The following is a 45,382-nucleotide window of genomic DNA, read 5'->3' on the forward strand; positions in this document are numbered from 1 at the left end:
CGCGTTGCTGAACGCCGGGAGCCTCCGGCGGGAGTATTTCAAAAAGAGCAACGGCTTTCGATGTGCTCTTTTTGAAATACTCCCGCGCGGAGCGCCTCGACTTTACAACGCGCGCCGTCGTTTTGGCTTCGGCTTCCCGCACTTCGCAACCTTCCGTGGCAACGCCGTCGCGTGGCCCCTCGATGGGGCCCAAGACGGCACCCCGCTTTGGTTTCATACCGCGCGATCTGGACTTCCCCGCCCTGCCCCGTTAGCGGTAGCGGGACGTGTTCGGAAAGCCTGCCTTGTCCGCCCTTGCCCTGATCTTTCGCCAACCCGCATTGCGCCTGATCTTTCTGGCGCTGTTGTTGTTGGGGGCGCATAACGCCTCGGTTTACCCCTACCAATCGCTGATCGCGATCGAGCGGATAGGTCTGAGCGAGCCGGCTTTCGCGCTGGTTCTGGTGCTGGCCTCGATCACCGCTGTCAGCGCTTCGGTGCTGCTGGGCATCTTGGGCGATCAGCGCGGGCATCGCCGCCGGATTGCGTTGCTTGCCACTTTGTCGAGCCTGATCGGTTTGCTGTTGATGCTGATGTTTCCCGGCAAACTCAGCCTGATCCTGTGTCACGGCATTCTGCTGCCCATCGCCTCTAGCCTCTATGGCCAGTTGTTTGCGCTGGCGCGGCTGGTGACGCCGGACAGCCTGACCCGCGATCCGGTGCAGGCGGGGTTACGCTCGGCAATGTCGCTGAGTTTTCTTGCGATGCTGGTGTTCTGGACCTTTGGTTTTTCCGCCCAGATCGACGTGATGGCGATCTATGTGAGCGCGGGAATGGCCAGCTTTGGGCTGGTGGTGTTGATCTATTTCAGTTGGCCACGCGATGGGGCGACCGAATGGGCCGATCAGCGCTCGGGTCTGAATTTTCGCCAAGCGTTCAAAGAGATAGCCCATCCGAGTATTTTACTGCGACTGCTGCTGCTGGGGGCGATCAGTGCCAGCGGTATTCTTTATATGGTGCTGGTGTCGCTGGTGTTTGATGCCTCAGCGGTGCGGGATGCGTCGGATGTGGCGCTGTATGTCGGGCTGGTTGCGGGCTGGGAAGTGCCCTGCCTGTTGCTGCTGCCGCGACTGGTCAGCCGGGTGCGGCGCGCGACCCTGCTGGCGGTGGGATCAGCGGTTTACACGCTGCATCTGTTAGCGATGCCGATTTTGGCGGATACGCCGTGGATCTGGGCGATGACGCTGGTGGCGGGGATTGGTGGCACCGCGCTGATCAGTCTGCCGATCAGCTATTATCAGGATCTGATGCACAACCGGCCTGGCACGGCGGGGGCGATGCTGGCCTTGCAAAAGCTGGTGTCGGATGTGCTGGGGGCTGCGGCTTTTGCCATTGGTATGACGATGGGCGGTTATGAGACGGTGGCGATCCTTGGCAGCGTGCTGGCGGTGCTGGGTGGTGCGGGGCTGCTTTGGGTGGATCGCCGCCACACTTAACCGTCGTAGCGCGTTGCCCCCCTGCGGTGCGCGTCAATCGGCTGGGTCAGGATCGCGGCATGATGCGCGCGCTGGTCGCAATGCGCGCGCGGGCAAATCCGGCAGTTGATGCCGATCTGGGTGATCGTGGCATGTGCCATGTTGAAGGTTTCGGCATAGGCGATTTCGGGCGCGTGTTGCACGGCGCAACCCATCGCGACGGCGAGGCGGTTGTCCTGGCTGTGACGCTCCCATGTCGGGCGATCTACCGTGCGCGAGAACACGAAGAACTGGCTGCGGTCCGGCATTTCGACAAACTGCGGCATGATCCGCCCCGGGGTGCGGAAGCTGGTATGCACATCCAGACGCGGGCAAGCGCCGCCATACTCGGCGAGATGAAAGTCAGTGGCGTTGAAACGTTTGGAGACATTGCCGCCCTTGTCGATGCGCAAAAAGAAGAATGGCACCCCCATCGCCCCTTCGCGCTGCATCGTGGTGGCGCGGTGGCAGGCTTGCTCAAAACTGACGCCAAAGCGGGTGGCGAGATGGTCGAAGTCGTATTTCGCGGCGCGGGCTTCGTGCAGGAAGCTGGCATAGGGCATGAGGACGGCGGCGGCGAAGTAGTTTGCCAATTCCACCCGCAACCGGGCGGTGCCGCGCGGGTCGGTGATATTGGATTTCTGCACCAAAGTGTCGATCAGTGGACGCTGTTCCAGCAGGGCGAGCATATGCACCAGTTGGAAGATGCGGTTGGGGTGATCGAGGGCTTCTGACAGCAGGATTTCGCGTCGCGCCTCGTCATATTGCCGCAAGGCACCGGGCAGGTCTTCCACGCGGGCCAGCCGCACCGTCACCCGCAGCTTTTGGGCAAGGCGCTGTTTCAGGGCGGTATAGACATCATCGCGCGGCACGGCGGCGCTGCCCCAGAACGCCTCGGCCGCCGTTTCAAGCGCTGCAAAATGGTTGCGGTTGCGGCGAAACACGTCATGCACCGCCGCTTCGGGCGAGGCTGTGGTCTGCGCCGTGTCATTTTGTGACAGCGTCATCAACTGATCACCGACAGTCTGATAGGCGCGATACAGTGTCAGAAAGGCTTGCACCACCGCTGGGGCGTGGACAATCGCCGCGCGGATTTGAGCGATTTCTGGTCGGATTTCTGTAAACAACGGGTCGCCCGTCACCGCGCGCAGGTCGGCCAGCTGGCTGGTGCTGTCTTCTTCCGCGATATCACGCCAATCGACACCATAGACATCAAACAGCCGCAGCATGATCGCGACGGACACTGATCTTTCGTTATTTTCCAGCAAGTTGACATAGGACGCCGATATGCCCAGCGCCCGTGCCATCGCGGCTTGGGTTTCCGAGCGCTCCAGCCGCAAACGCCGCAAATGCGGGCCGATGAAGGTTTTCTGCATACAGTCGCACACAATCCAGAATCTGTCAGCTTTACAATATTACAGAAATGTAAATTTGTAAATTCTCGCATTCACAGCACAACCAATTTTCATTTTGCACAATTTTGCAGCGGTGCAATCACGTTTGTAACAACGGCGGAGGACACATGCGCACTGGTATCAATCATCTCTTCATTCCCGGCCCGACCAACGTGCCGGAGGTCGTGCGGCAAGCCATGAACGTGGCGATGCAGGATCAGCGCGCCCATGATTTTGGCGCGGGCAATCTGGGCCTGTTCAGCGATCTGAAAAAGATTTTCCGCACCACGAGCGGCGAGGTGATGCTGTTCTCGGGCTCCGGCACCGGGGCTTGGGAGGCGGCGATCACCAACACTTTGTCCCCCGGCGATCGGGTGCTGATGGCGCGGCATGGCCAGTTTTCGACCCTGTGGGTGGATATGGCGCAACGGCTGGGGCTGGATGTCGAGGTGATTGATTTGCCTTGGGGTGCCGGGGCGCCGGTCAGCGAATTTGCCCGTCGTTTGGGGGCGGATAAGCGCGGCGAGATCAAGGCGGTGTTTCTGACCCATAACGAGACCGCGACGGGGGTGACGTCTTCGGTGGCGGCGCTACGGCGGGCATTGGATGAGGCGATGCATGATGCGCTGCTCTTCGTTGATGGCGTGTCGTCGATTGGCTGTCTGGAGTTTCGGATGGACGATTGGGGCGTCGATCTGGCCGTTACCGGCAGCCAGAAGGGCTTTATGATGCCCGCTGGTTTGGGGATTTTGGGGGTCAGCCAGAAGGCTTTGGCTGCCAGCAAGACCGCGACCGGACGGCGCTGCTATTTCGATTTCGCCGATCAGCTGAAGCATAATGCCGGGGGCTATTTTCCCTACACCCCGCCGACGCAACTGCTGCATGGTTTGCGCAAAGCGCTGGACCGTATGATGGAGGAAGGCCTTGAGAACATCACCGCGCGCCATCACCGACTTGCCGCAGGCGTGCGCGCCGCTGTCGCCGCCTGGGGCTTGCAAACCTGCGCCGAGCATCCCTCGCTGGCCTCTGATACCGTCACCGCGATCCGCACCCCAGACGGTGTTGATGCGCGTGAGGTGATCCGCATTGGCTATGATCGCTACAACGCCTCGTTCGGATCGGGCCTTGGGCCGCTGGCGGGCAAAGTGTTTCGCATCGGCCATATCGGCGATCTGAATGAGGGCACCTGCCTGACCGCGATTGCCTTGGCCGAACTTGCACTGGTCGAGGCGGGCGTCAGTCTGACCTACGGCTCGGGCGTTGCCGCCGCGCAAACGGTGTTCGCGGCAGCCGCACAATCCCTTCATCTTGCAGCAGAATAACCCGGAGAAAACCCATGAGTCACACGCTTCACCCGCTTCGCAAACAACGGCTGCAACGCTCGGAACTGGCGGTTCCGGCCTCGAACCCCACCATGATCGACAAGGCCGCCGAGGGGCCCGCGGATTATGTGTTCCTAGATCTGGAGGATGCGATTGCCCCTTCGGAAAAGGATCAGGCGCGCAAGAACGCGATTCAGGCGCTGAATGACATCGACTGGGCCGCGCGCGGCAAGACGGTTTCGGTGCGGATCAACGGGCTGGATACGCATTACATGTACCGCGACGTGGTGGATGTGATGGAACAGGCGGGTGCCCATGTGCACACCCTGCTGGTGCCGAAGGTTGGGGTGACCGGCGATCTGTATATGGTCGAGGCGATGGTCAACCAGATCGAGCAGGCCAAAGGGCTGACCAATCGGGTGGGCCTTGAGGCGCTGATTGAAACTGCGCTTGGCATGGCGAATGTCGAAGCCATCGCGCAGTTTGGCGGGCGGTTGGAGGCGTTGCACTTTGGCGTGGCGGATTTCGCGGCCTCGATGCGGGCGCGCACCACCAATATCGGCGGGTTGAACCCGCATTATCCGGGCGATCAGTGGCACGCCTCGATCAGCCGGATGGTGGTGGCTTGCCGGGCTTACGGCTTGCGCGCGATTGACGGGCCGTTTGGCGATTTCAGCGATCCTGAAGGCTATAAGGACGGCGCGCGCCGGGCAGCGGCTTTGGGGTGCGAGGGCAAATGGGCGATCCATCCGACACAGGTGGCTTTGGCGAATGAGGTGTTCTCGCCCCCGGATACCGAAGTCACCCGCGCGCGGCGGATCATTGAGGAGCTGAAAAAGGCCGCCTCAATGGGCAAGGGGGCGGCGCAACTGGATGGCCGGATGATCGACGCGGCATCCGAGAAAATGGCGATGAACGTGCTGGTGCTTGCCGACGCTATCGCTGCACGCTGAAAGGGGGAAAAGATGGATATTCACGAATATCAGGCCAAGGAAATCCTTGCGGGCTTCGGCGTGCCGGTGCCGCGCGGCGGCTTGGCTTATAGCCCGGAACAGGCGGGCTATCGGGCGCGGGAACTGGGCGGCTCGGCCTGGGTGGTCAAGGCGCAGATCCATTCCGGCGGGCGGGGGGCTGCGGGGGGCGTCAAGCTGTGCCGTTCGGCGGATGAGGTGCAGGCGTTTGCCGGGACGTTGTTTGGCAAGCAGTTGGTGACCAAACAGACCGATGCCAAGGGCAAGGGGGTTTACCGGGTCTGGGTGGAGGCTGCGTCAGAGATTGCGCAGGAACTTTACCTCGGCTTCGTGCTGGATCGGCAATCCGAGCGCATCATGATCGTGGCCTCGGCGCATGGCGGGATTGAGATTGAGGATCTGGCGGAAAGCGATCCGAACAGCTTGCGGCGGATGACGATTGATCCTGCGGTGGGGCTTTCGGAATTCCAAGCGCGGGAATTGGCGTTTCAGCTTGGCCTGAAGGGCGGGCAGATTGCTCAGATGGTGTCCACCCTGCGCGCCTGCTACCGGGCTTACCGCGATCTGGATGCGGTGATGGTCGAGATCAACCCGCTGGTGATTACGGGGACAGGCGATCTGGTGGCGCTGGATGCGAAAATGTCGTTTGACACCAATGCGTTGTTTCGCAGGCCCGAGATTGCAGAATTGCGGGACAGATCGCAAGAAGACCCGCGCGAAAGCACGGCGGGGGATCATGGGCTGTCGTATGTGGGCCTGGACGGTGACATTGGATGCATCATCAACGGTGCCGGATTGGCGATGGCGACGATGGATATGATCAAGCTGGCGGGGGGCGAGCCTGCGAATTTCCTCGACATCGGTGGTGGGGCCAGCCCGGAGCGTGTGGTGCGGGCGTTTCGCACCGTGCTGGCAGATGGCAATGTTTCGGTGATTTTGGTCAACATTTTCGCGGGGATAAACCGCTGTGATTGGGTGGCCGAAGGCGTGGTGCAGGCTTACCGCGAGGTTGGGCTGACCATCCCGGTCGTGGTGCGTCTGGCGGGCACCAATGTGGATGAGGGGCGCGCGATCATTGCAGCCTCGGGCCTGCCGCTGATCTCTGCCGACACACTGGCCGAGGCTGCGGCGGCGGCCGTTGCCGCCTCGACTGCCACCCCCCGCCCCCGCAAAGCTGCATAGGAGGAACTCATGGCTATCCTTATCACTGAGAAAACCCGCGTTATCGTGCAAGGCATGTCGGGCCGCATCGGCAGCTTTCATGCCGCCGACATGATCAAATACGGCACCAATGTTGTCGGCGGGGTCACTCCCGGCAGGGGTGGCGAAACCCATCTGGGCCTGCCGTTGTTCAACACCGTGCGTGAGGCGGTGGAGGCGACCGGGGCTGAGGCATCACTGGTGTTCGTGCCGCCGCCCTTCGCGGCTGATGCGATCATGGAGGCCGCCGATGCGGGGATTAAGACGGCGGTTTGTGTGACCGACGGCATCCCCAGTCAAGACATGATGAAGCTGAAGCGGTTTTTGCGGCGTTATCCGGCGGAGCGAAAATTGCGGCTGATCGGGCCGAATTGTGCGGGCGTGATCTCGCCGGGCAAGGGATTTATGGGCATCATGCCGCCGCATATCTATTTGGCCGGACGTATTGGCATCATTGGGCGGTCTGGCACCTTGGGCTATGAGGCGGCAAGCCAGTTGAAAGAGCTGGGGCTTGGGGTGTCTACCAGCGTGGGCATTGGCGGCGATCCGATCAATGGATCGAGCTTCCGCGATATTCTGGGGCTGTTTGAGGCAGACCCTGAGACCGATGCAGTGATGATGATCGGTGAGATCGGCGGGCCGCAGGAAGCGGAAGCGGCGATTTATGCGCGCGATCACATGAAAAAACCCGTGGTCGCCTATATCGCCGGGTTGTCAGCACCCAAGGGCCGCAAGATGGGCCATGCCGGGGCGATTGTCAGCGCCTTTGGCGAAAGCGCGCAGGAAAAGGTGGTCTTGCTGGAGGCCGCAGGCATTACCGTGGCACCGAACCCATCGAGCATGGGCGAGACGATGGCGCGGTTGTTGGCTTCGCGCGCGATGGGGGCTGTGGCCTAGGCCACTCGGTTAAATCCGCGCCGCCCACAGCCGATAGCGGCCCTGTCCGGTGACTTCGCGGATCAGGTTGCGCTGGGTGAGACTTTGCAAGTTGCGCTGCACGGCGGCGCGACTTGCCCCGGTTTCCGCCTCGGCCATTGGCGCGGACATCATCGGCCAACGCGCCAGCAGCGCCACCAGCAAGGCGGGGGTGCGGCCCGACAAATCGGCCACCGCCTGCGTTGCATGGCCCTGCCACGCCTGCACCCGGTCCAAATGCAACAGCGCCGCCAACACCGCCTGATGTGCGCCGCCGATCCAGCCGCTTAGCCGCCGCTCGGCCGAGCCTATCACCGTCAGCGCGCCAAACCCCACCTGCGCCAGCGGCAAGAACCCCGCCTGCGCAGCAATGCGCGCACCCAGCACCGCCGCTTCGATATCACGCGTCACGCCGTCCGAGGCCGCGCGCCACAGGTGAAACAGCAGCGCCCCCTGCGTGACGCGGTGCAGCGTCTCTGCGCCATCAAGCGACGCTGCGACCTCGAAGATCCGGTCTGGCGGCAGATCGACGAGCCCCAACTGCCCGCTGATCCGCGTGACCCAATCGCTGCCCGAGGTGCTGCGCGCCTGGAGCCGCCGCACCGCCCAAGCGGCGCGGGCCAGCGCCTGCGACTCGTCCCCGGTGGCGCCTTGCCGCAAGCTGAGCCACAGAGCCAGCCGATCCGCTGTGATCCGTTCGCCAGTCCACCAGCCAAGCCCCACCACCTCTTGCAGCGCCAACCGATGCAAAGCCCCTGCGCCCAGATTTGACAGACGTTCCTGCAAGCGTCCGAAATCAAAGCATAAAGCCGCAAGATCCCCTGCCAGATTGGCCTCGGCCATCCGCCAATCCTGCACGTTGAACAAAGGTGCGCGATCCGCGCGCGGGCCGGGTTGCGCGGCGTCATCCGCAGCATCTTCGGGCAGAAACCACAGATCATTCTCGGCTTGTGGATCGCCATCGTAAAGCCCCGGCTGATCCGGCAGCGCTATTGGGTCCGCAGGGCGTGCGGGTGTCATGGTGAAGATTTGGCCAGAGGGATCATGGAGCGTAATCCTGCCCGGAGCGTGCTGCAAAGGCCATCCCGAAATACGCCCCCCTTGCGATCTGACCGGGCTGCAAGATTTCAGCCGAAGAAGCCTTCGCCCGCCTGCGCCAGCAGGTCAGCCGCCAAACCTGTGCCCAAAGCCGCCGCATCGGTCTGTGCGCCCCGGACTTCGCCCTTGATCACCCGGCTGCCATCCGGGCGTAGAATCTCGCCGCGCAGCCAAAGCTGATCGCCTTCCAAGACAGCAAGCCCGGCAATCGGGGTTTCACACGAACCATCCAGTCGCGCCAGAAACGCTCGCTCGGCGGCCAGTTGCACCCCGGTTGGCTGGTGATGGATCGCGGCCAGCATCGCCTTTGCGCGTGGGTCATCGACCCGACGCTCCACCCCAATCGCGCCTTGCGCCACGGCGGGCAGCATATCGGCCACTTCAATCGGGCGGGCGACATGCGCCATCTCCAATCGCGTCAACCCGGCCATTGCAAGGAAGGTCGCTTGCGCGACGCCGTCTTCCAGCTTGCGCATCCGGGTTTGCACATTGCCGCGAAACTCGACCAGGTGCAGATCGGGGCGGCGATGCGCCAGTTGCGCCCGACGGCGCAAGGATGACGAGCCGACCACCGCGCCTTGGGGCAAATCTGCAATGCCCTGCGCCACATGCGACACAAAGCCATCCCGCACGTCGGCGCGCGGCAGATAGCAGTCCAACAGCAAGCCCGAAGGCTGCAACACCGGCATGTCCTTCATCGAATGCACGGCGATATCAATGCTGCCCGCGACCAAGGCCTCTTCAATCTCGCGGGTGAACAGGCCCTTGCCGCCGATCTCTTTCAGCGCGCGGTCTTGCACCAGATCGCCAGTGACCTTGATCACCACGATTTCAAACGCCTCAAGCGGCAGCGAAAACGCCGCCATTAGCGAACGCCGCACCTCATGCGCTTGCCACAAGGCGAGTGGTGAGCCTCGGGTGCCGATCTTGAAGGGCTGCGCGGGGGTGGGCATTGCATATGTCATGACCCAGACTTACCCGCGACACTTCCGCCTTTCAACCGATTGCCGCGTGGGCGCGCTTGACACGCCGTCGCAGGTAAGGGACGCAAGGGCGCAACCGGAGGCCCCGATGACCAACCCAACGTCCAAACTGATCCTGCGCGCCCTTGCGGGCGAAACGCTGCCCACCCCGCCGATCTGGATGATGCGGCAAGCGGGCCGCTATCTGCCGGAATACCGCGCGACGCGGGCGCAGGCGGGGGATTTCCTGTCGCTGTGCTACAACCCGGAACTGGCCGCCGAGGTGACGCTGCAACCGATCCGCCGCTATGGCTTTGATGCCGCGATCCTGTTCGCGGACATTCTACTGCTGCCGCAGGCGTTGGGCGCGGATCTGTGGTTTGAAACCGGCGAGGGCCCGCGGCTTTCGACGATCACCAGCATGGCCGGAGTGCAGGCGCTGAAGCCGCGCGATGCCATCCATGAGACACTTGCGCCGATCTATGAAACCGTCCGCATTCTGGCGCGCGAACTGCCGAAGGAAACCACTTTGATCGGCTTTGCGGGCGCACCTTGGACGGTTGCCACCTATATGATTGCCGGACGTGGCACCAAGGATCAAGGCCCGGCCCATGCCCTGAAAGCCGCCGACCGCGCCGCTTTCAGCGCTTTGATTGATGTGATCACCGAGGCCACCATCGACTATCTCTCGATGCAGGTTCAGGCCGGGGCCGAAGTGGTCAAGCTGTTCGACAGCTGGGCCGGATCGTTGAAGGGTCAGGATTTCACCGATTTCGCGGTGAAACCCACCGCTCGTATTATCGCAGCCCTCAAAGCCAAACACCCCGGCCTGCCGATCATCGCCTTTCCGCGTGAGGCAGGTGCGGGCTATATCGGGTTTGCCAAAGCCACCGGGGCGGATTGCGTCGCCATCGACAATTCGGTCAGCCCGGAATGGGCGGCGGAGAACGTGCAACCGGGCGGCTGCGTGCAGGGCAACCTTTCACCCACCCATATGGTGACCGGCGGGCAAGAGTTGATCGACGCCACCCGGCGCGTCAAAGCCGCGTTCCAAGGCGGGCCGCATATCTTCAACCTCGGCCACGGCATCACGCCGGATGCCAACCCGGACAACGTGGCGCTGATGGTGGAAACCGTGCGGCAGCGGTAGAAATCCGCTGGGTTTGGGTCAGTTCGGTTTTTCAACATGCGCTTGTCGGCAAATTTGGCTAAGCAGCACGCGTTGAACCTCGGAGTCCACAGATGCCCCTGCAACCTGCCCTGCGCCTCGCCGCGCTTTGCGCCTTCTTGCCCGCCGTGGCCTACAGTGCCGATCTGATCAGCTTCTGGGACAGCCCGCAGAAAGGCGCGAATGGCTTCAACGCCAAACCGCAGGATGAAGCCTATTTCAAGGCCTTAGCCGACACGGGGGCAACATGGGTGCGGTTGACCTTCAGTAAATGGCACGGCAAAGGCCGCGATTTTCTGATCGGTGATGCCGACCATTACGCGGGCCTTGTACCGGAAGACCTCGCCACGTTGCGCGCCAGTCTGGATGCCGCCCATGCTGCGGGGCTGAAAGTGGTGATCGTGCCGCTCAGCCTGCCCGGCGCACGCTGGACGCAGCAGAACAACGGCAAATTTGATGATCGGCTGTGGTCCGACCCGGCTTACGCCGATCAGGCGGTACAGTTCTGGGGCGATCTGGCAGCCGCGCTGAAAGATCATCCGGCGGTCGCGGGTTATAATCTGCTGAACGAACCTGCGCCCGAGAAAACCACGGGGCTTGCTGAAAACGGTGCGATGCCGGATTTGCAGGCGTGGCAAGTGGCGCAAACTGGCAGGCCACGCGATCTGCCCGCACTTTACACCCGGATGATCGCCGCGATCCGCGCGGTAGATCCGGTCACGCCGATAATGGTCGATGGCGGCTATTACGCCAATCCGCGGGCGCTGGCGGCATGGCCGGAAAAACTCGCCGATGACCGCGTGCTTTATGCGTTTCACATGTATGAACCCTATGCCGCGACCAGCGCGCCGAATATGAAACGTGACGTGCCCTTGCGCTATCCCGGCGTGACCACCGATTATGCGAGGGCCACGCAAGTGTGGGACAAAGCCGCCGTCGCTGCCCATATCAACCACGCCTTTGATTGGGCAGCGGCACAAGGCTTACCGCCTACCCGCGTGGTCGCTGCTGAGTTCGGCTGCATGCGGCTCTGGCCCGATTGCGCGACTTACCTCGCCGACGTGATGGATGCGGTTGAGGCCCGCGGCGGCCATTGGGCGTTCTATTCCTTCCGCGAGGATGAATGGGACGGCATGGATTACGAATTGCCGAAATCCGTAACCCCCGGTCAATTCTATTACCTGTCCGAAGAGGGCAAGGCCGACAAATTGCCAAGGGACGGCGCGCTGATGGGGATATTGCGGGGGCGGATGGGTGGATGAGGGTGCGACCCAGCTGGCAGGATTCCATTTGCCGCTGAAATACACCTGTGCTTATCTGGCGGCCCTTTAACCACTGAGAATACAATGCGGAAAATATTGAACATTATCGCTCTGCTGATTGTCGCCGGTGTTGCTGGGATCTACTTCACCCTGGGCCCCAGCTTTCTGATCGGCGGCCCCAAGACCAGCGACATCGTTGATGTGTCGCGGGCGGTTTTGATAGCCACGGCCGCAGATCCGAGCCAAGCCAATCTGGCAAAGGCCGCAAAAATCAGCCCAAAGGGCCTGTGCAGTCATAATCAGGACGGCAGCTATGCCTGCCTTATCGATATCGAGATCGAAGGCACAGCCCCGAAAAGCCTTGTGGCTGTGTTGAAGAAAGGCGCAGGCGGTGCATGGATCGCGACGGAATAGCCGCATCCTTTGCGGGTTGGGGATCGTCGCAGCACTGGGCTGCGGCTATCTCTATGGCTCGGTGTATCCCTTTCACGCCAACCAAGACTGCCACCTGCTTGGCGGCTATCTTGAGGCAATCGCCGGGCCGGGCAAGCCAACCAACTGCGTCATCCCATGGGACGCACATTGACCAAAGCGCGGCATTCCGATCACGTTTTAGGTCATAGATATTGACTTACCCCGGCCCCAGCGCAAAAGTCCCTCCGAACCGTTTGGGAGGACTGTCGTGGAGTGGAATAGTGTTCTGGCAACGCGCAATGCGCGGATGAAAGCCTCGGAAATTCGTGAGCTTTTGAAGCTGCTGGATCAGCCCGACATCATCTCTTTTGCGGGCGGCATTCCTGACCCGGCGCTGTTCCCGACAGAAGCCTTTCGCGATGCGTTCTCAGCGGCTTTGACGGGGCCGAAGGCGGGCGCTGCGCTGCAATACTCGGTGTCGGAAGGCTACAAACCGCTGCGCGACTGGATTGTGACCGAGATGGGCAAGATCGGTGTTCCCTGCACGGCGGATAACATCCTGATCACCTCGGGTTCTCAGCAAGCGCTTGATTATCTGGCAAAACTGATGATCTCGCCGAATGATACCGTGCTGGTTGGCTGGCCGACCTACCTCGGCGCGTTGGGCGCGTTCAACGCCTATGAGCCCGTCTATGATCGGCTTGACCCCAACACCAACCGCCCCGCTGCGGATTTCACCGCCAAGGCCGAAGCCGCTGGCGGTCGGGTGAAGTTCGCCTATCTATCGGTCGATTTCGCCAACCCGACCGGGGAGACCATCGCCCGTTCTGCTCGTGAAGCGGTGATTGATCTGGCGGATGAGATGGGTATCGCCGTGGTTGAAGATGCCGCCTACCAAACCCTGCGCTATGATGGTGAGGCGATCCCGCCGATTCTGGCGCTGGAAATTGCCCGCAAGGGCAGCATTGAAGACTGCCGCACATTGTATTGTGGCAGCTTCTCGAAATCCCTCGCCCCCGGCCTGCGCGTGGGCTGGGTTTGCGGCGCATCGGAAGTGATCAGCCGCCTTGTGTTGATGAAACAAGCGGCTGATCTGCATTCGGCGACGACCAATCAGATTGTAACGCACCATGTCGCCAGCACGCAATTTGACAGCCACGTTGCCAAACTGCGCACCACCTACCAAGCCCGCCGTGATCATCTGTTGAAGGCGCTGAGCCGTGAGATGCCCGAGGGGGTCAGTTGGACCAAACCCGAAGGCGGCATGTTCATCTGGCTGACCCTGCCCGAAGCGATGGACGGCGCGGATCTTTTGGCGCAATCGCTGCAATCCGAGCGGGTGGCCTTCGTCCCCGGTCGCGCTTTCTTCGCCGATGGCAGCAATGGCAACACCATCCGGCTGTCGTTTTCCTGCGCCGATGAAGCCGCGATTGACGAGGGCATGAAACGGCTGGGCCGCCTGATCCGCGCGCAGGCATGATCGGGTTCGGGGCGTGAGTTCGCTCTGGGTGCTTGCGGCGCTGCTTGGCTCGCTCGGTCAAGTGGCGCGCAACGCCATGCAATCCAGCCTGACCCGGCAGATCGGCACCGTGGGGGCGACGCAGGTGCGGTTTCTGTTCGGTCTGCCGTTTGCGGCGCTGTTTTTGGTGCTGGTCACGCTTGTGACAGGCGAAGCCATCCCGGTTCCCAACCTGCCCAGCCTTGGGTTTACCCTCGCCGGAGCCTTGGCGCAGATCGCCGCCACTGGTCTGATGCTTGTGGTGATGAAGTCGCAAAGTTTCGCGGTGACAACGGCTTGGTTGAAAACCGAGCCCGTTATCGTCGCGCTTGCCGCCGCCGTGATCCTGCGCGATCCGATCAGCCTGCCGGTGCTGGCCGCCATCGTCATCGCCAGCGCAGGCGTCATGCTGATGTCTGTCAAACCCGGCACGCCTGTCTGGCAGTTGGGGCGCCCTGCCCTGATCGGCCTGCTGGCGGGCGCGTTGTTCGGGGCCTCGGCCATCGGATTTCGCGGTGGCATCACCCATCTGGACGATGGCGGCTTTCTGATCCGCGCCACCTCGACCCTCGTGCTGACCCTGTTGATCCAGACCGCCATCCTGCTGATCTGGATGGCGCTGTTCAACCGCACCGCTTTGCAGGACTCGTTCGCGGTGTGGCGATCGTCGCTGTTCGCGGGCTTCCTTGGTGCGTTTGCGTCGCAGTTCTGGTTTCTGGGCTTTGCGCTAACCTCTGCCGCCAATGTCCGCACACTGGCGCTGGTTGAGGTGATCTTCGCCACCGCCGTGTCGCGCTATGTGTTCAAGCAACCCGTCAGTGCGCGGCAGATCATCGGCATGGCGGTGATCGTGCTGGGTGTCGGACTGCTGCTACGGCTGACGGCTTAAGTCCATTTGGCAATCGGCGGCAGGCTCATCAGCACCGCATTGGCATCGTGGCCGGACTCAAGACCGAACTTGGTGCCCCGATCATAGACGAGATTGTATTCGGCATAGAGCCCGCGATGGATCAGTTGCGCCTCGCGGTCCGCGTCTGACCATTCAGTCTTCAGACGGCGTTCGGTCAGCGGCACGAAGGCGGGCAGGAAGGCACGGCCCACATCCTGCGTCAGGGCAAAATCCTCGGCCCAATCGCCGGTGTTCAGATCATCATAGAAAATCCCACCGACACCCCGCGCGCGGCCCCGGTGTGGGATGTAGAAATACTCATCGGCCCAAGCTTTGAATTTTGCATAGTAATCCGGGTGATGCACGTCGCAGGCCGCCTGCATCGCGGCGTGGAAATGCGCGGTATCCTCGGGGTATTCCAGACAGGGGTTCAAATCCGCGCCGCCGCCAAACCACCAGGCGTGCGGCGTCCAGAACATCCGCGTGTTCATGTGCACCGCCGGACAATGCGGGTTGACCATATGCGCCACCAGAGAAATCCCGCTGGCCCAAAACCGGGGATCTTTATCCATCCCCGGAACGCCACGCGCCGCCATCGCCTTCTGCGCGCGTTCGCCCAAAGCGCCATGCACTTCCGAGACATTGACGCCCACCTTCTCAAACACCGCGCGGCCGCGCAGCACAGACATCAGGCCACCACCGCCATCCGAGCGGGTGGTCGGTGTCACCTCAAAGCGTGCGCTTTGGCCGTGATTTTCCTCAAGCTCTTCAAAAGCCAGCACAATCTGATTGCGCAAGGTGCGGAACCAAGCCGAAGCCTGCGCTTTTTCGATGCTGAAATCCTCGACCATGCCCCGCCCTTTTCGCTTATTATCCATCGGGCTGCGCCCGTGTTATGGCATATCAAGCGCGCAGCCCTATAGTAAAGCCAGCATCCCATTTTGTGAGTCGCCCATGAAACGCATAGTCCTGCCCGCCCTGTTGATCCTTGCCGCCTGCGGCACCCCGCAACAGAATTGCATCAGCGGCGCGACCCGAGACATGCGCGTGGTGGATCGCCTGATCGCCGAGACGGAACGCAATCTTGAGCGCGGCTATGCCTATGAAACCGTTACCCGTTCGCGCACGGTTTGGCGGCAATGCGGCTATCGCGGCAAACCCGGCACACCTGGTGCGAGTCCACGGATGTGCTTTGACGATGTGGATTACACCGAGCAACGTCCCAAAGCCATCGACCTGAACGCCGAATCCGCCAAACTCGCCAGCCTGAAAGCCAAACGCGCGGCACAAGCCAAGGCTGCAGACCCGTCTATCAGGGCCTGCCGGGCGCAGTATCCCGAATAATCTGGAACGGCTAGCGCGCGCGGATCGGATAGGATGCGCGCGTCACCCGAAAGGCTTTGTCGCCGCCAACTTCCTCGACCTGTTTGAACAGCGTCACCAGCAATTTGTCGTAGGGCAGATGGCGATTGGCGACCATCCACAGGCTGCCCGAGGGGCTTAGACCGCGTTGCGCGGCTTTAATGAACGCCAGCCCGAGGCCGGTGTCTGCCTCGCGCACGGTATGGAACGGCGGGTTCATCACCACAGAATCCCAAAACCGCGCAGGTTTGAAGCTGGTCGCATCGACCCAGTGAAACTTTGCCCGAGGGTCGGGGATGTTGACCTTTGCGCAGGCCAAAGCCTCGGCTTCAGCCTCGACCAGATCGAGTTCTTTGACACCCTCGCGCGTAAGGATCGCCCGCGACAGATACCCCCAGCCCGCCCCCAAATCGGCGACCCGCGCGCCCAGCTTGGCAGGCAAGGCGTCGGCTAGCAGCACCGAGCCGCGATCTGGGCCATCAGCAGAAAACACCGCAGGCAGGGTCTGAAATCCCCCCTCGACAATCACGGGCCGCGCCGCCCATTCCGCCAGCGCTGGCCCCGGCTTTACCACCGCCAGTTTGCCGTGGGCCTTTGACAAAGCCTCGCCCACTGACAGCCCCAAGGCCTTGCAATCCTTCAGCAGGGTTTCGACACCGTCGGTCTTTTGGCCATCGACCACGATCAGATCAGCGCCTATAGCCTCAGCCATCAGCGCCCGCGCTTCCGATTTCGCGCGCGGCACACAGACGATAGCGACAACCGCCACGCCCTCGGTCCGGTAGCCCTGTGCTGTGAAATAATCGTGGTCCGGTTTGAATCCGGTTTTCACCACCACGCGGTCTTTCGGCAAAGCGGACAGATCGTCCCCCGCCCGCGGCCGCAAAACCACAATATCGCCCGCAGCGGGCAACACCAAAGCGCCGCTTTGCAGCGCCAATTCCAACCGGGCCGAGCGCATGAAAGCCGCCTATTCTTTTTCCATAGTGCATTGCAGCGGGTGCTGGTGCCGGCGCGCGAAATCCATCACCTGCGCCACTTTGGTCTCTGCGATCTCGTAAGAGAACACGCCGACCACCGCCAGACCCTTCTTGTGAACCGCCAGCATGATCTCAAAGCTCTGCGCGTGGTTCAGGCCGAAAAACCGTTCCAGAATATGCACGACAAATTCCATCGGCGTGTAATCATCGTTCAAAAGCATGACCTTATACAGCGGGGGTCGCTGTGTTTTGGTCTTGGTCTTCGTCAAAATAGAGGTGTCATTGCCCGGGCCACGCGGCGCATCAGACATCATCGTATGAGGTAGGCCAGCAATAGGGGTCACGCGGACAGGCTCCGTTCGCAAGATTCGCAATTTGGGTTGCACTGTCTCAATATAGCGCATTTCTGCCTTGCGCAAAGGCCCTCGGCTTGGATCATATGCGGACAGGAGGATGTCATGCTGACAACGATAGGTTTTGATGCCGATGATACGCTTTGGCAGAACGAAAGTTTCTTCCGGCTGACGCAGGATCGGTTCACCGAACTGCTGGCGGATTACGCCGAAGCCGAGCATCTGCATACGCAGCTTTTGGCGGCCGAGCGGCGCAATCTGGGTCATTATGGCTTTGGCGTCAAAGGCTTCACCCTTTCGATGATCGAAACCGCGATTGAAGTGACCGAGGGGCGGGTGCCGTCCTTGGTGGTTGCCGAGATCATGGCTGCCGGGCGTGAGATGTTGGCGCATCCGATCGAACTGCTGCCGCATGCCCGTGCGGCGGTGAAAACCCTTGCCGCCAGTCACCGAGTCGTTTTGATCACCAAGGGCGATCTGCTGGATCAAGAGCGCAAACTGGCGCAATCGGGCTTAGGCGAGCTGTTTCACGGGGTTGAGATCGTCTCGGACAAGACCGCCAGATCCTACTCGGCGATTTTCGCCCGTCACGGCACCGGCGCGGATCAGGCAATGATGATCGGCAACTCGTTGAAATCAGACGTGCTTCCGGCCTTGGCTGCAGGAGCTTACGGCGTGCATATCCCGCATGGCTTGACCTGGGCGCTGGAACACGCCGATGCGCCGCAGGGGGTGGACAGATTCTTCAGCCTACCCTCTCTGGCCGAACTGCCTGATCTTGTGGCCAACCTGCCAAATCACCACCATCCCTAGCGCGCAAGCGCCAATTTCGGCAGATAAATCACAGTATGTAAAGCCCAGAACCCCTTTCAGAATAAGGGGTTTTCCTGAATCACCTGCTGTGCTAGCTTTTCAGGCAGCAGAACAAAGCTCCCGATCAATGAGGGGCAAACGAGGCAGACCAAATGGGCAATTCGGCAGTATGCCAGCTTGGGCAATATGTCCGTCATTTTATATTGCTGGCCGTGGTCAGCGTTGCGGCGGCCTGTTCCGGCCCGCAAGAATCCAAAGCGGCCCCCTACGCCGCTTTTGTGATGGATGCGCGCACAGGCGAGACGCTTTATTCCGAAAACGCGGATACCCGGCTACATCCGGCCTCTCTGACCAAGATGATGACGCTCTACATCACGTTCAGTGAGATTGAGGCGGGCAACGTCTCGCTCGACACGATGATCACTGTGTCGAAAAGTGCTGCAGCACAGCCGCCGTCGCGTCTGGGGCTGAAAGCAGGGCAGAAGATTCAGCTGCGCTATCTGATCCGGGCTGCTGCGGTGAAATCGGCGAATGACGCGGCTTCCGCGATCGGCGATTACTTTGAGGGCACCCCGGAAAAATGGGGCGCGCGGATGACGCGCACCGCCAAACAGCTTGGCATGAAAAACTCGACCTTCAAGAACGCCAACGGGCTGACGGCGAAGGGACATTTGTCGACGGCACATGACATGACGATCATGGGGCGGCACCTGTTCTACGATTATCCGCAGTATTACAACATCTTCTCGCGCCGCAGCGCCGATGCGGGCATCGCCAAGGTGGCCAACACCAACCGCAAATTCCTTGATCAGTACAAAGGCGCGGATGGCATCAAGACGGGCTACACCAACCCGGCTGGTTTCAACCTGACCGCCTCGGCGGAACGCAACGGCGTGCGCATCATTGCAACCGTGTTCGGTGGCACCTCGACCCCGATGCGCAACTCCAAGATGACCGAACTGCTGGATCTGGGCTTCCGCAAGGCCAAACCGGGTGGCGCCCCGCAGCCCCCTGTGATCAGTGCCGATCAGGAACTGATCGCGCAGGCGAGCACCGAGATGGAGGTCGAAGGCGGCGGCGGCCCTGCGAAAACCTTGCGTCTGGTGACGGCAGTGTCCAGTTCGCCCCGCCCCACCGCGCGTCCGTCGTTGGGCGATAGCGCCGAGGTTGATTTGGCGGCAGTCGAGCAAGCGGGCAGCTCGATGGCTGATGGAATCTTAGGTGCCTTGGCCGAGGCCACCGCCGAACCTGCCCCGGATTCGCTGGAAGCACAGGCGGTTGAATTGGCCGTGGCAGAAACTCCGGGCCTGTCGATCAAGGCTGCCGCCGCCAGCCCGCAGCCGGTACAACTGGTCGCGGCTCCGGCGAAACCAAAGCATAAGGCCCCGATTTATGATGAGGTGGCCGTTGTCGCGCAAGCCGCGCAACCTGCCGCCGAAGAGGTGATCACCAACATCTCAACCTCGGGCGGCAAGGGTTACGGCATCAACATCGGGCGTTTCAACAGCTATGGTGAGGCGGATCGCGTGCTGATGAAAACCCTGTTGTCCGAGAACGCCACTCTGGGCGACGCGCTGCGTAAAGTGGTGCAGAAGAGCGGTGGCTATGATGCCAACTTCCTTGGCCTGAGCCAGCGCGAGGCCGATCTGGCCTGCCGTCGCTTGCAAGCGCGCGGTGTGACCTGCTTTACTATGGGTTCGTAGATAGGGGGTCTTGATGGGATTCGTCCTTAAACCTGCTGCGCTGCCTTCGGTGGCTGTGGAAAACAGCACCGACCGATTTGCAGTGCGTCGGATCTTCTGCGTCGGCCGCAATTATGCCGAGCACGCGCGCGAGATGGGGCATGATCCTGATGCCGAGCCGCCGTTCTTTTTCAACAAACCCGCCGATGCGGTGATCGATTCCGGGCATACCATCCCCTACCCTGCCGCCACCATTGAACTGCACCACGAGGCCGAATTGGTTGTGGCTTTGGGCGCAGGGGGGGCGTTTGTCAGCACAGATAAGGCCAAGGCGTTGATTTGGGGCTACGCCGCCGGCAACGATCTGACCCGGCGCGATTTGCAAGCCGAGGCGAAAGCCGCGCGCAGGCCTTGGGATATGGCGAAGGGGTTTGACAATTCTGCCGTGGTGGGGCCTCTGCGGCCTGCAGTTCTAGGCAAACCCTCCGGTCGGATTAGGTGCCTGGTCGACGGCAAGCTCACTCAGGATGCCGATCTGGGCGAAATGATTTGGTCTGTCGCAGGCATCATCGGGCATTTGTCGCGGCTGGTCACGTTGCAACCGGGCGATTTGATTTTCACTGGCACGCCAGCCGGGATCGGCCCGATTGCGCGCGGCCAGCTTTGCGAAGTGCAGATCGACGGGCTGCAGCCCGCAAGCGTGCGCTTGGTCTAGTCGCTTAGGGGCCTAATCGCTCAGGGGCGCGGTGCCGCCGCGCGACGCAAACGGTCGTTGATGGCGCGGCCAAGGCCCTGTTCGGGGATCGGAGCAATCGCGATACGTTGTCCGGGCTGCGCCAGATGATCCGCCTCGCGCAGCAGGTGGAACAGGTTCGCCGCAGCCTCGATCAGATTGCCACTGGGCGACAGGTTCAGATCACTCGCGCCCGCGCCGAACCCCAAGCGCACTTCGCCCGGCAAGGCCGTTTCCGCATTCAGCCGAACCGGCGCACCGGGTGCGTAATGTGAGGCCAACTGACCGGGCGCATTGGGTTTTTTCGCATCGCCTCCGGTGGGAAGTGGCCCCAGCATGGCCTCTAGCCGTTCGACAGCAATGCCGCCGGGACGCAACAGCGCAGGCTCACCGATCAGGCCAAGAATGGTGGATTCGACACCCACAGCGCAGGCCCCGCCATCCAACACAGCGTCAATCCGCCCCGCCAGCCCTTCTAAGACATGCACCGCCCGCGTCGGAGACACGCGCCCCGACGGATTGGCAGAAGGCGCGGCCAACGGCCCGCCAAAGCTGCGCAGCAACGCCTGCGCCACCGGATGCGCCGGAATACGGATCGCCACGGACTCGAGATCTGCCGTCACCAGCGGGGAAAGCCCACTGTCCTGCCGCAGCGGCAACACCAGCGTCAGCGGACCGGGCCAAAACGCCGCCGCCACCGCCTCTGCCCGCGCATCAAACACAGCGTAAGTGCGAGCGGCGGTCAGATCCGGCACATGCACGATCAACGGGTTGAATCTTGGTCGCCCCTTGGCATCAAAAATCCGCGCCACCGCCAGATCAGAGCGCGCATCGCCACCCAGCCCGTAAACCGTCTCGGTCGGGAATGCGACAAGGCCCTGCCCGCTCAGGATCTGAGCGGCGCGTGCAAGGCCTTCGGGTGTGGCTGTCAGGGTCTGGGTCTGGTTCATCTTTGTGACGTAGCGTAGGGCTTGATGCGCGGGTCGGCAGGGCTAACCTTAGGCCCATAGCCCCTTACGCCTGATCCACCGCCTTGCCAAGTCGCCTACCCGGAGTTTGCCATGCCCTACCGCGCCCCGCTTGCTGATTTCACCTTTCTGCTGGACGTGGTCGGGTTCGCAGAGGTTTCCGCGACGGAGCGTTTTGCCGACGCCAGCGCCGACACTGTTGCCGCAATCTTGGCCGAAGCGGGCAAGCTGTGCGAAACTACCCTCGCGCCGTTAAACCGGGCCGGCGATAAAACCCCGGCGCGGTTGGAGAATGGCGTGGTGCGCACCTCTCCGGGCTTTGCCGAAGGTTACCGCGCGATTGCGGAAGGCGGTTGGATCGGTATGGGTGCCAGCCCGGAGTTTGGGGGCATGGGGCTGCCGATTGCGGTGGCCACTTGCGTCAACGACATGATGGGCTCAGCCTGTCTCGCGTTGCAGTTGAACCCGCTGATGACCCAAGGCCAGATTGAAGCGTTGGAACATCACGCCTCGGATGCGTTGAAAAACCTGTATATTCCCAAGCTGGTATCGGGTGAATGGTGCGGCACGATGAACCTGACCGAGCCGCAGGCGGGCTCTGACGTGGGGGCTGTGCGGACCCGCGCCGAGGATCGCGGCGACGGCACTTACGCGATCACCGGGCAGAAGATTTACATCAGTTGGGGTGATAACGATTTCTCGGGCAATGTCTGCCATCTGGTGCTGGCGCGTCTGCCGGGCGGGCCGGAAGGCACCAAGGGCATCAGCCTGTTCATGGTGCCCAAGCTGATCCCGGATGCAGATGGCAATCCCGGCCAGCGCAACACTCTGAAGGTGGTCAGCCTGGAGCATAAGCTGGGCCTGCATGGCTCGCCCACCGCTGTGATGCAGTATGATGCGGCGCAAGGCTGGTTGGTTGGCGCGCCCCACAAGGGCATGGCCGCGATGTTCACCATGATGAACAACGCGCGGTTGGGCGTGGGGATGCAGGGCGTCGCAGTGGCCGAAGCGGCCTTCCAGCAGGCCTTGGCCTATGCGACAGAGCGCAAGCAGGGCAAGACGCCGCTGGGTGCGGGCGCGATCATTGACCATGCTGATGTGCGCCGGATGCTGGCGCAGATGAAGGCGGAGACATTCTCGGCGCGTGCCATTGGTCTGGCCTGTGCGGTGGCGATTGATATGGCGCGGGCGACAGGATCGGTCGAATGGCAGGCCCGCGCGGCGCTGCTCACCCCGATCGCCAAGGCCTATGGCACCGACATCGGCTGCGAGGTGGCGCATCTGGGCGTGCAGGTGCATGGCGGCATGGGCTTTATCGAGGAAACCGGGGCGGCGCAGTTTTCCCGCGATGTGCGGGTGACGGCGATCTATGAAGGCACCAACGGCATTCAGGCGATGGATCTGGTGGCGCGCAAGATGATGGATAATGGTGAGGCCGCATACCGTCTGTTTGATGAGGTGCAGGCGGCGGCAGAACTCGCCCGACCGACCCATCCCGATCTGGCAGGGGCGGTTTGGACAGCGACAGAGGCCTTGCGCGAAGCGACGGAAGCGCTGAATGCTATGGCCCCGAATGATCGCTTTGCCGGGGCCGTGCCCTATCTGCGCGGGTTTGCCCGTGTGTTGGGCAGCCATTTCCACCTGAAAGCGGCACTGTCCGATCCGGCGCGACTGGCTTTGGCGCAATTTGCCATCAAGCGCCTGCTGCCGGAATATGCGCCGCTGCTGGCGCAGATGCGGGAAGGCGCGACGGGTCTTTATGCGCTGACGCCCGAGGCTTTGAGCGCGTGACAAACGCCATCCATCACCCGTGGGACACTCCGCCTGCTGAGGGGGAGGCCGTTGAAATTGCGCCACATATCCTGTGGATGCGCCTGCCGCTGCCGATGGCGCTGGATCACGTCAATATCTATGCGCTGGATGATGGCGACGGATGGACGCTGGTGGATACCGGCATGTCCAGCCGCAAGACCAAGGCGATCTGGGCGGCGCTGCTCGCGGGGCCACTCTCTGCCAAGCCGGTGCGGCGGCTGATTGTGACGCATCATCATCCCGACCACATCGGCCTTGCGGGCTGGTTTCAGGCGCAGGGGGTAGAGCTGATCACCACCCGCACCGCCTGGCTTTATGCGCGGATGTTGGTGCTGGACGAACAACCTAAGGCCACACCAGAGGCTATGCTGTATTACCAACGCGCCGGGGTCGACGCCGCCTTGCGCGCGCAAAAGGCCGAGGAACGCCCGTTCAACTTCGCCGATGTGGTCGAAGCGATGCCGCAAGGTTTCACCCGCATTGCCGAGGGCGAAGTTCTGACCGCAGGCGGGCGGCGCTGGCTGGTGCGCTTGGGTCAGGGCCATGCGCCGGATCACGCGACGCTCTGGAGCATGGATGACCCTCTGATTTTGGGCGGCGACCAGCTTCTGCCCGGTATCTCGGCCAATATCGGCGTCTACCCGACCGAGCCGGATGCCGACCCGTTGGGCGAATGGCTGGACAGCACGCGCGGCTTTGCGCCCCATGCGCGGCTGGATCACCTTGTGTTGCCGGGGCATAAACTGCCGTTTATGGGCCTGCCGTTCCGGCTGATCCAGATGGCAGAAAACCACGAAAGTGCCCTCACCCGTTTGCTGGGCCACTTGGCCACGCCCCAAACCGCCGCGCAATGCTTCGTGCCGCTGTTCAAACGCGAAATCACTGGAAACCAATACGGTTTGGCGTTGGTCGAGACGGTGGCGCATCTGAACTACCTCTTGAAGCGGGGCTGCGTTTCGCGTTCTCTGAACGGTGAAGGGGCTTGGGTTTGGCAGGCTCTGTAAGGAGCACACATGCCCAAACTTGACTCAAAGACCGAAGCGGCCATCGCCGAAGCCGTCAGCAAAGCCGCTGGCCTGCCGCGCGCCCATGCGGTGCATGCCGATCCAGCCGCCCCGCTGACACCCGAGCAACAACCCCTGCCTGCCGCCCTGCAACGCCGGCCCTTGTCCGAGAAAAGCCCCGCCGAATGGGCCTATGAGCGGATCATCCTGTATATCCGCAACTTTGAAAGCCAGCTTGACGCCCAGCAAGAGATTGCAATGGGTTTTGCCGGAAACGACGCAGGTGTGCTGAAGATCGAGGGCTTGGGGTTCTTTGAGCCCGATCTGCTGACCTTTTACGGCCGCGATGAAGAGGGCATGAAAACACAACTGATCCAGCATGTCAGCCAGCTTTCCGTCATGCTGCGCGCGGTGCCAAAGTCGGCACCCGAAGCCCCACCCACCCGCATCGGCTTTCGCCTTGCGACGGGTTGGATGGGCGGCGAGTCTGGCGACGCCTCGGCTTGAGGCGACTCACTTTCAGGGACGTGGAATCAATCACTCCCCTCGTGACAGTCACGGCTGAATCAGCTATTGGCAGGGCAACAACTGTGAAAGGACTCGCAAATGGCCGAACATAAACCGGGCAGCATGGATATCCGCGTTCAGGAAAAAACCTTTGACGGCTTTATCCGCTTCTCGATCTGGGGTGGGGTCATCTCGATCCTCGTTCTGGTCTTCATGGCACTCGCCAACGCCTGAATCCTTTCGCGGTTCGGGTTTAGAATGAATCGGAAATCGCTGCCTCTCGCTTCGCTCGAACGCATTCTCCGATGCGTGATCGTTCGTGAAAACCCCAACCGCTCTAGCGCCGGAACCGTAAAATGACCTTCAAAGCCTTTGCCGTTCTGGCGCTTTTCGCGCTGTCTGCCTGTGCGGGTGACAACAAATGGGCGACGGATGCCCAGATGGCAGCCCCCGGCGCGCATTTTGTGGCCGAACCGCCGCGTTCGATCACGCTGTTCACGGTGCAAAGCACCCGCAACGGCTCGGGCGCGCATTCCGGCCTGCTGATCAACGCCTCAGAGCAGGTAATGTTTGACCCGGCAGGCACCTGGTATCACCCCTCTCTGCCCGAGCGTGGCGATTTGCATTACGGCGTCAGCCCCCGGATGATCAGCTTCTACATCGACTACCACGCGCGGGAGACCTTCAATGTGGTCCAACAAACCGTGGTTGTGACGCCGGAAGTGGCTGAACTGATCAAGCAGCGCGCTCAGGCCTATGGCTCGGTGCCAAGCGCGCAATGCGCCCATTCGGTCTCATCGATCCTGAACGGGGTTCCGGGCTTCGAGTCGATCAGCGGCACTTGGTATCCCAACAAGCTGATGAAAGAATTCGCCCAGCTGCCGGGTGTGACCAGCAAGCTGATCACCGATAACGACGCAGATGATAACCACGGCGTTCTGATGGTGCAGGCCGAACAGCCCGTCACGCAATAAGCCCGAAATTCCCGAAAACCAAAAGCCGCGCGGACCTCCGCGCGGCTTTTGTCTTTGCGTCTACAGCAAGAACTGCATCCCCAGCAGCGTGGCAACCCCGGCCAAGGCCGCGATGATCATCTGCCGCGTCGCGAGGCCCACCAGCACGGTGACGGTCGCGGCAAGCAAGCGCGCCATATCCGGCTCGCCCCCGGTTGCAGGCGGCCAAAGCACAGCCGGGGCCACCAGCGCAGGCAACACCGCCACCGCCGTATAACGCAAGCTGCGCTGCAACCAGCCCGGCAAGGCGCGATTCCCCAAAAGCCCAAGGAAAGAAAACCGGATGGCATAGGTCGCAAGCCCCAGCACCACCACGACAATCCAGAATTGCGTGCGATCAATCATGCCGCGACCCTCCGCTCGCGCCAGTATTCAAACGCAGCACCCGCCGCCATGCCGATGGTGGATCCCACCAGCAGCCCGGTGCCATAGGGCAGAAACACCAACAGCAGCGTCAGCACCACCGAAAGCCCCGCTGCCAGCGCATGCGACCAAGTGCGGATCATCGGCGCCGTCATCGCCAGAAACGCAATCGGCACGGCAAAATCCAAGGCGTATTCCGGCGGGATGGCGCGACCCGCCAAGGCTCCGGCCACGGTAGACCCCATCCACAGCGGCAATACAGGCGTCACAGCACCAAAGAAATACGCGGTCTTCTCCGCCAAGGTCATAGTCGGTCGCTTGTCATACTCGGCGATCGACAAGGCAAAGCTTTGATCGACCAACAGATAGGCCATCGCCGCCCGCACCCCCAACGGTGCCGCCCCGACATGCGGCGCAAGTGTCACCGAATACATGAGCATCCGCAGATTGACCGCCAAGGATGTGGCCAAAATCACCAGCAAAGGCGCTTGATCCTGCAACAGATGCAGGGCTGCAAATTGCGAGGCCCCAGCGAATACTGTCACCGAAAATGTGACGATTTCATACAGTTGCAACCCAGCTTCAGACGCCAACAGCCCAAACAGCATTGCAAACGGCACGATCACCACGGCAAAGGGCAGAGCTGCGCGCACGCCGCGCAGATAGGCTTCACGAGAGGCAGACATATAACCTCGGCAGCTAGGGGCGGCTTTACGCCGGATGCAGAACGGCTTAGGCCTTTGCGAAAGCAATTTGAAGGGGCCAAGGTGCGGATTTTTGGATGCGTTCTGGCAGGCGGCACCGGTCGCCGCATGGGGGCCGACAAGGCGTTGATGCGCTTGGCCGGGCAAACCCTGCTTGGTCACGCCATCGCGCGGTTGGAGCCGCAGGTGGAGCGGCTGGCAATTTCCGCGAATGGTGATCCGGCCCGACTGGCGGCTTATGGCCTGCCCGTTCTGCCCGATGATGTGCCGCTTGGGCCGCTGTCCGGTGTGTTGGCTGCGCTACGGTGGGCGGCTCCCTTGGGTGCTACGGCTGTGGTGACACTGGCCGTCGACACCCCCTTCGCCCCCGGTGATCTGGTGCCACAACTCTGCCTCGCCGCCGAGACGGCACCCGAAGGCCTTGCGATTGCTTACGCGGCCAAGGATCACCCGACATGTGGAATCTGGCCGGTTTCTCTTGCCGATCCGCTGGCCGCCTTCCTCGCCTCTGGTGCAAAGCCCCGCGTGCTGGCCTTCACCGCAGCCAACCACGCCACCCGCGCGCATTTCCCCGATGAAACCGCCTTCCAGAACCTCAACACCCCCGAAGACCTCGCCGCAGCCGAGGCGCTGATCAGGGCAGCATCATGAGGGTCTACGGCGTGATCGGCTGGAAAAACTCCGGCAAAACCAGCCTGATGGAGCGTTTGGTGGCCGAAATCACCCGGCGCGGTTTCACCGTATCCACCGTCAAGCACGTCCACCATGATGTCGATCTCGATCAGCCCGGCAAAGACAGCCACCGCCACCGCGCGGCGGGCGCGTCCGAGGTGGTGCTGGCCTCCGCCCACCGTTTCGCTCTGATGCGCGAACATCGCGGCCCCGAACCTGATCTGGCCGAGGTGCTGTCGCGCATGGCCCCGGTCGATCTGATCCTGGTCGAAGGCTACAAGCGCGACGCCCATGCCAAGATCGAGGTGTTCCGGCAAGAGGCTGGCCACGATCTGATCCAACCCAACGATCCGCTGGTGCGGGCTGTCGCGACCGATATGGCGCTGCCCCCCCTGCCCGTGCCCATGCTTGACCTGAACAATACCCTGCAAATCGCCGATTTCATTCTGGCAGAGGTCGGCCTTGCAGCGCTTTGACCGGGTGATCGTGGCCGACTGGTCCGCCGCCGCAACGCTCTCCCCCGCCCGTCCCTCCGCCGATGCGATCTGGCTGGGCAGCATAGATGCAAGCGGAGCCAGCAGCACCTATCACCGCAGCCGCTCCAGCGCCGAAGCCACACTAGCGCAAGCCATCGACACCGCCTTGGCGCGCGGCGAATCCCTGCTGATCGGTTGTGACTTCCCGATGGGCTATCCCAAAGGTTTCGCCAGCCACCTGACCGGAACCCCCACTGCACCCGCTGTCTGGGCATGGTTGGCCGCCCATATCCAGGACGCCCCCGACAACCACAACAACCGCTTTCAGATTGCCGCCCATATCAATCGTCACTTCGCGACTGCCACCTCGCATGGCCCGTTCTGGGGCCGTCCAACGAGCTTGAACCTTTCCGACCTCCCCACCACAAAAGCCGTGGATTACAGCGCCTTGAACCTCTCCGAACGACGCGGCGTTGAAACTGTGGTTCCGCGCGCGCAACCAGTCTGGAAACTCTACACAACGGGGGCCGCAGGCAGCCAGGGCCTGATCGGTCAACCGATGATCCACCGGCTTTCCCAGCGCCCACAGGTTGCGGTTTGGCCCTTCGATCCCCCCGCCCAAATCACGCTGGCCGAGGTCTACCCTTCCCTTGTCTCGGCCGCTGTTCGCAGGGACCCCGCCCCGATCAAAGACGAGGCTCAGGTCCGCCTGCTGGCGCAAGCCCTGTTCAGCCTGTCCCACACCGGCCAGCTCGCCGACCTGCTCGACTGCCCCGCCAACCTCGAAGAAGGCTGGATCCTGGGGGCCGGCCACACCACGGCCTTACTCGGGGCATTGCCATGACCATCACCTACCAGATCGGCCTGCCCGAACATCTGCGCGCCGAGGCTGTGGCGCTGTATTGGCAAGCCTTCGGCGGCAAGCTGGGCCGGGTGATGGGCCCGACCACCAAAGCCCACCGCTTCCTCACCCGTGTCTTGCGCGCCCATCACGCCATCGTGGCCTTGGATGACAGCGGCCATCTCTTGGGCATGGCCGGGTTCAAGACACCGGCGGGCAGTTTTGCCGGTGGCGAGCTTTCCGACATCCGCGCCATCTATGGCATGTTCGGCGCAGCTTGGCGGGTGCCGCTGCTCTGGATGCTCAGTGATGGGGCCGAAGCTGATCATTTCCTGCTCGACGGCATCTGTGTCGCAGGGTCCGCGCGCGGTCTGGGTATCGGCAGCACCCTGATGGCCGCCATCGAAGATCAGGCCCGCGCCCACGGATATGGCACGGTGCGGCTGGACGTGATCGACAGCAACTGGCGGGCCAAGGCGCTGTATCAGCGGCTGGGCTATCGGGTCGAGAAGACGCAAAACCTCGGCTTGCTGCGCTTTGCCTTCGGGTTTCGCGCAGCGATCACCATGGTGAAGACGGTCTAGTCCCAGACTGTCCACGCGTGGACACGCCAAGCGCGTATATAAAAACAATGGCTTACAGACGGATGTTTACGTTTTGCTAATCTTTCCGCCGCACAGCACCGTTTTCACGCAGCACCCCGCAAGCATTTGCTCTTTTTGAAATACTCCCGCGCGGAGCGCTCCCGAAGCTGCAGCCCTGCGCGCCGCCTCCCGTCCAATCCCCGGCAGCGCCGCCGAGTGGGGGCTCGATGCCCCCCGAGGCGGCACCCCGATGGGGGTCAGTCGAAGGTGCCCGTCACCCGGCCGAACAGCATGAAGGCGCGTGCGGTGCGGGTGTCGGCCAGATCGGTCAAATCCTGATCGCTGGCGACTTTCTCGAATTCGGAAAACACCCGGTCAAAGGTGCGCAGGAAGTGATGGGCGGCATCGCGGAACACCGGGTCTTCGCGCATCCGGCCAGCTGTCAGCGCCAGCGACGAGCGATCCCGCACGCCCCCCAAGGCCGCGATGCCACGGCCGCGCTCGCCGCCGGCGAACTTGCGCCACAACTCGGGGCGCACGCGGTCGGGCTTCAGGTCATCCATGAAGATGCCTTCCTGGCTGAGCAGGGTCAGCACATCTTGTGCAGCCCGGATCAGCTTGGCGACGTTGCGATCTTCCAGCGCCAACCGCAAAGCGCGGAAACCTTCCTTGTCGTCCGGGCTTTCGGGGAATTGCACCGCGCGGGTAAAATCCTGCACCGATAGCGGCGCGCGCAAGGCCTCGGATGGCGTGCCCAAGGCCAGACCGGGCTGTTCTGCCTCGGGCTGTGGCTGGGGCGGCACCAAGGCGGCTTTGCGATCCGCCGAAGGCACCGTCAGCCCAGCATCACGGCGCGAGTTAAAGCTTGCCAGCGCAGTTTCGGTATGTTTGGCGGTGGCCGCGATCTCATCCAGCTTGCGTTCGACCGAGGGGCGCATGCCGCCCTGCTGGCCCGAGACAAAGGCGGCGCGCATCGCATCGACGGTGGCTTGCAGCCGCGCCGATTCGGCGCGCAGGCTGCGGATCGAGCGCAACGTGGTCACCGAAGCCCAGATCAGCGCCAGCGGCAAGAACACCGCCAGCAGCGTCAGCACATAGCCCAGCACGCCAGACCCCACCGGGCCGGTCAGGAAATAGCCCCCGACCGCCAGCACCCAAAGCAGGCTCAGGCCGGCAGCCACCCATTCGGTCGGCGTCACCGACGGATCGGCGATGCTGCGCGTGTCCGTCCCCAGGTGGCGGGGAGTGTCTTCAGGTTCGGCCATGTCTTGTTCCCTGAGCGGGGTCAGATGTAACGGATCGAGAGGATTTCGTAAGCGCGCTGCCCCCCCGGCGTCTTCACTTCAACCGAGTCGCCTTCGTCTTTGCCAATCAGCGCGCGCGCCAACGGCGAGCGGATGTTCAGCAGATTGCGTTCGATATCCGCTTCGGATTCGCCGACGATCTGATAGGTTTTCTCTTCGTTGGTTTCCTCGTCGATCAAGGTCACCGTGGCACCGAATTTGATCGCGCCAGACAGCTTGGTGACTTCGATCACCTCAGCCAGCGAAATGATCGCTTCAAGCTCTTTCACCCGGCCTTCGATGAAGCTCTGCTTCTCACGGGCGGCGTGATATTCTGCGTTTTCGGACAGATCGCCATGCTCACGCGCCTCGGAAATGGCGCGGATCACGGCGGGACGTTCCACCGATTTCAACTGCTTCAATTCTTCATCCAGAGCGGTAAATCCGCGCCGGGTCATCGGGATTTTTTCCATTGGTCTCTTCACATAAATAACAAGGTCACAGCCCGTATGAGCCATGACCTTGCGCCACTTTCTCCATACCTGAACCGACCGCCGCCCTGATTGCAAGAGGGAATGCCGGGAATAGGCAAAGCCCCGTCGCGCCAGCGAAAGAAACTGTCGCAAGAGGGAAAGAAAGTTGCGCTGATGCTGCGATGCAGACTTGGGATGTTGCGTCACGGTTGACCATGGGCTTGGCTTCGGGCAATGACGCAACAGCATTTTGCCAGGTCGGAGAGAGAGATGTCGCAAGAGATCGCGCGCGAGCAGATGGATTATGATGTGGTCATCGTCGGTGCGGGGCCTGCGGGTCTGTCGGCGGCGATCCGGCTGAAGCAGTTGGACAGCAATCTCACAGTCGTGGTGCTGGAAAAGGGCTCGGAAGTCGGCGCGCATATCCTGTCGGGTGCGGTGCTGGATCCGGTGGGTCTGAACAAGCTGATCCCGGATTGGAAGGCCAAGGGCGCGCCTTTGAACACGCCGGTGGTCGAGGACAACTTCTACATCCTCGGGCCAGCCGGCCAGATCCGCATTCCGAACTTCCCGATGCCGCCGTTGATGAACAACCACGGCAATTACATCGTCTCGATGGCGAATGTCTGCCGCTGGATGGCCGAGCAGGCGGAAGGCCTTGGGGTTGAGATTTTCCCCGGCATGTCCTGTTCCGAACTGGTTTACGGCGACAACGGCGAAGTGCGCGGTGTGGTGGCGGGCGAGTTTGGCAAGAATGCCGATGGCACACCCGGTCCGTCATATGAACCGGGGATGATTTTGGCGGGGAAATATGTCTTCCTGTCAGAAGGCGTGCGCGGGTCTTTGGCGAAGGAAGTCATTGCCAAATATGATCTGTCGAAGGGTCACGAGCCGCAGAAGTTCGGCCTTGGCATGAAGGAAATCTGGCAGATTGATCCGGCCAAGCACAAGCTGGGCACGGTGACGCATACGATGGGCTGGCCTTTGGGGTCGAATGCCGGGGGCGGCAGCTTTATCTATCACCTTGAGAACAATCAGGTTTACGTCGGCTTTGTGGTACATCTGAACTACAAGAACCCGCATCTTTATCCCTACATGGAATTCCAGCGCTTCAAGCATCATCCGATGGTGGCGGAACTGCTGAAGGGTGGCAAACGCGTGGCCTACGGCGCGCGGGCGATTTCCGAGGGCGGCTGGCAGTCGATCCCGAAGATGGTGGCCCCCGGTGTGGCGCTGCTGGGCTGCTCGGCCGGTCTGGTGAACGTGCCGCGCATCAAAGGCAACCACAACGCGATGCTGTCGGGGATTGACGCGGCGGAGGCGGCGTTTGTGGCGATCTCGGCAGGGCGTGCGGGCGATGAGTTGAGCGAATACGAGACGCTGGTGCGCGGCGGCCCGATTGCGGCTGACTTGAAAAAGGTGCGCAACGTCAAGCCGTTATGGTCGAAATATGGACTTGTCGCCTCGCTGTTGTTGGGCGGTGCGGATATGTGGGCCAATACCTTTGGGCTGACCATTCTGGGCACCTTGAAGCATGGCAAGAACGATGCGGAATCGACCGGGCTGGCGAAGGATTACGCACCGATTGACTATCCGAAACCCGATGGCGTGCTGTCGTTTGACCGGCTGACCAACGTGGCGTTCTCCGCCACCAACCATGACGAAAATCAGCCCGCGCATCTGAAGCTGAAGGATGCCTCGATCCCGATCTCGGTCAACCTGCCGCTGTATAACGAGCCCGCGCAGCGCTATTGCCCGGCGGGGGTGTATGAGGTGATCGCCGAGGCCGGGAAAGAACCGCGCTTCCAGATCAACTTCCAGAACTGCGTGCACTGCAAAACCTGCGACATCAAAGACCCGTCGCAGAACATCGTCTGGACCACGCCGATGGGCGGCGGCGGGCCGAACTATCCGAATATGTGACCGGCCCAATATGTAACCCCTCTAACACGTGATCTGACATTCCCTGTCAGATCAGCGAAGATGCGCGGGTCGGGGGTGTTAAGGCCCCGGCCCGCATTGCTTCTCGGCCCGCGCGGCTCTAGCTTTGCGGCAACGCTTACAGGAGCCGCCCCGGATGCCTTTCCACCTGCCTTCCCGCAAGCAAATGCTGCTGGCCTCTGCCCTGATGCTGTTGCCCTTTACGGCACTGGCCGAGACCAGCACAGCAAACGCCGATGCGTCAGAGGCGCCGCTGGCTGGTGCTGGGGCATATCTGGCCGCAGCCGTTGCGGCGTCTGAATCCGATTACGCGGCGGCGGTAGAGTGGTATGGCCGCGCGCTGACCAGCGATGCTGACAATCCGGCACTGCTGGAGGGCGCGGTTCTGGCGCATGTCGGCATCGGCGATATGGAAACGGCGGCAAAACTGGCGCGTGATCTGCAGGCAACCGGCGCAAAAAGCCAGATCGGCACGGTGGCCCTGATCGCGGATAACGCCAAGCGCGAGGATTATGAAGCCATTCTGAAAGAACAGGCCGCAGGCGGATCAGCGGGCGCTGTGCTGGATGAGTTGGTGAAGGCTTGGGCCAAACTGGGGCTGGGGCGGATGTCAGAGGCCACGGAAGCCTTTGACAAGATGGCAAAAACCAAGGGTCTAGAGGCGTTTGGCCTGTATCACAAGGCGCTCGCCTTGGCCTCGGCAGGGGATTACGAAGGGGCCGAAAACATCCTGTCGGGCAAAACGGCGGGCAGCTTCCCACTCAGCCGTCGCGGTGTGATCGCAACGGTGGAAATCCTCAGCCAGTTGGAGCGTAACCCCGAAGCCGTCGAGATGCTGGATCGCAATTTCAGCTCTGGCAATGATCTGGAAATCGACGATCTGCGCCGCAGGCTATCGGCGGGAGAGCCGCTGCCGTTTACGATCGTGCGCAATGCCAGCGACGGCATTTCGGAAGTGTTTTTCAGCATGGCCAACGCGGTGCGCGGCGAGGCGGATGCGACCTATATCTTGCTGCACGCGCGCGCCGCAGCCTATCTGCGCCCCGAGAATGCCGAGGCTCAACTGCTGGTCGCCGGGTTGTTGGAGCAACAGCGCCAGCACGATCTGGCGACGCAGGCCTATGCGCAGGTGCAGCCCAGCGATCTGAATTTCCACATTGCCGAAATTGGCCGCGCCAACGCGTCTTTTGCTGCGGGCCGTCCCGAAGCGGCGCTGGAAATCCTGCAAGGTTTGGCACGCGCGCATGGCGACATTCTGGCGGTGCAGGTGGCGCTTGCCGATGGGATGCGGCGCGAAAAGCGCTATGACGAGGCCTATAAAGCCTATGACGCCGCTGTCAAAATGGTGGAAAAACCCAATGCTCGCCATTGGGTGCTGTTCTACAGCCGGGGCGTGGTTTCGGACCAGCTGCGCAATTATGACGCCGCCGAAGCCGATTTTCGCCGCGCGATGGCGCTAAGCCCGAATGAGCCGGAGCTGCTGAACTACCTTGGCTATAGTCTGGTTGATCAGGGCAGAAAGCTGGATGAAGCGCTGGGGATGATCAAGCGCGCCGTGATCATGCGCCCGGACAGTGGTGCGATTCTGGACAGCCTTGGTTGGGCTTACTATCGTTTGGGGCGCTATAAAGAAGCCCTGCCCGCGATGGAGCAAGCCTCGTTGCGGATGGCGGTGGATGCCACGGTGACCGACCATCTGGGCGATGTCTATTGGGCGGTCGGGCGCAAGCGTGAGGCCGAATATCAATGGCACCGTGCGCTGTCTTATGGCCCGGATGACAAGCTGGCGGCGCGGTTGCGCTTGAAGCTGGCGAAGGGGCTGGATGCGGTTTTGGCCGCTGAAGGCGCTGCGCCTTTGAAACCGCTTGAGGCCGCCGCTGTCACGCCCTGACCTTGCACAGCGGGAGTTCGCTCCGGCCAAGATAAATCTGGCGCTGCACGTCACCGGGCAGCGCGGGGATGGCTATCATCTGCTGGACAGCATCGTGGTGTTCGCCGGGGTGGGCGATTGGGTGTCGGTTGCGCCTGCGGATCGGCTGAGTTTGACGGTGACGGGGCCGCAGGGGGCTGGGCTGTCGGGCGACGACAACCTTGTGCTGCGGGCGGCGCGCGCCTTGGGCGTTGCTGCGACCTTGGAGTTGGAGAAGCATCTGCCCGTGGCCTCGGGGATCGGCGGCGGCTCTGCCGATGCGGCGGCGACATTGCGGGCTTTGTCTGCGCTGCGGGGCGTGGCTGTGCCGGATGCGACCGCAGTGCTGGCTTTGGGGGCAGATGTGCCGGTCTGCCTTGCAGGGCGTCCGGTGCGGATGCAGGGGGTAGGCGAAGTGCTGACCGCCCTGCCGCCGCTGCCGGAATGCTATGTCGTGCTGGTCAATCCGGGTGTGGCGCTCTCAACGCCAGAGGTGTTCAAGGCTTTGCCGCGCAAGGATAATCCCGCGATGACAGCAATGCCCGCCTGCGGCTCTGCGCAGGAACTGGCCGCGTGGCTGCGCGATCAGCGCAATGATCTGGAAGCCCCGGCGATGGTGCTGGCCCCTGTGATCGGAGCGGTGAAAGCGGCGCTGGAGGCGCGGCCCGGCTGTTTGATCGCGCGGATGTCGGGATCGGGGGCGACCTGCTTTGGCTTGTTCGCCAGTGAGCAACTGGCCAAAGCCGCCGTAGGGGCGCTGCGGGAAGACGCTCCGGCATGGTGGGTGGCCGCCGCTCCGGTCTTGGCCTAGGCGTCTCAGTTGATGCGTTCGACCACATAGGCGGCAAGGTCTGACAGCATGCCGCGCAACGGATGGTCGGGCAGTGCGGTGAGTGCGGTCTGGGCTTTCGCCGCCCAAGCCAAAGCCTCAGCCCGTGATGCTTCCATCGCGCCATGCTTTGCCATCAGCGCCAGCGCGTGTTCCAGATCGCCGTCGCTCTGCTGGCCCTTCTCGATCACCCGCACCCAGAAGGCACGTTCTTCCGGGGTGGCGCGGGCCACGGTCTTGATCACCGGCAGCGTCAGCTTGCGCTCGCGGAAATCATCGCCGGTGTTCTTGCCGATCACCGCCGCCGAGCCGCCGTAATCCAAGAGATCATCGACGATCTGAAAGGCGATGCCCAAAGCGTCGCCATAGTCAAACAGCGCCTTGACCTGCGCCGGGGTGCCGCCTGCGATTTCCGCGCCGGATTCGGTGGCGGCAGAGAACAAAGCAGCGGTCTTGCCGCGCACGACTTTCAGATAGATCTCTTCGGTGGTCGCCAGATCTTGTGCCGCGGTCAGTTGCAGCACTTCGCCTTCGGCAATGGTGGCGGAGGCATTGGCCAGGATATCCAGCACCCGCAGATTGCCGGGTTCGACCATCAACTGAAAGGCGCGGGCGAACAGGTAATCACCGACCAGCACGGAAGATTTGTTATCCCACAACAGGTTCGCGGTGGGGCGACCGCGACGGCGCGCGCTTTCATCGACAACATCATCATGCAGCAGGGTGGCGGTGTGGATGAATTCGACGGTGGCGGCCAGATGCACATGGTAGGGCCCAGCATACCCCAGCAGGCGCGCGGCGGCCAACACCAGCATCGGGCGCAGGCGTTTGCCGCCCGCCTCGATCAGATGGGCGGTGACTTCCGGGATACGCGGCGCATGTTCCGACGCCATCCGCGCCCGGATCATCAAGTTCACCGCCGCCATATCCTCGGCCAAAGCCTCGGCCAGCCGGTCATGCGGTTTTTGTGCAGCCTCGGTCACGCTCATTCCAACCCCTTCAGGTATCGACACGAGGGTATCGACTCGGAGGCATCCCCCCGGTTAAACCCAATCCCATGAAGCTTTTATTGCGCACAACCGACCCCACCGTGATCGCCTTTGCCCAAGTGCTCCTTGAGGGCGAGGGTATAGACAGCTTTGTGATGGACGTCCACATGAGCACGCTGGAAGGCGGCATCGGATTGTTCCCGCGCCGGATCATGGTGGCGGACAGCGATTTGTTCCTCGCGCGCGCGGTGCTGGCGGATAATGACATCTCGGACGGGCTGTAGATGCAGGATCTGACGCAAGATGCCTTTCTCTGCGGTAAATTGCAGCTTTGGCAGCCGCGTCAGGGGTATAGGGCCGCGACCGATCCAGTGTTGCTGGCGGCTGCCTGCCCGGCGCTGCCGGGTCAATCCGTGCTGGATTTGGGCTGCGGGGTTGGAGCTGCGGCGCTTTGCCTCGCCCGCCGGGTGCCGGATCTGCGGCTGGCAGGGCTAGAGGTGCAGCCCGACTACGCCGCTTTGGCGCGGCGCAATGCCCAAGAGAACGGCGTCGCGATGCAGGTCGAGGTTGGCGATCTGGCGGATATGCCAAAGCCGCTGCGGCTGGATTTTGACCATGTCATCGCCAACCCGCCCTATTATCCGAAAGGCGGCACCCCCAGCCCGAACGCGGGGCGTGCTGTGGCGTTGCAGATCGACACGCCCCTGGGCGATTGGGTGCAGGCCGCCAGCCGTCGCTTGGCTCCGGGCGGGTGGCTGACGCTGATTTGCGGCGCGGATGGGCTGCCGGAAGTGCTGGCGGCGATGGGCGGCAAGTTGGGCTCGGCCTCGGTGCTGCCGCTGACCCCGCGTGAGGGCAAACCGGCGCTGCGGATCCTGCTGCGAGCGCGCAAGACCGGGCGGGCGGCATTTCGGCTGCTGGCACCGTTTGTCATCCATCACGGCAAATCACATGACGGCGACCGCGAGAGCTATACGCCACGCGCCAGCGCAATCTTGCGCAGCGGCGAATCGCTTTCGGATGAATTCCGCTAATTCGACAAAACTATCGCAAAAGTTGTGCGAAACTTTGATGACACGACTCGGATTCTGTGGTGCACTTGCGAGGTTGAAAACAGCATCAGGAGGACTTGCATGACCGTCGCTTCCCATATCGCTGAACTGAAAAAGAAGCACGAAACCCTCTCATCCAAAGTTGAACAGGCGCAGCGCGCGCCCGCCGTGGATGACCTGCACATCGCCGATCTGAAGAAGCAAAAGCTGAAACTGAAAGAGGAAATTGGTCGGTTGAGCGCTTAACGCTTTTTGGCGCTGGCCGCAGAATCAGCTTTTGTAGAACTCGCTTTCGCCGCCAGCGCCGCACCCACTGTAATCAGAACCGCCGCCAACAGAATAGCGCTTGACGGTTGGGTAATCCCTGCAGCCACCAAAGCAAGAGTAGACAGCAAAGGTGCTGCATAAGAGGCGACCCCCAAGAGTTGGATGTCGCCTTTTTTCATGCCGATGTCCCAAGTGAAAAACGCAGCCCCCACCGGGCCGATGCCAAGGGCGGCCACGCTGGCCCAGCCCAGCGCACCTTGTGGCCAAACAGTTGTTTCCAATGCCATATGTGCAAGGGCCGACAAGGCAGCGGTGGCAAGGCAGAACACCGTGACGGATTCGGTCGGCACTGTGCCCAAGCGCCGAGACAGCACGGAATAGACCGCCCAAGTCACCGCGCAGAGGAATGCCAGCGTGAGGCCAAGCGCCGAACCTTGCCCCTCGCCGCCCCGCGCCAGCACGATCAGCGCCGCCCCGGCAAAAGCGATCAGCGCGCCGACGATATGTAGCAGGCCAAGCCGCTCACCGGGCAGTAGGCCCGACAGCAGCACGATGAACAGCGGCCAAAGGTAGGCGATCAGGCCGGTTTCGGCGGTGGGGGACAGCCGGAAGGCGGTGAAGTAAAGCAGATGGTAGCCGAAAAGCCCCAAAGTTCCAAAGGCATAGACCTTCCACGACACGGTTTTCAACACGCTCAGCCCCGCGCCGGTGATGGTCCAGATCAGGCCAATCGCGCCGCCGATGCCAAAGCACAAAGCGTTCAGCAGCAAGGGCGGTACCGGGGCCGAGCCGATGGTGAACAGCGCCAGCAGCGCCCACATGGCGATGGCGGTCAGGCCGATCAGCGTGGCTTTGGTTTTGGTCATAGCGGCCCCTTTGCTTGCGCCTTACCTGCCGAATATGCCCGCTTCGGGCAAGCAAAAAGGCCCGATCTTGCGACCGGGCCTTGTGCAACATGTAGGGTGCGTGCTGGCACGCACCGCGCCTTAAACCACGAACTGCCCGCCATTGGCCGAAATCGTCGAGCCGGTGATGAAACCTGCATCGTCCGATGCAAGGAACACCACGATGCGCGCGATTTCCTCGGGTTCCCCCAAGCGGCCCACCGGGATTTGCGGAATGATCCGCTCTTTCAGCACTTTTTCATCAATCGCCTTCACCATATCGGTGCCGATATAGCCGGGGCAGATGGCGTTCACCGTGATGCCCGCGCGCGCCCCCTCAGCGGCCAGCGCCTTGGTAAAGCCCAGATCGCCGGATTTCGCGGCGGAATAGTTGACCTGCCCTGCCTGGCCTTTCTGACCATTGATCGAGGAAATGCTGATCACCCGGCCAAATTTGCGGTCGCGCATGCCGGTCCAGAGCGGATGGGTCATGTTGAAAAGCCCGGTCAGGTTGGTGTCGATGACTTCCTTCCACTGGCCGGGGGTCATCTTGTGGAACATCGCATCGCGGGTGATGCCCGCGTTGTTGACCAGCACGTCAACCGGGCCAAGATCAGCCTCAACCTTTGCGATGCCCGCGACGCAAGCATCATAATCGGCGACCGACCATTTGTAGGTGGGAATCCCGGTTTCCTTAGTGAATGCCGCCGCCGCTTCGTCGTTGCCCGCATAATTCGCCGCAACCGTATATCCAGCCGCTTTCAGCGCCACCGCAATCGCCGCACCAATACCGCGCGAACCACCTGTAACCAATGCTACCTTCGCCATCTGTTCCTCCTCCAAGGCTATGCTTTGAAATCATGCTACCTAGACGCACAAACGGGCGCAATAATATTGCGCCCGTTTGCCGCATTTTATTTCAATATATCGCAGGCTTAGGCGCGCTCAATACACATCGCCACACCCATGCCACCACCGATGCACAGGGTCGCCAGACCCTTTTTCGCACCCGAGCGGCCCATCTCGTGGATCAGCGTGTTCAGAATCCGCGCGCCCGAGGCACCGATTGGGTGGCCGATCGCAATCGCGCCGCCGTTGACGTTGACCTTGCTGGTATCCCAGCCCATGTCTTTGTTCACGGCACAGGCTTGTGCGGCGAACGCCTCATTCGCTTCGATCAGATCGAGGTCGGCAGCTTTCCAGCCGGCTTTCTCCAGCGCTTTGCGGCTGGCGAAAATCGGGCCGACGCCCATGATCGACGGATCAAGTCCTGCGGTGGCATAGGATGCAATCCGCGCCAAAGGTTTCAGCCCACGCTTGTTGGCATCGGCTTCCGACATCAGCAGCACGGCGGCAGCGCCATCGTTCAGACCCGAGGCATTCGCTGCGGTGACCGAGCCATCCTTGGTGAAGGCCGGACGCAGCTTCTGCATCGACTCCAACGTCGCACCGTGGCGGATGTATTCGTCCTGATCGACCACCACATCGCCCTTACGGGTCTTGATGGTGAAGGCGATGATTTCATCCTTGAATTTGCCAGCCTTCTGCGCGGCTTCGGCCTTGTTCTGCGAAGCCAGCGCAAATTCGTCCTGCATTTCGCGGCTGATCTGCCACTGGTTGGCGACGTTCTCGGCGGTTTGGCCCATGTGATAGCCGTTGAACGCATCCCACAGCCCGTCACGGATCATGCTGTCGATGAAATTCAGATCGCCCATCTTTTGCCCAGCACGCAGATGCGCGACATGGGGGCTGAGCGACATGCTTTCCTGACCGCCCGCGACGATGATATTCGCATCGCCCAGTTGCACGTGCATCGCGCCCAAAGCCACCGCGCGCAGACCCGAGCCGCAGACCTGGTTCAGCGACCATGCGCTGGCTTCTTTTGCCAGACCGGCACGGATATGCGCTTGGCGTGCCGGGTTTTGGCCTTGGCCAGCGGTCAGCACCTGGCCCAGAATGGTTTCGGCGACTTCCGCCTTGTCGATGCCCGCACGGGCGACAACAGCCTCAATCACCGCGGCACCCAACTCGTGCGCCGGAGTGGCCGCGAAGGCCCCGTTGAAGCTGCCCACAGCGGTGCGTGCCGCCGATACGATTACCACATTGGTCATGACTAGCGCCCTCTCCCAGAAACTATCCGGCAAAGCCCCGCTTCGCCGACCTGAACCATGCCCTAGGTCGGCAGGCTGTGAAAAGCAAGTTTTCTGCATGGCCAGATTGACGCAGGGTCAATCTGGTCGGTTTCAGGCTGACTTGCGCGCGGCATTGCGATCAAAAGCCGGTTTCAGGGTGGCTGCCCCGAACAGATATCCCTGCATGCAATCCACCCCCATCGTTTGCAGCATCTGCGCCTCGGCTTGGGTTTCCACCGATTGCGCCACGGTAAACATTTGAAAATGCTTGCCAATCGACAGCAGGGCGGCGGTCAGCACCTGATTGTCCGCATCCTGATGAATGTTGCGGATGAATTGGCCATCCAGTTTCAGGATATCGAAGAAGAAATCCTTGAAATAACGGATCGCCATATTGCCCGAGCCGAAATTATCCAGCGCAAAGGCCACCCCTGCACCTTTCAGGTCATCCATGAAGGCCACCACAAGCTCGGGCACCTGCATCGCCGAGCTTTCGGTGATTTCAAGAATCAGCCGCTCTCCAATCGTGGGGGCGACCGAAAGCCCTTGTCGCAACACCTGCATCCAGCGCGCATAGCCGATAGAGCGCGCCGACATGTTGATGGAAAGCCGCAGATCCGGCACCCGCGCCAGTGCCGCCAAGCCAATCTCCAGCGCGGCGCAGTCGATCTCGCGGCCAATTTCGTGGCTTTCGACCGCCTCCATGAAATCTTTCGCCGGGATAACCCGCCCGGTTGGGTCAAGCACCCGGATCAGCCCTTCCTGAAATGCCACGCGGCCAGCGTCACGCGCCAGCACCACGGGCTGATAGGCCAGACGCAACCTTTTGCTGTCAATGGCTTGCCGCACCATCGACAGGGTTTCCCGATCCCCCACCGAGATTGCCACCCCAAGCGGGCTGGCCACCCCGGCCTGTGCATCCAGACGCGGTTTTGGTCTTGGCTTTATCATGGCGGCATTCCCTATGGGCAGGCGCAAGCGGTGCAACCGATGGACAGCATGGCGCCAGATCGGTAAAAGCCGCCTTAAACATTGGGGTTTTAAGCCAATTTTAGCGATTATGAGGGCGAGATGACCGTTGAGACCCAACGCTGCGGCTGGTGCGGCAGCGACCCTTTGTATGTCGCCTACCATGATGACGAATGGGGCAGGCCAGAGCGCGACCCGCGCGCGCTGTTTGAATGTCTGATTCTGGAAGGATTTCAGGCCGGCCTCAGCTGGATCACCATTCTGCGGCGGCGTGAGACGTTTCGCACGGCGTTTGCCGGGTTTGATCCCGCCGTGCTTGCGACGTGGGGCGAGGCGGACACGCTGCGCTTGCTGGCCGATCCCGGCATCATCCGCCATCGCGGCAAGATCGAGGCGACCTTCGCGGGGGCCCGCGCTTATCTGGCGATTGAGGCGCGCGAGGGCTTCTCAAATTTCCTTTGGAAACATGTGGGCGGCCAACCGATGGACCGCCAGCTTGGCCAGCTGGCTCAAGCTGTCGCGCAAACGGCAGAGTCGGTGGCGCTGTCAAAAGCGCTGAAGGCAGAGGGGTTCAAATTCGTTGGTCCGACAATCAGTTATGCCTTCATGCAGGCGGTGGGCATGGTGAATGACCATCTGACCAGCTGCCCTTGGCATGGCAAAATGGCGGCTGAAGCCTGATCACAACGCGTCACAGAATCGATTCAAGCCTGCGCCATAGTCCGCCTTGGGGCTATTTTCCCCGTCTGTCCCACCTTCTCGGCTGGCATTTTCCAGCCAAGCCCTCGGACCAGTCCCCCGGTCCGAGGGCTTTTTTCATTGGTTGTTGCAACTGCTTGCGCAGGGGCTGATTTTGCGGGCAGTCTTTCGCTTGACGCGGCCCGAAACCGCAGCTGGGCTTTCCGCAGCCCCTGCCGCATGATTAAGCTGGCGGCACAATAGCAGGAGATCAGCATGGCCTTTGGAAAATCCATCCGCACCTATTGGGACGGGCGCTGGCATGACGGCGATCAGGCGGTGATGAAGGCGGCCGATCATGGCATCTGGCAGGGCACCTCGGTGTTCGACGGCGCGCGGCATTTTGATGGCATGTGCCCGGACCTTGATCTGCACTGCGCGCGAGTGAATAGGTCAGCCGAGGCGCTGATGATCACCCCGACCTGCACGCCCGAGGATATGATCGCGATCATCCGCGAAGGCTTGCAGGGCTTTGGGCCGGGGCAAGCGGTGTATATCCGGCCGATGTATTGGGCGCTGCATGGCTCCGAGTTGGGCATCGTGCCGTTGGCCGGGGCGACGGGGTTCGCGATTTCCCTGGAAGAGGTGGCGATGCCGGATGCGGATTTCGCCACCACGGTGACGCGGACAAGGTTCCGCCGCCCGGTGCTGGAGGATGCGGTGTGCAATGCGAAAGCGGGGTGTCTCTATCCCAATAACGCGCGGATGCTGGTCGAGGCGCAGGCCAAGGGGTTTGGCAATGCTTTGGTGGCGGATGCGTTGGGCAATCTGGCGGAAAGTGCGACGGCCAACGTGTTTCTGGTGAAGGATGGCGTGGTGTTCACGCCGGTGCCGAACGGCACGTTTCTGGCCGGGATCACGCGGGCGCGGCATATTGCCAACCTGAGGGCGGATGGGGTCGAGGTGCGGGAAACCGTGCTGACCTTTGAAGATGCCCACGCCGCCGATGAGATTTTCCTGTCCGGCAACTTTGCCAAGGTGACGGCGGTGAAGGCGTTTGATGACACCGAATATAAGGATCGCCAGATGACGGCGCGGGCGCGGCGCTTGTATTGGGACTGGGCTGCCACCCAGCGCTAGGCCCCTTCCCCACGCTTGCCTTCCCGCAGCCTCGGTTGCATGATCGCAGCGTCATGGGGAGACGAATATGCGGAAGTTTCTTGTCGTGCTGGATGACAGCCGGGAATGTCTGAACGCGATGCGATTTGCGGCGCTGCGGGCGGCGCATACGGGCGGGGGGGTGCAGGTATTGTCGATCATCCCGCCGGAGGAGTTCCAGCATTGGATGGGGGTCGCTGACCTGATGCGGGCCGAGGCGCGCGAGCGGATCGAGGCGCATTTCGAGGTGTTCGCGAAATGGATGCGTGACAAGCAGGGGGTGAACCCTGAGCTGATCATCCGTGAGGGCGATCCGGTGGCGGAGATTCTGGCACAGGTCAAGGAAGACCCGGCGGTGGGGATTCTGGTGCTGGGCGCGGGCACCGAGAAATCCGGGCCGGGGCCATTGGTGACGGCGATGACGCGGTCTTCGGGCAGCCTGCCTATTCCGATCACGATCGTTCCGGGCGATATGAGCAAAGAACGGTTGGAGAGCATTACTTAGGGCGGTCCCAACTCGGGACCATTGATTTTATTGGTGGATTTTGAACGGTGCTGGGTATGGTTAATGGCATTTAGCCATGTTGGTCGTATCCGCGCTCGAGTTTGACATTATATTCGGCCGATTTCTTATGCCGCGAGGTCGCTTTTCCAAGGACCAGGAAGTAGCGCTGGCGATGTAATATGCTGACGGTATGGCTTTGGAACGGTCATTGCGGCTGGCAAACTGCGCGGTTTGACCTAGACGTCCGGTTGCGGGATGAAGCTGCAATTCCAAATTGGCCATGCTGGATTCGGTCAAAACCTCTGGGACCATTCCACATCGTTCCATCTTTAGTCAGAAGATGACTTGGACCTTCTATATTGCCGAGCTGTATTCAGAGGAGGGGCAAGAAAGGAAAATCCTATGAGCAAAATGAGTATCGCAGCGGCAGCAATCGCTATGGCGCTGGCTCTCCCTGCGGCAGCGGAAGAGCGGGTGGTTTGCACCCTGGCTGTGGAAATCGGCTCTGCCGACCCGCTGATCCACGAAGGTAGCTGCGATGAGCGGATTTCGTCGGCCTCCACCTTCAAAGTGGCGATTAGCCTCATGGGCTTTGATGCTGGGATATTCACCGCCGCAGATGCACCAGAATGGCCGTTTCAGGAAGGTTATGCCGACTGGAACCCGAAGTGGAAACAGGCGACAACCCCGAAAAGCTGGATGCAGGATTCGGTCGTGTGGTTTTCGCAGCGTGCCACCGAACAGTTGGGGCCCGAACGCTTTGCGGCCTACGTCGATGCTTTTGACTATGGCAACGAGGACGTTTCCGGCGACAAGGGCAAGGAGAATGGCCTGACCAATGCCTGGCTAAGTTCGTCTTT

At 61.8% G+C, this 45,382-nt stretch carries 49 protein-coding genes; 33 read left to right on the plus strand and 16 right to left on the minus strand.

Translation table 11 applies throughout. The features are described 5' to 3' along the window. The first annotated feature begins 284 nt into the window (after positions 1–284). Complete coding sequence (locus U1A24_RS15600; protein WP_322322901.1) at positions 285–1,475, plus strand: MFS transporter; 1,191 nt, start codon at positions 285–287, stop codon at positions 1,473–1,475. On the opposite strand, the gene U1A24_RS15605 is transcribed toward U1A24_RS15600, so the two are convergent. Next, on the minus strand, positions 1,472–2,869 hold the full coding sequence (locus U1A24_RS15605; RefSeq protein ID WP_322322902.1) for a helix-turn-helix domain-containing protein: 1,398 nt from the start codon (positions 2,867–2,869) through the stop codon (positions 1,472–1,474). The two genes, U1A24_RS15600 and U1A24_RS15605, sit on opposite strands and share 4 nt — an antisense overlap. Positions 2,870–3,015: 146 nt before the next feature. Here U1A24_RS15605 and U1A24_RS15610 point away from each other — a divergent pair, with 146 nt between their 5' ends. From U1A24_RS15610 to sucD, 4 genes are read left to right on the plus strand one after another with little or no spacing between them, the layout of a single operon-like run. Further along, positions 3,016–4,209 (plus strand): aminotransferase class V-fold PLP-dependent enzyme, encoded by a 1,194-nt coding sequence (locus U1A24_RS15610; protein WP_322322903.1) that lies wholly within the window; start codon positions 3,016–3,018, stop codon positions 4,207–4,209. A gap of 14 nt (positions 4,210–4,223) precedes the next feature. Continuing rightward, complete coding sequence (locus U1A24_RS15615; RefSeq protein ID WP_322322904.1) at positions 4,224–5,162, plus strand: CoA ester lyase; 939 nt, start codon at positions 4,224–4,226, stop codon at positions 5,160–5,162. 12 nt (positions 5,163–5,174) lie between these two features. Further along, positions 5,175–6,362, plus strand: coding sequence for a malate--CoA ligase subunit beta (locus U1A24_RS15620; protein WP_322322905.1), 1,188 nt, complete (start codon positions 5,175–5,177; stop codon positions 6,360–6,362). 9 nt (positions 6,363–6,371) lie between these two features. After that, a complete protein-coding gene (gene sucD / locus U1A24_RS15625; RefSeq protein ID WP_322322906.1) occupies positions 6,372–7,277 on the plus strand; it encodes a succinate--CoA ligase subunit alpha in 906 nt (301 codons plus the stop codon). Positions 7,278–7,286: 9 nt separating this feature from the next. On the opposite strand, the gene U1A24_RS15630 is transcribed toward sucD, so the two are convergent. Both U1A24_RS15630 and hemC read right to left on the minus strand, forming a co-directional pair. Continuing rightward, positions 7,287–8,315: a helix-turn-helix domain-containing protein gene (locus U1A24_RS15630; protein WP_322322907.1), complete on the minus strand. Its 1,029-nt coding sequence runs from the start codon at positions 8,313–8,315 to the stop codon at positions 7,287–7,289. Between the two features lie 107 nt (positions 8,316–8,422). Further along, entirely contained in the window at positions 8,423–9,358 is a 936-nt protein-coding gene (hemC, locus tag U1A24_RS15635; protein ID WP_322322908.1) for a hydroxymethylbilane synthase, read from the minus strand. Between the two features lie 106 nt (positions 9,359–9,464). On the opposite strand from hemC, the gene hemE reads away from it, so the two are divergent. The 5 genes from hemE to U1A24_RS15660 all read left to right on the plus strand — a co-directional run bounded on the left by hemE (position 9,465) and on the right by U1A24_RS15660 (position 14,586). Continuing rightward, on the plus strand, positions 9,465–10,505 hold the full coding sequence (hemE, locus tag U1A24_RS15640; protein WP_322322909.1) for a uroporphyrinogen decarboxylase: 1,041 nt from the start codon (positions 9,465–9,467) through the stop codon (positions 10,503–10,505). Between the two features lie 92 nt (positions 10,506–10,597). Beyond that, positions 10,598–11,785 (plus strand): glycoside hydrolase family 5 protein, encoded by a 1,188-nt coding sequence (locus U1A24_RS15645; protein WP_322322910.1) that lies wholly within the window; start codon positions 10,598–10,600, stop codon positions 11,783–11,785. A gap of 84 nt (positions 11,786–11,869) precedes the next feature. Continuing rightward, positions 11,870–12,199 carry a hypothetical protein gene (locus U1A24_RS15650; protein WP_322322911.1) on the plus strand — a complete coding sequence of 110 codons (330 nt, stop codon included), beginning with the start codon at positions 11,870–11,872 and terminating at the stop codon, positions 12,197–12,199. Between the two features lie 268 nt (positions 12,200–12,467). Further along, a complete protein-coding gene (locus tag U1A24_RS15655) occupies positions 12,468–13,679 on the plus strand; it encodes a PLP-dependent aminotransferase family protein (RefSeq protein ID WP_322322912.1) in 1,212 nt (403 codons plus the stop codon). Positions 13,680–13,692: 13 nt separating this feature from the next. Continuing rightward, positions 13,693–14,586, plus strand: a complete 894-nt coding sequence (locus U1A24_RS15660) for a DMT family transporter (protein ID WP_322322913.1) — start codon at positions 13,693–13,695, stop codon at positions 14,584–14,586. Here U1A24_RS15660 and hemF read toward each other — a convergent pair. Next, the gene (hemF, locus tag U1A24_RS15665) at positions 14,583–15,437 is read right to left on the minus strand and encodes an oxygen-dependent coproporphyrinogen oxidase (protein WP_322322947.1); all 855 of its coding nucleotides are present in this window, start codon (positions 15,435–15,437) and stop codon (positions 14,583–14,585) included. The two genes, U1A24_RS15660 and hemF, sit on opposite strands and share 4 nt — an antisense overlap. 103 nt (positions 15,438–15,540) lie before the next feature. On the opposite strand from hemF, the gene U1A24_RS15670 reads away from it, so the two are divergent. Continuing rightward, a complete protein-coding gene (locus tag U1A24_RS15670) occupies positions 15,541–15,930 on the plus strand; it encodes a hypothetical protein (RefSeq protein ID WP_322322914.1) in 390 nt (129 codons plus the stop codon). Between the two features lie 10 nt (positions 15,931–15,940). Here the strand turns inward: U1A24_RS15670 and U1A24_RS15675 are convergent, their stop codons facing one another. After that, positions 15,941–16,909 (minus strand): class I SAM-dependent methyltransferase, encoded by a 969-nt coding sequence (locus U1A24_RS15675; protein WP_322322915.1) that lies wholly within the window; start codon positions 16,907–16,909, stop codon positions 15,941–15,943. Positions 16,910–16,918: 9 nt separating this feature from the next. Further along, complete coding sequence (gene clpS / locus U1A24_RS15680; protein WP_322322948.1) at positions 16,919–17,239, minus strand: ATP-dependent Clp protease adapter ClpS; 321 nt, start codon at positions 17,237–17,239, stop codon at positions 16,919–16,921. Between the two features lie 147 nt (positions 17,240–17,386). Between clpS and U1A24_RS15685 the strand changes: the two genes are divergently transcribed. From U1A24_RS15685 to U1A24_RS15695, 3 genes are all read left to right on the plus strand, one after another. Beyond that, positions 17,387–18,094, plus strand: a complete 708-nt coding sequence (locus U1A24_RS15685) for an HAD family hydrolase (RefSeq protein ID WP_322322916.1) — start codon at positions 17,387–17,389, stop codon at positions 18,092–18,094. 152 nt (positions 18,095–18,246) lie between these two features. Further along, positions 18,247–19,797, plus strand: a complete 1,551-nt coding sequence (locus U1A24_RS15690) for a serine hydrolase (protein WP_416173498.1) — start codon at positions 18,247–18,249, stop codon at positions 19,795–19,797. A gap of 13 nt (positions 19,798–19,810) precedes the next feature. Further along, positions 19,811–20,491, plus strand: coding sequence for a fumarylacetoacetate hydrolase family protein (locus tag U1A24_RS15695; protein WP_322322918.1), 681 nt, complete (start codon positions 19,811–19,813; stop codon positions 20,489–20,491). 20 nt (positions 20,492–20,511) lie between these two features. Here the strand turns inward: U1A24_RS15695 and U1A24_RS15700 are convergent, their stop codons facing one another. Next, entirely contained in the window at positions 20,512–21,459 is a 948-nt protein-coding gene (locus U1A24_RS15700) for an L-threonylcarbamoyladenylate synthase (protein ID WP_322322919.1), read from the minus strand. 111 nt (positions 21,460–21,570) lie between these two features. Here U1A24_RS15700 and U1A24_RS15705 point away from each other — a divergent pair, with 111 nt between their 5' ends. The 5 genes from U1A24_RS15705 (at position 21,571) to U1A24_RS15725 (ending at position 25,774) form a co-directional block, all read left to right on the plus strand. Further along, positions 21,571–23,268 carry an acyl-CoA dehydrogenase gene (locus U1A24_RS15705; protein ID WP_322322920.1) on the plus strand — a complete coding sequence of 566 codons (1,698 nt, stop codon included), beginning with the start codon at positions 21,571–21,573 and terminating at the stop codon, positions 23,266–23,268. Next, entirely contained in the window at positions 23,265–24,293 is a 1,029-nt protein-coding gene (locus U1A24_RS15710) for an MBL fold metallo-hydrolase (RefSeq protein ID WP_322322921.1), read from the plus strand. The genes U1A24_RS15705 and U1A24_RS15710 overlap by 4 nt, the downstream gene beginning before the upstream one ends. Before the next feature lie 9 nt (positions 24,294–24,302). Then, entirely contained in the window at positions 24,303–24,800 is a 498-nt protein-coding gene (locus tag U1A24_RS15715) for a DUF6173 family protein (RefSeq protein WP_322322922.1), read from the plus strand. Between the two features lie 99 nt (positions 24,801–24,899). Next, a complete protein-coding gene (locus tag U1A24_RS15720; protein ID WP_322322923.1) occupies positions 24,900–25,034 on the plus strand; it encodes an aa3-type cytochrome c oxidase subunit IV in 135 nt (44 codons plus the stop codon). 122 nt (positions 25,035–25,156) lie between these two features. Continuing rightward, a complete protein-coding gene (locus U1A24_RS15725) occupies positions 25,157–25,774 on the plus strand; it encodes a hypothetical protein (protein ID WP_322322924.1) in 618 nt (205 codons plus the stop codon). 60 nt (positions 25,775–25,834) lie between these two features. Here the strand turns inward: U1A24_RS15725 and U1A24_RS15730 are convergent, their stop codons facing one another. Both U1A24_RS15730 and U1A24_RS15735 read right to left on the minus strand, forming a co-directional pair. Beyond that, positions 25,835–26,158 (minus strand): AzlD domain-containing protein, encoded by a 324-nt coding sequence (locus U1A24_RS15730; RefSeq protein ID WP_322322925.1) that lies wholly within the window; start codon positions 26,156–26,158, stop codon positions 25,835–25,837. Then, positions 26,155–26,862, minus strand: coding sequence for an AzlC family ABC transporter permease (locus U1A24_RS15735; RefSeq protein ID WP_322322926.1), 708 nt, complete (start codon positions 26,860–26,862; stop codon positions 26,155–26,157). The genes U1A24_RS15730 and U1A24_RS15735 overlap by 4 nt, the downstream gene beginning before the upstream one ends. Before the next feature lie 81 nt (positions 26,863–26,943). Between U1A24_RS15735 and mobA the strand changes: the two genes are divergently transcribed. The 4 genes from mobA to U1A24_RS15755 are packed head-to-tail and all read left to right on the plus strand — an operon-like array spanning position 26,944 to position 29,453. Further along, positions 26,944–27,531 (plus strand): molybdenum cofactor guanylyltransferase MobA, encoded by a 588-nt coding sequence (gene mobA, locus U1A24_RS15740; RefSeq protein ID WP_322322927.1) that lies wholly within the window; start codon positions 26,944–26,946, stop codon positions 27,529–27,531. Next, the gene (gene mobB, locus U1A24_RS15745; protein ID WP_322322928.1) at positions 27,528–28,028 is read left to right on the plus strand and encodes a molybdopterin-guanine dinucleotide biosynthesis protein B; all 501 of its coding nucleotides are present in this window, start codon (positions 27,528–27,530) and stop codon (positions 28,026–28,028) included. The genes mobA and mobB overlap by 4 nt, the downstream gene beginning before the upstream one ends. Then, the gene (locus U1A24_RS15750; RefSeq protein WP_322322929.1) at positions 28,015–28,872 is read left to right on the plus strand and encodes a molybdopterin guanine dinucleotide synthesis; all 858 of its coding nucleotides are present in this window, start codon (positions 28,015–28,017) and stop codon (positions 28,870–28,872) included. Before mobB ends, U1A24_RS15750 begins: the two co-directional genes overlap by 14 nt. Then, positions 28,869–29,453: a GNAT family N-acetyltransferase gene (locus U1A24_RS15755; RefSeq protein ID WP_322322930.1), complete on the plus strand. Its 585-nt coding sequence runs from the start codon at positions 28,869–28,871 to the stop codon at positions 29,451–29,453. The genes U1A24_RS15750 and U1A24_RS15755 overlap by 4 nt, the downstream gene beginning before the upstream one ends. 257 nt (positions 29,454–29,710) lie before the next feature. Here the strand turns inward: U1A24_RS15755 and U1A24_RS15760 are convergent, their stop codons facing one another. Together U1A24_RS15760 and greA are read right to left on the minus strand one after the other, a co-directional pair. Further along, on the minus strand, positions 29,711–30,718 hold the full coding sequence (locus U1A24_RS15760) for a hypothetical protein (protein ID WP_322322931.1): 1,008 nt from the start codon (positions 30,716–30,718) through the stop codon (positions 29,711–29,713). Positions 30,719–30,738: 20 nt separating this feature from the next. Continuing rightward, positions 30,739–31,209: a transcription elongation factor GreA gene (greA, locus tag U1A24_RS15765; protein ID WP_322322932.1), complete on the minus strand. Its 471-nt coding sequence runs from the start codon at positions 31,207–31,209 to the stop codon at positions 30,739–30,741. Between the two features lie 270 nt (positions 31,210–31,479). Between greA and U1A24_RS15770 the strand changes: the two genes are divergently transcribed. The 3 genes from U1A24_RS15770 (at position 31,480) to U1A24_RS15780 (ending at position 35,870) form a co-directional block, all read left to right on the plus strand. After that, complete coding sequence (locus U1A24_RS15770; RefSeq protein WP_322322933.1) at positions 31,480–33,132, plus strand: electron transfer flavoprotein-ubiquinone oxidoreductase; 1,653 nt, start codon at positions 31,480–31,482, stop codon at positions 33,130–33,132. 154 nt (positions 33,133–33,286) lie between these two features. Continuing rightward, the gene (locus tag U1A24_RS15775; protein WP_322322934.1) at positions 33,287–35,041 is read left to right on the plus strand and encodes a tetratricopeptide repeat protein; all 1,755 of its coding nucleotides are present in this window, start codon (positions 33,287–33,289) and stop codon (positions 35,039–35,041) included. Beyond that, positions 35,016–35,870: a 4-(cytidine 5'-diphospho)-2-C-methyl-D-erythritol kinase gene (locus U1A24_RS15780; protein ID WP_322322935.1), complete on the plus strand. Its 855-nt coding sequence runs from the start codon at positions 35,016–35,018 to the stop codon at positions 35,868–35,870. Before U1A24_RS15775 ends, U1A24_RS15780 begins: the two co-directional genes overlap by 26 nt. Positions 35,871–35,875: 5 nt before the next feature. Here the strand turns inward: U1A24_RS15780 and U1A24_RS15785 are convergent, their stop codons facing one another. Beyond that, a complete protein-coding gene (locus U1A24_RS15785; protein WP_322322936.1) occupies positions 35,876–36,877 on the minus strand; it encodes a polyprenyl synthetase family protein in 1,002 nt (333 codons plus the stop codon). Between the two features lie 68 nt (positions 36,878–36,945). Here U1A24_RS15785 and U1A24_RS15790 point away from each other — a divergent pair, with 68 nt between their 5' ends. The 3 genes from U1A24_RS15790 (at position 36,946) to U1A24_RS15800 (ending at position 38,175) form a co-directional block, all read left to right on the plus strand. Continuing rightward, complete coding sequence (locus U1A24_RS15790) at positions 36,946–37,161, plus strand: DUF2007 domain-containing protein (protein WP_322322937.1); 216 nt, start codon at positions 36,946–36,948, stop codon at positions 37,159–37,161. After that, positions 37,162–37,911 (plus strand): tRNA1(Val) (adenine(37)-N6)-methyltransferase, encoded by a 750-nt coding sequence (locus U1A24_RS15795; protein ID WP_322322938.1) that lies wholly within the window; start codon positions 37,162–37,164, stop codon positions 37,909–37,911. 99 nt (positions 37,912–38,010) lie between these two features. Beyond that, a complete protein-coding gene (locus U1A24_RS15800) occupies positions 38,011–38,175 on the plus strand; it encodes a YdcH family protein (protein ID WP_082351838.1) in 165 nt (54 codons plus the stop codon). Here U1A24_RS15800 and U1A24_RS15805 read toward each other — a convergent pair. The 4 genes from U1A24_RS15805 to U1A24_RS15820 all read right to left on the minus strand — a co-directional run bounded on the left by U1A24_RS15805 (position 38,172) and on the right by U1A24_RS15820 (position 42,163). Then, positions 38,172–39,062 (minus strand): DMT family transporter, encoded by an 891-nt coding sequence (locus U1A24_RS15805; RefSeq protein ID WP_322322939.1) that lies wholly within the window; start codon positions 39,060–39,062, stop codon positions 38,172–38,174. The two genes, U1A24_RS15800 and U1A24_RS15805, sit on opposite strands and share 4 nt — an antisense overlap. 120 nt (positions 39,063–39,182) lie before the next feature. Further along, entirely contained in the window at positions 39,183–39,908 is a 726-nt protein-coding gene (phbB, locus tag U1A24_RS15810; protein WP_322322940.1) for an acetoacetyl-CoA reductase, read from the minus strand. Positions 39,909–40,015: 107 nt separating this feature from the next. Beyond that, on the minus strand, positions 40,016–41,191 hold the full coding sequence (locus U1A24_RS15815) for an acetyl-CoA C-acetyltransferase (RefSeq protein WP_322322941.1): 1,176 nt from the start codon (positions 41,189–41,191) through the stop codon (positions 40,016–40,018). 132 nt (positions 41,192–41,323) lie between these two features. Beyond that, entirely contained in the window at positions 41,324–42,163 is an 840-nt protein-coding gene (locus U1A24_RS15820) for an EAL domain-containing protein (RefSeq protein ID WP_322322942.1), read from the minus strand. A gap of 120 nt (positions 42,164–42,283) precedes the next feature. On the opposite strand from U1A24_RS15820, the gene U1A24_RS15825 reads away from it, so the two are divergent. The 4 genes from U1A24_RS15825 to U1A24_RS15840 form a co-directional block, all read left to right on the plus strand. Next, the gene (locus U1A24_RS15825) at positions 42,284–42,862 is read left to right on the plus strand and encodes a DNA-3-methyladenine glycosylase I (protein WP_322322943.1); all 579 of its coding nucleotides are present in this window, start codon (positions 42,284–42,286) and stop codon (positions 42,860–42,862) included. Positions 42,863–43,135: 273 nt separating this feature from the next. Beyond that, positions 43,136–43,999 (plus strand): branched-chain amino acid aminotransferase, encoded by an 864-nt coding sequence (locus U1A24_RS15830; RefSeq protein WP_322322944.1) that lies wholly within the window; start codon positions 43,136–43,138, stop codon positions 43,997–43,999. Between the two features lie 67 nt (positions 44,000–44,066). After that, complete coding sequence (locus U1A24_RS15835; protein WP_322322945.1) at positions 44,067–44,522, plus strand: universal stress protein; 456 nt, start codon at positions 44,067–44,069, stop codon at positions 44,520–44,522. 402 nt (positions 44,523–44,924) lie between these two features. Beyond that, the coding region (locus U1A24_RS15840; RefSeq protein WP_322322946.1) for a penicillin-binding transpeptidase domain-containing protein at positions 44,925–45,382 on the plus strand (458 nt) is incomplete at its 3' end.

Source organism: Cypionkella sp., assembly GCF_034376685.1.
Classification (GTDB): Bacteria; Pseudomonadota; Alphaproteobacteria; order Rhodobacterales; family Rhodobacteraceae; genus Cypionkella.

What these genes read in the sequence shown, in the direction of transcription:
- U1A24_RS15605 (WP_322322902.1), bottom strand. Translation starts at nt 2,869, where the DNA reads ATGCAGAAAACCTTCATCGGCCCGCATTTGCGGCGTTTGCGGCTGGAG.
- U1A24_RS15610 (WP_322322903.1), top strand. Translation starts at nt 3,016, where the DNA reads ATGCGCACTGGTATCAATCATCTCTTCATTCCCGGCCCGACCAACGTG.
- U1A24_RS15615 (WP_322322904.1), top strand. Translation starts at nt 4,224, where the DNA reads ATGAGTCACACGCTTCACCCGCTTCGCAAACAACGGCTGCAACGCTCG.
- U1A24_RS15620 (WP_322322905.1), top strand. Translation starts at nt 5,175, where the DNA reads ATGGATATTCACGAATATCAGGCCAAGGAAATCCTTGCGGGCTTCGGC.
- sucD (WP_322322906.1), top strand. Translation starts at nt 6,372, where the DNA reads ATGGCTATCCTTATCACTGAGAAAACCCGCGTTATCGTGCAAGGCATG.
- U1A24_RS15630 (WP_322322907.1), bottom strand. Translation starts at nt 8,315, where the DNA reads ATGACACCCGCACGCCCTGCGGACCCAATAGCGCTGCCGGATCAGCCG.
- hemC (WP_322322908.1), bottom strand. Translation starts at nt 9,358, where the DNA reads ATGACATATGCAATGCCCACCCCCGCGCAGCCCTTCAAGATCGGCACC.
- hemE (WP_322322909.1), top strand. Translation starts at nt 9,465, where the DNA reads ATGACCAACCCAACGTCCAAACTGATCCTGCGCGCCCTTGCGGGCGAA.
- U1A24_RS15645 (WP_322322910.1), top strand. Translation starts at nt 10,598, where the DNA reads ATGCCCCTGCAACCTGCCCTGCGCCTCGCCGCGCTTTGCGCCTTCTTG.
- U1A24_RS15650 (WP_322322911.1), top strand. Translation starts at nt 11,870, where the DNA reads ATGCGGAAAATATTGAACATTATCGCTCTGCTGATTGTCGCCGGTGTT.
- hemF (WP_322322947.1), bottom strand. Translation starts at nt 15,437, where the DNA reads ATGGTCGAGGATTTCAGCATCGAAAAAGCGCAGGCTTCGGCTTGGTTC.
- U1A24_RS15670 (WP_322322914.1), top strand. Translation starts at nt 15,541, where the DNA reads ATGAAACGCATAGTCCTGCCCGCCCTGTTGATCCTTGCCGCCTGCGGC.
- U1A24_RS15675 (WP_322322915.1), bottom strand. Translation starts at nt 16,909, where the DNA reads ATGCGCTCGGCCCGGTTGGAATTGGCGCTGCAAAGCGGCGCTTTGGTG.
- clpS (WP_322322948.1), bottom strand. Translation starts at nt 17,239, where the DNA reads ATGTCTGATGCGCCGCGTGGCCCGGGCAATGACACCTCTATTTTGACG.
- U1A24_RS15685 (WP_322322916.1), top strand. Translation starts at nt 17,387, where the DNA reads ATGCTGACAACGATAGGTTTTGATGCCGATGATACGCTTTGGCAGAAC.
- U1A24_RS15690 (WP_416173498.1), top strand. Translation starts at nt 18,247, where the DNA reads ATGGGCAATTCGGCAGTATGCCAGCTTGGGCAATATGTCCGTCATTTT.
- U1A24_RS15695 (WP_322322918.1), top strand. Translation starts at nt 19,811, where the DNA reads ATGGGATTCGTCCTTAAACCTGCTGCGCTGCCTTCGGTGGCTGTGGAA.
- U1A24_RS15700 (WP_322322919.1), bottom strand. Translation starts at nt 21,459, where the DNA reads ATGAACCAGACCCAGACCCTGACAGCCACACCCGAAGGCCTTGCACGC.
- U1A24_RS15705 (WP_322322920.1), top strand. Translation starts at nt 21,571, where the DNA reads ATGCCCTACCGCGCCCCGCTTGCTGATTTCACCTTTCTGCTGGACGTG.
- U1A24_RS15715 (WP_322322922.1), top strand. Translation starts at nt 24,303, where the DNA reads ATGCCCAAACTTGACTCAAAGACCGAAGCGGCCATCGCCGAAGCCGTC.
- U1A24_RS15720 (WP_322322923.1), top strand. Translation starts at nt 24,900, where the DNA reads ATGGCCGAACATAAACCGGGCAGCATGGATATCCGCGTTCAGGAAAAA.
- U1A24_RS15725 (WP_322322924.1), top strand. Translation starts at nt 25,157, where the DNA reads ATGACCTTCAAAGCCTTTGCCGTTCTGGCGCTTTTCGCGCTGTCTGCC.
- U1A24_RS15730 (WP_322322925.1), bottom strand. Translation starts at nt 26,158, where the DNA reads ATGATTGATCGCACGCAATTCTGGATTGTCGTGGTGGTGCTGGGGCTT.
- U1A24_RS15735 (WP_322322926.1), bottom strand. Translation starts at nt 26,862, where the DNA reads ATGTCTGCCTCTCGTGAAGCCTATCTGCGCGGCGTGCGCGCAGCTCTG.
- mobB (WP_322322928.1), top strand. Translation starts at nt 27,528, where the DNA reads ATGAGGGTCTACGGCGTGATCGGCTGGAAAAACTCCGGCAAAACCAGC.
- U1A24_RS15755 (WP_322322930.1), top strand. Translation starts at nt 28,869, where the DNA reads ATGACCATCACCTACCAGATCGGCCTGCCCGAACATCTGCGCGCCGAG.
- U1A24_RS15760 (WP_322322931.1), bottom strand. Translation starts at nt 30,718, where the DNA reads ATGGCCGAACCTGAAGACACTCCCCGCCACCTGGGGACGGACACGCGC.
- greA (WP_322322932.1), bottom strand. Translation starts at nt 31,209, where the DNA reads ATGGAAAAAATCCCGATGACCCGGCGCGGATTTACCGCTCTGGATGAA.
- U1A24_RS15770 (WP_322322933.1), top strand. Translation starts at nt 31,480, where the DNA reads ATGTCGCAAGAGATCGCGCGCGAGCAGATGGATTATGATGTGGTCATC.
- U1A24_RS15775 (WP_322322934.1), top strand. Translation starts at nt 33,287, where the DNA reads ATGCCTTTCCACCTGCCTTCCCGCAAGCAAATGCTGCTGGCCTCTGCC.
- U1A24_RS15785 (WP_322322936.1), bottom strand. Translation starts at nt 36,877, where the DNA reads ATGAGCGTGACCGAGGCTGCACAAAAACCGCATGACCGGCTGGCCGAG.
- U1A24_RS15790 (WP_322322937.1), top strand. Translation starts at nt 36,946, where the DNA reads ATGAAGCTTTTATTGCGCACAACCGACCCCACCGTGATCGCCTTTGCC.
- U1A24_RS15795 (WP_322322938.1), top strand. Translation starts at nt 37,162, where the DNA reads ATGCAGGATCTGACGCAAGATGCCTTTCTCTGCGGTAAATTGCAGCTT.
- U1A24_RS15800 (WP_082351838.1), top strand. Translation starts at nt 38,011, where the DNA reads ATGACCGTCGCTTCCCATATCGCTGAACTGAAAAAGAAGCACGAAACC.
- U1A24_RS15805 (WP_322322939.1), bottom strand. Translation starts at nt 39,062, where the DNA reads ATGACCAAAACCAAAGCCACGCTGATCGGCCTGACCGCCATCGCCATG.
- phbB (WP_322322940.1), bottom strand. Translation starts at nt 39,908, where the DNA reads ATGGCGAAGGTAGCATTGGTTACAGGTGGTTCGCGCGGTATTGGTGCG.
- U1A24_RS15815 (WP_322322941.1), bottom strand. Translation starts at nt 41,191, where the DNA reads ATGACCAATGTGGTAATCGTATCGGCGGCACGCACCGCTGTGGGCAGC.
- U1A24_RS15820 (WP_322322942.1), bottom strand. Translation starts at nt 42,163, where the DNA reads ATGATAAAGCCAAGACCAAAACCGCGTCTGGATGCACAGGCCGGGGTG.
- U1A24_RS15825 (WP_322322943.1), top strand. Translation starts at nt 42,284, where the DNA reads ATGACCGTTGAGACCCAACGCTGCGGCTGGTGCGGCAGCGACCCTTTG.
- U1A24_RS15830 (WP_322322944.1), top strand. Translation starts at nt 43,136, where the DNA reads ATGGCCTTTGGAAAATCCATCCGCACCTATTGGGACGGGCGCTGGCAT.
- U1A24_RS15835 (WP_322322945.1), top strand. Translation starts at nt 44,067, where the DNA reads ATGCGGAAGTTTCTTGTCGTGCTGGATGACAGCCGGGAATGTCTGAAC.